This is a genomic window from Devosia sp., from assembly GCF_024707125.1.
GTDB lineage: Bacteria > Pseudomonadota > Alphaproteobacteria > Rhizobiales > Devosiaceae > Devosia.
In genome coordinates this window covers 634,388-690,859 of sequence record NZ_JANQAH010000011.1, presented here as the reverse complement: position 1 = coordinate 690,859, position 56,472 = coordinate 634,388, and the positions used below count along the sequence as shown (strand labels likewise).

Below are 56,472 nucleotides of genomic sequence, written 5' to 3'. Positions count from 1 at the left end.
AAGGTGTAAGCCGCTTCTGGCGCAAAGACGCGATCAATCCAGCCCTTCATCATCGCGGGTGGTGCGCCCCAGCAATTGGGGTGCACGACTGCTAGAAGGTCGCTTTCGCGCAGCTGGGCGATATGTGCTTGTACAAGGGGATCAAACGAGGGAACCCCTCGCGCCTCTTCGGCCGTTAGAAGGGGCTGGAACTGCTCCAGATAGAGATCATGGAAAGTCACGTCACATCCAAAGGAAGTCCATGTCCTTCGCACAGCGTCCGCCAGGGCGTGGTTGAAGCTATCCGGAGAGGGGTGGGAGACAACGACGAGTGCTTTCATAGCTAGGTCCCGCTGCTGGTCGTCGGCCGCGCCTGTGGGTTCCGAACAGCGGACTGAAACTGGGCGCTAACGACGGCTGCTCGGCCGGTTGCGCTTTGCCCAGTGCCGTTGGGTGCGGTCAATCAGAGGTGTTGCCATGTCCCACCTTGGATGAAAGCTGCCAGGTCTGCAATCCACCCCCTTCTCGACACCGATTTCCGTCGCCTCGGATGACTCGCGGACAAGCCGCGAAGGAGGGGGCACGTTCCAAGGACTAACGCGTCACGGTATCGCCGAGGTCTGACGTGCCGATCTTTCTGAGTACGGCGTCCATCGGCTCAAACTTCATCCAGAAACGAACGGGTGTCGTCGTTTCTCCGCCCAACGAGCCGCTGTCCTGATACCAATTGGCAGTATAGCTGGTCTCGTGTGCCTGAAGCCCCCCATTGACGCTCCAGCTGCGGGCATAGAGCCCTGAGAGCTCAGTCAGCGTGGCTGTATCCACATCTGGGCGCGCGCGTTTCATGGCTTCCGCCCAAAGGTTCGGCTTTGCCGCGAAGTCGCGCGAAGCCAGCGTCAGGGCTTCAAGCACGGCCTCCAGTTCCGTACCGCGCTTGGTCAATAGCTCCCTAGGCACAACGTTGACCTTGGTTACGATCGGTGTGGCTCTGTAGAAAGCATCTACGTCCACCAGGACATTTAGGTCCGTGCGTTCTGGCATGGACAGGAATACGCCAATGGACATGGTTGTCGCGTCAACACGGCCCTGCTGCAGTGCCTGGGCGCGAACGGCCGGGTCGCCGAGAGGCACATAGGTCATGTCCTCAATCTTGGTGCCCTGACTGGCCAGCACCATGCGCGATAGGCTGTAGTCGAGGCTGTTCTCGCGACCCACGCCAAATGTGCCAGTGCTGAGGCTCTCAAAGGTTGTCCCACCGCGTGCCGCGATGATGTAGGGGATGGCTTTGTCGGTCGAGCCGATGGCTACCAGGCTGGTGTCGCCGCGAATGTGAAGTCCGAGAAGCGCTTCGGTGGAAATATTGGCCATCTCGCCGCTGCCGGTCAAAAGTGCCGTGACGGCCATCGGGGTCTGCGCCGCTGGCACCAGTTCCACATCGACCCCCGCGCGCTCGAAATAGCCCTCGCTTTCGGCCAGATAGAGCACCGAGTTGGGCACCAGCGGCACCTCGGTTGACGTCACGATGATCCGGAAGGGATCGGCACTTGCCGGCGCAATGGTCAGCGCGGCAGAGGCGGCGGCGATTGCCGCTATGGCGAATTTCTTGATCATCACTCAGGGATCTCCAATGAAGGGAAGCTCTTGGGGCGTGACAGGGGCTATGGGACAGCGAAGCGCTGCTCTAGCCGCCTCAACGCAGCTGCCGTCGTGCTGCCGATGATCACGGTAGTCAGCACGGCGACGAAGTAACGTGGCATGTTGAACGACGCGCCGTATCCGACGATGAGCCCGCCCAATCCGGTCATGGCCGTATATATTTCCGCAACTATGCAAGCGGTCAGCGCCTGCGCCGCGCCAAGTCGCAGGCCGGCGATCATCTGCGGCAGGATGAGCGGCCAGACGACCAGCAACTGCGCCTGCAGCTTGCTGGCGCCGAGGCCCATGGCGGCCTCTTCGGCGCCTTGGTCTACGCCTTCAAATGCTGCCTGTGCCGTCGTCGCGATAACGATCACCGCCGCCAGCATCACCAGGATGACTTTTGCGGTGCCGCCTAGTCCCAGCAGCGCAACGAGCAGCGGGATGAAGGCGATCAGAGGGATATTGCCCAGAAAGTCGAGCACTACCTTCATGACCCGGCCAAACAGCCCCGATAGCCCCATAAGTCCGGCGAGGGTCCAGCCGACCAGGACAGCAAGACCCAGGCCGGAATAGTAGTTCTGGATGGTATTAGCCACGGCATTGATATAGCCGCCGCGATAATCCCGCAGCATGCCGAGCAGTGCCTCGAGGGTTTCGCCAATCGAGGGAATGATGGCTTTTGGGAACTGTGAGGCGATCCATTCCCAACCCAGCACCAGAGCGGTAGCCAGCCCCAGCACGATCCAACTTTCGCACCTCACGCCTTTGAGCCAGATGACTGCTTCCTTGAGATCCTCCCTGGCATGGGAGCGATCAGCAGTTGTGGCGCCGCCGGACTGTTCCTGCGCGTCTTGGGCCGAAGCTCGAGCGATGGTTGTCCCTGCTGTTTGGGGACCAGGCTTGTTGCCTTCACGGGTCAAGTCAAACGTTCCTTGCGCCTTCGAAGTGCTGGGTTGCCGCTCGGAGGCTCTTCGTTCGTTGGCGTAGCGGCCAAAGCGGCCGCTACGCTGTTTGCTTGTGATGTCATGCCTCTCCCGCATCGGCGAATGTGGAGAGGCCAATGGTTCGCTGGACCTATTCCTGGGGCAGGGCGTAGGCGATGACGTAGTCACCCTTCTCGGGGTTCTCACGCGCACCGCCGGCAACCACGACCACGAATTGGCGACCGCTTTCCGGCGACAGATAGCTCATGGGCGCTGCCTGCGAGCCTACGGGAAGGCGGGATTTCCAGACTTCCTCACCGGTCGTGGTGTCCCAGGCGCGCAGATAGTAGTCCAGCGTACCGGCATAGAAGGCCAGGCCGGATGCGGTGGTCACAGCCGTCGATAGTGAAGGCATGCCGATCGGCACGGGCACATTGACGCGGAAGCCACCGAGGAACACGTCCTGCGCGGTGCCCAAGGGGCGCTGCCACGCGATTTCCTGCGTTTCAAGGTCGACACCCGAAATAGTGCCGAACGGTGGCTCCTGACAGGGAATGCCCAGGGGCGAGTTGAACAGGCCTACGACCGCAGCATAGGGAGCGCCTTCCTGCGGGTTGAGGTTGGTCCCATGGCCCGCCGGAGTGTCGTGGCCCTGGACATCTTCCTGCTTGACCAGATAGCCGACGTGGCCATTGCGCATCTCGTTGACCAGCATGATGTTGCGGTCTTCGTCGATCGCTACGCCGCCCCAGTTCATGCCGCCCCAGAAGCCCGGCCACATCAGCGTTGGCTGGCCCTCGACGAAGGGGGTGTACTTGCCTTCGTAGCGCAGCTTCTTGAATTCCAGACGGCAGATCAGCTGGTCGTAGAAGGTGAACCCCCACATGTCCTTTTCTTCTAGGACCTGCGGGCTGAGATAGGGCATGCCGACCGAGAAAGGCTGGGTGGGAGACAGGCGCGCGGCCGAAGTGGCGTCCTGCGGCACGGCTCGTTCCTCGACCTCTGTGATGGGCTGGCCAGTCCGGCGATCGAGAACAAAGGTTTCGGCCGTCTTGGTCACCTGGATCAGGGCAGGAATGGTTCCGCCATTGCCATCCGGGAAATCCACCAAAGTAGGCGCGGCAGCATTGTCGTAGTCCCACAGGTCGTGGTGGACCATCTGATAGACCCAGGCCTTGCGCCCGGTCTTGACGTTAAGCGCGACCACGGCCGTCGAATGCTGGTCGGCCGCATCAGAGCGATGTTCGCCCCAGAAGTCGGACGACTGGTTGCCTGTCGGCAGATAGACCAGTCCCAGTTCCGGATCGTAGGTGCCAGTCCCCCAGAAGTTGGGCGTAGACCGCGTATAAGTTTCACCCGGCGGGGGCAGCTTGGTGGTGGCCTCGTTGCCCATATCCCAGGCCCACACGAGTTCGCCCGTGGCGGCGTCGAAGGCTCGCACGACCCCAGAAGGCTCATCGATGGCGCGATTGTCGAAAACCCATCCGCCAACGATCACGTGACCATCGGCAACAAGCGGTTGCGAGGTCAGCCAGTACCAGGTCGCCCGAACCTCGCCCATGCCATTGGTCAAGTCGACGATACCGTTATCGCCAAAACCAAGGCAGGGTTCGCCCGTCTGGGCATCGAGGGCAATCAAGCGCGCATCGACGGTGGTAGTGATGATGCGTGCACCGCAGGTTTGGTCGCCCATCGGCGTGATGCCGGCTGTGCCGGTTTGCGATGGAGCAGGCGTTTCGGCCGGGTCGAAATAGGACACACCGCGGCAACGATCCCAGACATTGGAGAAGCGTGCCTGCGGGTCGTAGCTCCAGCGCTCTTCGCCCGTCTCGGCATTGAGCGCGAAGACGCGGTTGTGCGGGGTGCACATGTAGAGCGTGTCGCCGATCTGCGTCGGGATCGCCTGATACTCAGACCCAGGATTGTTGCTCTCGCCGGTCTGGAACGTCCAGGCAACTTCGAGCGAAGACACGTTATCGAGAGTGATTTGGTCAAGCGGCGCATAGTGCGTCGACGACGCGGTGCGCCCGTAATGCGTCCAGCGATTGTCAGGGCTGGCGGGATCGGTGACGACGTTTGTTGCCTCGGCATTCTGTAGGCGTTCCGAGGGGTTGGTGACGACGCCCTGGGGGACGAACATGGCGGCAATACCTGCGCCGGAAACGACGGCCAGAGCGAGTGCAGCGCCGTAGCCCCATAGACGACGTGCTGGCGAAAGCGTCGCATAGATCAGGGCCATGATGATGCCCATGACCAGGAATGGAGCCAATCGTGGCACCAGCGGCCAGAACTCGCCATCAGCTTCCCAGAGCGACCAGAGCACGGTGCAGAGGAATATTGCGGCAAAGAGCGCAACGCTGCGAACGTCACGCAGGGCGATCAGGCCAGCGACGGCGACGAGCGCAAAGCCGGTGAGCAGATAGTACCAGGAGCCGCCGAGTGTGGCGAGCTGGACGCCCCCTATCGCGAGCGGCAGAGCAGCAATGAATAGCGCGATAGCCAATGCAAGATATGGCCACCTGAGGAATTGGATTTTGGACATAAAATTTCCGAGAGAAGGGCTTGGACAATAGAAAGCCCTGCACCCTTTCAGTTGTCATCTGAAAGCGAGCCTTGGCGTTCCGTTCTATACTGTTGATACGTTCGGGTGCTTTTGGGAGTGGTGTCTATGACGTCCCAAACGCGCAACTGCGCCAACCAATATGATCGGCGGTTACGAGAATCGTCATCGAAAACTCCTCCAAGTTGTCGTTGAACTTGGAGAGCTTAATAGCGCCACAATGTCGTCAAATTCAACAAAAAAGCACTAACGAGTGCCTTTTTTGTTATTTCTACCCGTTCAGGGCTGCTTTAGCCCATAGGCGCCCACGAACATCGCCCAGTTGCGGGCGAACAAATCCGCCTGATCCACAGTCGTACCCACGTGCTCGAGTCCCAACAAAGAGTGCAAAAAGGCCTCACCGATGGTGGCATGATAGAGTTGGCTAGCCAGGGGGCGGCCGGTCCGGGAACGATATAGCCGTCCGCCTGGGCTTGCTGCAGGGCGCCTGCAAGTACCGATTGTAGGTCCTGTTCGGTCTGGAAGAACTGTCTGCCAACAGCCGGAAATTGCTGCACGGCGCCGATGCAGGCGCGGTAGAGGTCGGTACTGTCGGGCTCGAGCGCTAACTCGAACAACGCATGGCAGGCCTGTCGCAAGGCATGGAGGGAATTGGACGCAGAGGTGTCGATCGATGCGACCCTAGCCAGGACGATTTTGCGGTCGAAGGCCAGCGCTGCCGCGAACAGCGCCTCCTTGTCGGGAAATCGGCGGTAGATTGTATGTTTGGAACATTCAAGCGCTTTGGCCAGCCCTGCGATGGTTGTGGCCTCATAGCCATAGAGCCGGAAATGCGTCAGAGCCAAGACGATGATTTCGTCGCCCAATTCGGTGGCGCGCTGCTTACTTGGCCGCCCCTTGTCTTTCGGTGGCATCTCGATTCCCTTGGCTTGCTGCGGGTCCTCTTCTAGGCACTGCGCTTCGCTGGCGCTACCACGACGATCTGCAAAGGGTGCTTCATCCCGCACTGGCCAAGAGCTGACGGCGGGGCGCGCACCCTAGCCTGATGAAAACGGCAGCCGGTTGGTCCTCCACCGTCGCTTCAGTCGGTGTTGAGGGTTAGCACTGTTGCGTCTTCGTTTCTGAAGGCGATGGTGAGGTCGGGCGAGGCGATGAGTGTGCGCTCGATATCGTCCAGCGCGCCTTGGGGCAGCAGGCCCATATTGTCGAACATGGCCTTCTGGCTGCGGGTGATGATCACATAGCCGCCCGCGGGCGTGTTGCGGAGCCAACGTACCACCAATTGGTCTGGCGCGGTCAGCAGTTCGGTTTCGATTTCCGGCAGTTCCTCGGAGAGGGGTACATAGGAGAAGTTCTCGTAATTGCGGAATTGCGAGGGGTAGCTGCGCGAACCCTCGATGAGCAGTTGGCCCGGACGCGAATTGCCATAGAGGAAATCGGCTGCCTCCACCTCGGCCGGTGAGAAGCGGTATTGTGCGTCCTTGCCATTATTGGCGAGGACAAAGGCCGGTACCAACATGGTAAGGGCGAGGCCCAGCGCCAGCAGATGCCAGATGCCTTTGCCGTCTTGCCGGGGCACGAAGGGGGCGGCTGCGAAAAAGGCGAGGAAAGGCATGGCAAAGAGATAGAGCCGGAACACGACCTCTCCGCCATAGGGAGTGGCAAAGAGCACCGGCATGGGCGCGGCGAGCAGGGTCAGCGCGGTAACGTCGCGATGCCCGCGCAGGAAGCGCAGGATGATGCCCAGCATCGCGGCAAGGCCGAGCACGCCGCTGAGGCCGCGTGAGGCCAGCGATACCAGGCGCTGGTCCGCGCTGATGACTTCGGTATTGGCGAGGCGCCCCAGCGTCTCCTCGCTGACGCGACCGAAGCCAGCGACAAGATCGGCCAGTTCCGGCGCGATGAAGGGCTCGGCGAGGTAGAATAGCCAGAGCAACTCGGCCACGAGCGCGAAGAGGAAGTAGCCAAAGTTGAGCCTCCGCACCAATGCCAGGAGGAACAGACCGCTCAGCAGGAAAAGCGGGGTGATCTGATGGGTGGCGACGATGGCGACGATCAGGGCAAGCGCGAGGAGGGTAAAGCCGGCCTGGGCCGCGGCGTGGTGTCGGCGTTCGGCTATGGAGCCGGGCGCGAGCGGGCCAGTGAGCAAAGCGAGCACGCAGAGGTAAAGGAAGAACGTGGTGCCCTGGGGCGAGAAATAGTCCTGGCCCACCCAGTTGCCGGCCAGGAACAGCGCGGTGGCAGTCCAGATCGTCCGCCAGTCCTGCGTGAAATTGCGCAACAGCACCGGCACGATCAGGACGAAGCCCAGGTTCAGCGCGGTGGGGAAAAAGCGAGCGAGATTGGCAATACCCAGCGGATCGAGCTGTAGCCAACTCGCGATCCCTGCAGATGCAAGGAAAAAGCCCGGCCAGTTGTGATAGGCTGAGAGATAGCGCGCCATGGGATCGAGGCTGTGATGGCGCATGATGTAATCGATGACGCCGATATGCTTCCAGGCCCATGAATAGCGCAGTGTTTCATAGCTGATCGCCGGGGTGGCATGGAGCAACAGGACCAAGGCCACGAGGAACAGAAAGGGCAGAGGCGTTCGCAGCGTCGATGGCATCAGGCTCAGGCAGAAGCCGCCAATGATGGCGGCATAGGCCAGATAGATGCCCGGCGGCAGGATGTTGGCGAGCCCGAGCCCGCCCAGCGCGGAAGCATCGATATAGGACAGGCTGGAGACCCAGGAGAGCAGCCCGACCGCCAGAAGCATGGTAGGGAGCAGCAGTGTTTCGCCGCGATCCTCGGCAATGGGGCGGAACGGGGTGAAAGACTCCCACCGCCTGGCGTCGCTGCGGGCCTTCGGCGTTGCAGTCATGGCCCGGAGCACGAGGCGGATATTGGCGAGGCCCCAATAGCTGCCGGTGTCATAGCGTGTGGACTTGCCTAGATTGGCATCGACATGGTGTAGCCAGACGAGCAGGACCAAGGCGCGCAGGGCGTTGGTGTCGTGCAGCCAGGGAGCGGGTTCGGCACCGGCCATCCAGTGGCGTTCGGCCGCGGTCCATTGGGGATCGCGTAGCAGATCGAGAACCACCTGGCCAAGTTGGCGGTCGCTGGAGGCAGCGCGCAGCGTCATAGCCATGGTGCAGATATCAAAGCCCTGCGGGCCGTCCAGACGGAAGCTGCCCCAGTCGACAACGCCGGAAGGGCGCAGTGTGCCGTCGGTCGTGTCGTGGTCGAGCAGCAGGTTGTCGGGGCAGAAATCGCCGTGGACGGGGCCACGGCGCGTGATCGTGCCGGTCCAATACCGGCGCAGTTCAGCGGCTAGGCCGGCTATGCCCTTGCTGTCGCCGGTTGCTGCGGCCAGTCGGGCCAGCGGCGCCTCGATCCACTCATCGACCCAACTCGTGGGAGCAAAGTTCGGCGGCGTGGTGGACTGGAGGGCCGACATGGTCCGTGCGATGGCGCCGAGGGCGGGGATAAGTTGTTCGGATGGCCTGACGAAGGCGCGAGCGTCCCGGCCGGGCAATTTCGACATGAGAAGGGTGCTATCTTCGTCCCCGGTCTCGAAATGGAGAGGAGCGGGAAGAAAACCCTCCAGCATCTCGGACAGCTTGCTGTCACCATGCAGCCGCAGCAGCGCTTCATATTCGCATAGCAAAGCCTCGCGACCTTCGGGGCTCGAAGCCTGCTTGAGGATCACCGCCATCGGTGTCGGCGCCGCGCTTTCCAGGGTTTGCGTCGTTGCATCGCTGAGGGAAGCGGGGCCGATATTGCTGATGGTCCAGGTGCGACCGGCCATCTCGAAGCTGGCCTTTGGCGCGGGGGACGAGTTTGGCGACAAACGCTTCAACGGCAATTGCCGGGCGAGGCGCAGCGCGGCCGAGGCGAGATCGGCCAGCGTGTCGAAGAGCCCGACGGGCCCATGGCGGATGATGGACAGGATGAGGACAAGAAGGGTCGCGACGGATTGAGCGCCGAACCAACCCCAGGCCATGCCAATAGGACCCAGGGCGATTGTTAGTGGCACGCCGATTGCGATCAAGGCGATGAGCGTTGTCACCTGCAAAAGGGCGATCTGGCGGACCTGCTCTTCCGCCCTGCAAATGGCGAGATAGGCGGTGACCAGCGAGCCCGGAATGCTGGCGAGTGCAAGGACGCGCAGGATATTGGCGCCGCTTTCGACATAGTCGGACCCGAAGATCAGCATGACATAGGGCGCGAAGACCAGCAGGAAGGCGACGCCACCGCAGACCGGCACCAGGGTCAGTACCAGCGTTTCCGCATAGATTGCCCGGCGGCGATGCGCGTTGGCCGCCAGTTCCGCCAGCATGGCTGCTCCTACATGGCGAGACACCAGATAGAGCATGTAGCTGATCGACCAGGCGAGATAATAGGGCGCGACATCGGCGGCGCCCGAAAGCGATGCGAGCAGGATTGGGGCGATACCGAGGGAAATGCTCGTTGCCAGCGCGCCGACATAGTCCCAGCCGAAGAAGTTGGCGATCTGGCGCAGACTGATAGCCTTGTCCGGCGCGTTTGCAGCTGGGGCGGCCTCGAGGCGCAGCATCATGACATGGGTTACAAGGCCGATGGCCGCGGCCGGTAGAACCCAAGCAATGAGAATGGCGCTGCCGGTGGGCAGTATGCCGACGATGGCGACGAGGCAGGCGATCTTGGCCAGCGAATAGGTGAGGCTTTGGAGTGGTACATAACTTGCCAACCGCCTGGCGGTCAGTGCCGCCTCCTGCAGGGAATAGAGTGTCCAGACCACGAGGGCGGCGACGAACCCGGCTGATGCCAGCGGCGATGCTGCGAGGAACGATAGATCGGGCGCAATGGCGGCGACCAATATGGCGAAGCCTGTTCCGAGCACGAGCGCCACAAGGGCGGCTAAGGCATAGGAGCGGTAGATAAGACCGGGGGCATGACTCCCTGCCTCAGGCACATAGCGATGCAGCAGATTGCGCAAGTTGAGCTGGGAGGCGTGGCTCAGGGTTGACAGCGCCGAGATGAGGGCGGCGCCGATGCCCAGTTGCATCGGTGTCAGCAGCCGCGCAGCCAGGGCCCAGAACACCATGCCGAGTCCGGATGCAATGAGTGTGCCCAGAATGAGTGCGAAACCGCTGCGGGCGATCGCGGAAATGCCCTGCGGTCTGTTGGTCCTGGCGCCGCTCATGTCTGCCGATGTCGAGAGCTCGGCCGTCACGGTTCCTGCCTCTGCCAGATCCGCACGTGGTCGATCTCGAAGCGTGCAGGGAACTGGGTCTCCGCATCCGGCGCTCCGGGCCAGTCACCGCCGACCGCCAGGTTGATGATAAGATACATAGCCTCATCGGAGATAATTCCGGGCTCATCGATCCGCCACATCTCGCGCCCGTCGAGGTACCAGACGATAGCCTCGGGGCTCCAGTCGACGGCATAGTCGTGCCAGTCGGCGGATAGGTCGGCGACCTTGCGGTCCTCGCCCTGCGATTCATTCTGGCCGTTCGTCTGATAGTGATAGTGCATTTCGAGCACGTCTGGGGCGTGGCCGAGCATCTCCATGATGTCAATTTCGGGCCGCGAGACGTGGTCGGAGGGCAGGAGCCAGATGGCCGGCCACAAGCCTTGTCCTCTGGGCAGGCGGGCTCGCACCTCTACATAGCCATAGGTGAAGGAGAAACGGTCTTCCCGCTCGCCTTCAGCGTCTGTCCGACCGGTAGCGATGAGACCCGATGTATAGGGGAAAGCACCTTCGCTGGTATCAACCGGCTCTTCACGCGCTTCCAGCGTCACGCTGCCATTGCCGGGCACGACATTGCCGCGCCGATACCATTGCAGCTCGTTATTGCCCAGATTTGTGCAGCCGCCTCTGTCCCACCAATAGCAACTGGTCCAGCGGCTGCCATCGAGTTCGGCGGCATCGAACTGATCTTCGAAGACCAGTTTCCAGGTAGCGTCTGTCGAGGGATGGGGCGAGTGCGTGGGTAGAACGCGTTGGCCGAGCCAGCTGGCGCCGCCCAGAATGGCCAAGACGACGAGCACGAGCGCAATGGGACGTATCAGGCGCCCATGGGGCGACCTTCCGGCCATTGTCGGTGTGTCCTGCATCGGCAAAATACCATGTCCTGGTGGACGTCATCCATTTGGTAGCGCCCCATTTCCCGTGATGACAGCGCATTCGCCGATTTACCTTAACTGAACTCATGCGTTTACAAGCGCGCCCACATGCCGGATTCACGGCAGGGTAGCTTCAAGCTCGCGGAGGCCGTGCATGAATGTCGACGCCGCACCGTCCTATTTGCAAGCAGCGCCACTCCGCACCACGTCGGCGAGCGCGTGCCGCATCACGTCCGTGACGACGCCGGCACCGCGCGATGTCTGGGAGAGGCTGATCGAGGCCGATCCCGATGCGCTGCCCTACCAGTCGCCCGAATGGACCGATAGCGCTTGCGCTACGGGGCGTTTCGTTGATGCCAGCCGTCTTTATGAGACGGCAGATGGGCAGCAATTCGTGCTGCCCCTGATCGCCCGGGCCGGCCTGCCAACCTGGTTGGCCATTGCCGGGTCCATGCCCTCCAGCTGGGGCATTGGCGGCCCGATCGGTTCGACCGAATTAACCGGCGCTATCGTTGCTGCCATTCTGGAAGATCTGCGCAGCGCGGGCTTTCTAGCCGTGCATGTCCGGCCCAATCCGCTGCATGCCGCGGCTTGGCAATCGGCGCACACTGGGATTGCTATCCCGAGGCGGGCCCATGTGCTCGATCTCGAAGGGGGCTTTGACAAAGTTTGGGAGCAGCGGTTTACCGGCAGGATCCGCCGGGTCATCCGCAAGGCGGAAACTATGGTCGATGTGGAATTCGACACCACGGGGAAGCTGCTGCCGCAATTCTATGCCCTGCTCGAAAAGTCGTGGTTGCGCTGGGCGAGTGCCCAGCACGAACCGAAGGCTCTTGCTCTTTGGCGTGCTCGGCGGCGCGATCCTTATGAGCGGTTTGAGAAGCTGGCTGCGACGATGGGGGCAAACTGGCAGGTTGGACTGGCTTCCATAGACGGAAAACCTGTTGCCTCGATCATCGTGTTGCGGGGGGGCGCAATACCAACTATAGCCGCGGCGCCATGGATGCTGACCTGATCGGAAATTCGGGCGCCAGCGACCTGCTGCAAAAACTTGCCATCGAGCAATCGGCCAAAGCCGGGCACCGCTATTATCACATGGGCGAAACGGGCAATTCTTCGTCCCTGAGCCAGTTCAAGGAGAAGTTCGGCGCGGTTCCGCATGACTATGCCGAATATCGCATCGAGCGCCTGCCGCTCACCGCAGTGGACAAATTGGCCCGCAACGCGGTCAAGCGCCTGATCGGTTTCAAGGACGGTAGCTGACATGCCCGTCGGCAGGCGTCTGGTCGCAGGTCTTGTCGCCGCATGCTGGCTTGCTTCAGCCACGCTTGGTTACGGTCAAGGCGCAGTGCTCGCTGATCCGACTCCGCGAAGCATTGCCAGCGTGCTGGAAGCCGCGACCAATCTGCCGCAGATACTTGCCCAGAATAGCGACTTGCGGGGCGAGGCCCTGCAGGAGGCGGTTGAAACCGAGCGGTTGCGCCTTGTGGGTATTCTGAGAAATGACGGCTACCTCGCCGCGGAGGTTGCGCTCGAATGGCCGGACTTTTCGGTGGCCGACGCCTCGAGCTTGAAGGTGCGGGTGAATCCAGGGCCGCGCTACACGCTCGGCGCTATCGATGTGACCGCAACGCCTGAACTTGCGCCCACTGTGATGGATGAGGTGTTGGCGACCGCTGCGACCTCGGTGGGTGACAATGCCGGCGCTGCGGCCGTCGAATCGCTTTCGGGGCGTCTGACCTGGGCACTCGGTCGACACGGCTATCCCTTTGCGCGGATGGCCGATATGGATGTGCGGCCCGAGCCTGGAGAGCAGGTGGCGAAGGTCGCGATTCGAGTTGAGCAGGGCGATCTTGCCCGCTTTATGTCGGCGGATTTTTCGCGCGTCGATCCAGCGCTCCATAGTCGGATTGCGCCACTCATTCCCTTTGCCGAAGGCGATCTTTATTCCGTCGACGCATTGGCCCTGTTGCGTCAGCAAATGGCGGGGCTGGCGGGGGTCGATAGCGCCAGGGTGGACGTATTGCCTGAGGGCAGCGGCGGTTTCAGCCTCGCTGTGCGCGCCAAGCGAACCCATGAAATGCTGCCCAATACGCTGCAAGCCAATCTTGGCTTTTGGTTGCTGGTTGCCTCCCTTGGGGCTCTCGCTATCCGCCAGGCTAGCGTTTCCGCCGGTGCAGGCCGGCCGGTCGTGCGTGGTCTATCAGTGGTCTCGGGTGGGCTACTAACCGTCGCGGTGGGTCTACTCGCGCTGCGCGTGTTTTCCCTGATCTGACAGATATTTCCTAGAAAAATCACGGGACTAGATGGCGTCGGATTTCTGGCGCCGTGCGGATTTACCATTCGGGTAAACCATCGGAGCGTTAACGGTTTGCTAACGCTGGAAAACGGCGGCAAGACAGAGGCGATTTTCGAATGAACACATTCTGATGACCGGATGATGACAATGGAACAGCTTGCTTCAAATGCTGCTTTTTTGACGGGACGGGTTGGGGATGCCGAACCGAAGTCGCGGACGATCGGGGCCTATCGCCGTCGTCGCGAAGATCGTCGTCCTGGTCTAGCCTCGTCGTCCCGGCCCAAGGTGAGCGTCGTCGTTCCGGCGATGAACGAAGAGCTGAACCTGCCGCATGTGCTGCCGCGCATTCCCGCCTGGGTTGACGAGATCATTCTGGTCGATGGCAATTCCAAGGACCGCACCATTGCCGTAGCCCGGGAACTCGTGCCTGGCATCATCGTGGTCGGGCAGGATCGCAAGGGCAAGGGCGCGGCCCTGCGGGCAGGCTTTGAAGCGGCCAGCGGCGACATCATCGTCATGATCGATGCCGATGGGTCCACCGACCCCGGCGAGATCCCGGCCTTTGTGGGAGCGTTGCTTTCCGGCGCCGATTTCGTCAAAGGCTCGCGCTTCCTCCAGGGCGGCGGCACCCGCGACATGGAATGGTATCGCAAGTTTGGCAATTGGGGGCTGCTGACGCTGGTGCGCTGCATCTTTGGCGGCCGTTTCTCCGACCTCTGCTATGGCTATGCGGCCTTCTGGCGCGATGTGCTGCCCATCCTCCATATGGAAAAGACTGACGGCTTCGAGGTGGAAACCGGCATGAATGTGCGGGCATTGCGGGCGCAACTGCGCGTCAACGAAGTGGCCAGCATCGAGCACCTGCGCATTCACGGCACCAGCAATCTGCGCACCATCCCGGATGGCTGGCGCGTGCTGAAGCAGATCGTCAAGCTCGCCGTCGAACCGTCCCCCAAGCGCCACCCACAGCGCCGGAGCACCGACCGGCAGGATGCAACGCTTCCCGCTGCCGCTCCTCAACTCTGAGGCCTGTAAATGTCGCCCGCCGGGACCATCTCCGTCATTGTCTGCACCCATGATACCAAGCGATTTGGCCGGCTCCGGCAGGCCATCGACTCGGTGGTGGCGCAGAGCGTTGCTGCCCATGAAATCATTCTCGTGGTCGACGGCAATGACGCTGTGCAGAATGCCGCTTCGGAGGCTTTCCCGGCAGCCAGGGTGATGCCGAACGCGCGCATCAAGGGGCTTTCAGGCGCACGCAATACCGGACTGCTGGCGGCCACGGGGGACATTGTTGCTTTTCTCGACGATGACGCCATTGCTGACGTGGATTGGCTCGCTGCCATTCAAGGCCAGTTCGCTTCGCCCTTTACCATGGGTGTTGGCGGTCCGATCACGCCATCCTGGCCGGGCGAGCGTCCGCGCTGGATGCCGCGTGAATTCGACTGGGTCGTGGGCTGTTCCTATGAGGGGCAGGCGACCAAGGCCGGAACGGTGCGGAACCTGATCGGCTGCAATATGGCGTTTCGCCGTTCTGCCCTGATCATGGCCGGCCTCTTCGACGAGGGACTGGGCCGTATCGGCGCCAATGCCGCGGGTGCTGAAGAGACTGAACTGTGCCTCCGCGCCGGCGCCATGTTCCCCATGGCCGGGTTGGTCATGGATGACAAGGCCGCGGTTCGGCATCAGATCGAAGAGCATCGCAAGGCGTTCCGCTATTTCGCGCGGCGTTGCATCGCTGAGGGCAAGTCCAAGGCGCTGATGACGCACCGCCACCCCTCGCGCTCGGGCCTTTCGAGCGAGCGGCATCACCTGCTGACCGTGATTCCACGACGCATTCTCGGCCATCTGGCCAATGGTTTTGCGCGTCCGGGGCAGGGGGCTTTGCCCGTGCTGCGGCCAGCGCCATCGGTACGGCCCTGGTGGCTGGCAGTTTTATGATCGGACGCATCGCCGTTCGCGGCCAGCCGCGCGCCGAAACCGCCTTTGCGCCGTTCAAGGTGGTGGAGGTAGATGTGGGTAAGCCGCTTCTGCCGATCGCGGCAAATGGCACTGCCGATGGAAAACTCTATGCCGCCGCGCATCTGGTTATCCGTGACGGGGCCAGTCTTCTGGGTGTTACGCAGGTGCCGCTCTATGGCGAAGAGCTCACCCGAGCGCAGCTCGCGCCCGTTCTGGCCGCCTATCCGCGTCTTCAGCCCGAGACTTTTGACCTTGCCTTGCCACGGGCACGCGTCGTCGTGGCCACCCGCGACCGTAAGGACTCTTTGGCGCGGTGTCTCGCCTCGCTGCTGAAGCAGGACCATCCCGATTTTGAGGTCGTGGTCGTCGACAATGCGCCGTCCAATGACGAGACGATGGCCATGGTGCAGCAGGTCTATGCCCCCACTGGCAAGGTGTTCTATCTGCGCGAGGAGTGCCCTGGCCTCTCCAACGCTCACAATCGCGGTCTCGATGGGCTGACGGCTGAAATCGTTGCCTTCACTGACGATGATGTCATTGCCGATCGCCATTGGCTCAGCAGCCTCGTCCGCCCGTTTGCGGAGAGCGCCGAAATCGGCTGCGTCACGGGCGGTATCGTTCCGGCAGAGCTGGAAACGCGGGCGCAATATTGGACCGAACTGCATGGTGGCTTCCTCAAGAGCGCCAAGGTCCAGGTTTTCGACCTCGAGGCCAATCGGCCTGATAATCCCCTCTTTCCCTATGCTGCCGGCATGTTCGGCTCGGGCGCCAATATGGCGTTCCGTCGCTCGGCCCTTATGGCCATGGGCGGGTTCGAGCCAGCGTTGGGCGCGGGCACGATCGCGCGTGGCGGCGACGATCTGGCAGCCTTCGCCGATGTGGTGGTGGCTGGTGGGCGCCTGGTCTACAATCCGCACGCGCTGGTTTGGCACTTCCATCGCCGCGGTGAGGATGGCATGGCGCGCCAGGCTTTTGGCTACGGCGTCGGTCTCGGCGCGTATCTCACGCGGCTGATCGCCCGGCAACCAGGCTTGGTCTGGCATTTCCTTGCCAAGGCACCTGCGGGGCTCGCTCACGTCTTCGGCCGTAAGTCGGCCAAGAATGCGCGCTTGCCCGGCGACTATCCCTCCAGCTTCATCTGGCGCGAGCGCTTCGGCGTTCTTGCCGGCATTCCCGCTTATTTTCGCAGCCGCAAGGACTTTGCGCGGGCCCAACGACACGACGCCGCGGGGCGTGCAGGGCAAGCCGGCCTGGAAGAGCAATTGAGATGAGCGCTACCGTCCCGATACTTATGTATCACAGCGTCGATGATAGTTGTGATCCGGCCTATCGGCGCTGGATCGTGTCTCCCGAGCGCTTTGCCGAGCATCTCTCGGTTCTACGTGATCGGGGCTATGAGCCTCTCACCATCGCGAATCTGGTCCGTCGTCAGCAAGCAGGCAGTCTGCCGGAAAATGCCATTGCCATTACGTTCGATGATGGCCTTGCCGATTTCGGCCGTCATGCCCTGCCCATCCTGGAGCGTTTTGGATTTGCCTCAACGCTTTTTGTCACCACTGGCTATGTCGGCGAGTCCGCCCGCTGGCTAGCTGATCTGGGTGAAGGCGACCGCCCCATGATGACTTGGGACGAGATCGCCGCGCTGCCGCAGCGCAATGTTGAAGTGGGCGCCCATACGCATTCGCATCCACAGCTTGACCTATTGGCCGAGGCCGATGCCCGCCGCGAGATTGAGCACGGCAAGGCCCTGCTGGAGGCACATATCGGCAGGCGGGTGGAGTCCTTTGCCTATCCGCACGGCTATTCCACCCCGATGGTGCGGCGCCTTGTGGCGCGCGCGGGCTTTTCGGCTGCCTGCCGGGTTGCCGACGGGCTGAGCCGGCGCGGTGAATCCCCCTTTGCGCTTTCGCGCCTCATCGTCACGGGGGAATGGACCGCCAGCCAGATGGAAGACTTGCTCGATGGGCGTTTTGCGCCGGTTGCCCCAGCGCCAGACCGCGCGGCCATGCAGGCTTGGCGGCTTTATCGGCGTCTGCGTTCGGCCTTTGCCGGCAGCCGGCCAACGGTCGCCTTTTAGTAGCGGAGCGAGGGAACAGCCATGATGAAGTCGTCTGTCGTCGTCGCTACTGCCGTTATGATCGGCTTCGTTTCGGTGCTTATCTATAGGGTTGGCGCTTCAGGTGTGGCGAGCCGAACACAGGTGCTGGTCCCTGTAGAGGCCATCGACGCATCTTCGGACAATACGCCTCCGGTCAAAGTCGAATTCATCGTCTCGCAATGCGGCATTGCCGAGCCGGAGGGCTTGCCGCCGTCCTCGCTACCGGAAGTATTCAACCTTCCAAAGGTGGAAGAGTCGGCGCGTTTGAGTGTGGCTTCGGCCGAGATCATTGTCCCGAAGGTATCGCGAGGCGCCGAATTCGTGCCTGAGGACAAGCCTGCTGCAAGCCTGGATAGCCGGGCCAAGGGAAGTCCATCTTTCGTCTTCATCCAATAATCCCGTTCGGATGAAATGGCGCGGCGGCCTTCGGATTTGGATGGTCGCGAGCAAGGCGTCGATCGCGAGTCAGCTCAAATAGGGCGAAATATCTAGATCGATCCTCCCGGGCTAGTTTTGGACGAAGTCGGGGTCCTGCCTCCTGAGCCTCAACGGCTGACAAGGGCGCTTGCTGGGCTAACCGCTTCGGGCATGATGCGGAGACGCGCTGGCGCTGATGAGAGGATGATGAACAGCTGCAAGCAAAAGCACAGGGCGGATGCGGCCAGACAAGCTTCCATGCCAGCAACGCTTGCAATTACGACGCCAAGCCCAGCCCCCAATGGCCGCGCCCCCGACGTCGCCAGGGTTAGCAGTGCAGACACCCGCCCCAGCATGGCGGAAGGCGTTACGACCTGGCGAAGGGACGTGGTGTTGATGGACCACAGGATTGGACCGAAGCCGAAGCAGAACATGGCGGCACCGATCAACAGCAGGCTGGGTGCCGCGACCGTCAATAAAACGAGCACCGAGCCGAGACACCCTCCCAATGGTCCGATCGCAATCAGTGTTCCCAGACTGAAAATGCGAGAGAGCGGTGCGGCAGCCAGTGCGCCGACAATCATGCCCACGCCATAGAAGCCAAACAGCAGGCCGACCATGCCCGGGTTTGATCCCAGGTGATCGATCAGAAAGACAACGAATACGGCCTGGAGTACGAACCAGCCAATGTTGAACAGCATCGCTGTCGCGGCAATCGGCAGGAGCAGATGGTGGTGCATAACGAACTGGCAGCCCTCCACCAGTTCAGGCCAGATGCGGCGCTTTGTCGGTGAGACCCTCTGGGGTTCGTGGAGCGGGCTCAAGAGCAGAATGGCAAGAATGGATGCGGCCATGGCCGCGGCAAAGGCCAATGGCGCTCCGGTCCATCCAACCAAGGCTCCGCCAAGGGGAGGGCCGGCAACGAAGGCGGCGCTGCGGGCCAGTTCCAGTCTGCGGTTCATTGGCGAAAGCTCGCCGGGCGCAACGAGCGAGGGGAGTAGTGCGGGACTGGCGATGCTGAAAGTCAGAGTGCCGATGGCGCCGACAAAACCCAGTATCGCCAGAAGCGGAACGCTCAAAACGTTTAGGGCGAGCGCGATGATGATCGCGAATGCGGTGGCTGCCCGCACCAGTTCGGACATGATCATCAAGTTCTTGCGCGAAGCACGATCGACCAGCACGCCGATCGGCAGAGCTAGAAGCAAGAATGGCAGGGTCTGGACCATATGCAAGATGCCGGTCTCTGCCACCCCGCCGCCAAGGACGACGACTACCACGAGCGGGCCTGCGGCAAGAGCAATCTGTTCGGAACTCTGAGCCGCAAGGGTAGACCAGACCAGGTTTGTCGAAGGTGAGCGCTTTTTCATGATGCTTTCGTCATGTGGAAGTTGCGGCAGGAGCTTTTGCAGAGGGAGGCCCAGTTCGGCCACCCGCTTTTGGCGAGCGTTCGCGTGAACGATGTACCGGCTATCCAGCGGGTGACCGAACGAGGATGCTTCCTCAGCTGAGCAACACCTCTCGCTCTCGTCGGGACGCGGCCATGCGGGCCCTGGCGGCATCAAGAATTGAACGCGGAGCCGTCGCCGGTGTGCCGGAGTTAAAGGGTGGCGCAGGAGCATATTCGAGCGAAAGCTGGATCGTTTGGGCCTCGTCGTTGCCCATCAACTCCGCCACGACCGCCAGGCCGAAGTCGATGCCTGCAGTCACGCCGCCAGCGGTGATGACGGACCCATCCTGGACGACGCGCTCCTCGACCGGAGTTGCGCCCAGGCGGGGCAGAAAATCCATCGAATTCCAGTGTGTGGTCGCGCGCCGCCCCGTCAGCAACCCGGCCCGTCCAAGGACTAGTGATCCGGTGCAGACGGCGGTCACAAAGCGGGCCGCTGCGGCCTTTTCGCGGACAAAGGAAAGCACCTCCTCGTCGTGCAGAAGTGCGTTGACGCCACGGCCGCCGGGTATGCACAGAACGTCGAAGGACGGGGCATCAGCAAATGTTGTGTCCGGCATGAGCACTAGTCCGGTCGCCGAGCGGATAGGCTTGAGATCCTTCCAGACGAGATGGACCGTCGCGTTCCTGGCGGAAGCGAACACCTCGTATGGGCCGGTCAGGTCGAGCTGCTGGACACCGGGAAAGCAAAGAATGCCGAAATGAAAAGTCATGGCGCGTTCCTCTATTGACGCCAGGACACTATCGCGAGACGAATTGGCCATAATGCCAACCATCGCTCATTTCATGCCAATCTTACCCACACTTGCCCATCGCGTAGAAATCCTCACCTTCCACAAGGGGCAGATTCTGGACGTGACCGGGCCCGCCCAGGTCTTTGCTACCGCCAACGACCTGACGCCGCCCGGAAAGCCCAAACCCTATGAGATAGCCCTTGTGTCGCTTGAGCCTGAGGTCGTGACCAGCTCGGGTATAGGTCTGAAAACGAACGATGCGCGAGCGTGCACTGGTACACTTGGGACCCTTATCGTTTCCGGCGGATATGGTGTGGATACGGCACGCCAGAATGGCGAACTGATCGACTGGATACGCCGACGCTCTCCGCTCGCAATGCGAACAGCCTCGGTATGCAGCGGCGCGATTCTCCTTGCTGAAACCGGCTTGCTGGATGGACGAAAGGCTGTGACGCACTGGCAGCGTTGTGCCGAGTTCAGAGTCCGTTACCCGGCGGTTTTGCTCGATCCGGACCCCATCTTCGTGCGGGACGGTGTGATTTGGACATCAGCCGGTGTCACCGCAGGAATCGACCTTGCCCTGGCAATGGTGGAGGCGGACCACGGTCAACCGCTGGCGCTGGCCGTAGCGCGCCAGCTTGTCGTTTTCCTCAAGCGCCCAGGCGGGCAGGGACAATTCAGCACTACGCTTGCCTTGCAGTCTGCCGATGAGACTTTTGAGGCACTGCACGGCTGGATCGCGGCACATCTCGACCGTGATTTGTCGCTGCAGGCGCTGGCCGACCAGGCCGGCATGAGCGTTCGCACGCTCTGCCGACGCTACCGGCAGGGGACAGGTCGTACCCCCGCCGAAGGTGTCCAGTTGATCAGGATGGAGAATGCTCGCAGATATCTGGAGGAAGGGGCGAGCGTTACGAGGACTGCCCTCCGTTGCGGCTTCGGTTCAACGGAGACCATGCGCCGAGCCTTTCTTCAGCATCTCGGCGTCGCACCACAGGCCTACCGAGACCGTTTTCACGGATCAAGTGCCGGATAAGGCGCGGCATCTGTCGTGGATTTGGAGCGGTCTTGGTCCAGCCACGAGCGTGAGGTCGAACAGAAAATTCGGACGCGAATGAAGCGACCCATTGACTCATGCGCTGGCGAATATGATAGTTCGTCCACAGACCGAACTAATGGATTGCGCCTTGAGTAACCCACTCCACATTGCCCGCCAGTTCTCCTTGCGATCTGTCGTGGAAGCCATTGTGCAAAATGGCCCCATATCGCGAGCGTCCATAGCCAAGCAAACGGGCCTCTCCAAGCAGACCATTTCCGAAGTGATGCGGCAGCTTGAGGACGAGGGCTGGGTTCGCGAAACTGGCCGGACGAGTGGGCATGTGGGGCGCACCGCCGTCACTTATGAGGTCATCCCTTCGGCCGCCTATGTTGGTGCTGTCGATCTTGGCGGCACCAAGGTGCGCGTTGCGATCTGCGATCTTGCTTGCCGCGTCATCGCCGAAATGATGGAGCCGACGCACCATGAGGGCGGTGAGACCATCATTTCCCAGATTGGTCGTCTCATGAGGGCGGTCGCTGAACAGGGCGGCGTCCCGATGAACAAGCTGCGCATTGCAGTGGTGGGCGTGCCCGGCGCGCCGCAGGCCAAGACCGGCAGGGTGCTGTTGGCGCCTAACATTGCCGGGTTCGACAAGATGGACGTGGCCTCGGCGCTGGAAAAAGTGCTGGGCTGCGATGTCATGCTCGAGAATGACGTCAACCTGGCAGTGCTGGGCGAAAGCTGGCTCGGCGTGGGGCAGGGGCTCGATAACCTGGCCTATATCGCGCTGGGCACTGGCGTTGGTAGCGGGCTGATGGTCAATGGCCAATTGGTGCGCGGCGCGGGTAATGCGGCCGGCGAACTTGGCTTTTTGCCCTTCGGCGCCGATCCCTTCGAACCGGAATCCCTGCGTGCCGGCGCCTTCGAGAGGTTGACGGCGTCCTATGGCATCGTCGCTCGTTATCGTGCGCTCGCCGGCCTCGACTCCACCGTACCCGCGATCTTTGAGATGGCGAATGCGCGTGATGCGAATGCCGTCGAGGTACTCGATGAAACAGCGCGGCTTCTGGCGCGTGGCATCGGCGCCATCGCTGCCATCACCAACCCCGACAAGGTCATTCTCGGCGGCTCGATCGGTAGCCGCAAGGAACTGGTGGCGCGGGTGATCGGCGTCCTGCCTGCCTGCTTCCCCTATCCTGTCGTGGTCGAAGCCAGCGAACTGGGCGACCACGCAGCCCTGGTGGGAGCGACGGCCATTGGCCTCAGCCACCTGCACAATACGCTCTTTGGCGCTGATACACCGGAATCCCGCATTTCCCTGCCGCCGGCTAATGCCGTTTCCATGCGCGAGGCCCTCAAATGAGTGCCCTGGCCAATCAACTGCGCGCGGCGCTCGATCAGGACGACGCTATCGCGCTTCTGCGCGGCGCCATTGGCCGGGAGAGTGTCACCGGTAATGAAGCCAATTTCGTTTCCTATCTCGCCGACCAGATGCGGGCGCGCGGCATAGGCAATGTCGAAACATCAGACTTCCTCCCCGGTCGCCCCAATGTCTGGGGCACGAGAAAAGGGCGTGGCGCGGGCAAGCGCCTGCTCTTTATCGGCCACACTGACACCGTCCATGTCGAAGGCTGGCGCGAGCACTGGGCCGGCGATCAGCGGGAAGACCCTTTTGGCGCACCTCTTATCGATGGTGAAATCTGGGGCCGCGGTTCGGGCGATCTCAAGGCCGGCATTTGCACCAGCCTTGCCGCGCTGAGTCTGCTCGATCGGGCCGGAATAAAGCTCAAGGGCGATGTCGACTTCGCCTTTGTCGGCGACGAGGAAAGTGGCGAGTCGGGAACCGGCATTTCTGCCGGGGTCAAGGCCCATGCGGCGCGCATCGCTTCGGGCGAACTGCCAAGGCCCGATTTCGTCGTCTATACCGAGCCGACCAAGCTCGCGGTCTATGCCGCGCAGATCGGCTTTTTCATCGCCGACATCACCATCACGGGCAAATCGGCCTATTTTGGCGTGCCGGAACTCGGCCGCGATGCGCTCAAGGCCAGCCACGCCGTCATGTCCGCGCTCTGGGCCCACTCCGACGCCATTTCGGCGCGAGCGGAACATAGGCTAGTCGGTCGAGGTTTCCTGCTCATCACCACGCTCAATGGCGGCGGCTTCATCGCCGTGCCCGAGCGTTGCACGCTCTCGCTGATCCGCAAATTGCTGCCCGGTGAATGTCTCGATGCAGCGGCGGCCGAACTCGAAGCTGTCATTCGCGGCGCCATTGCCGATCCTGAAATTTCAGTCGACATCGCCTATCCCGCCGGCCGCGATCACGCGCTAGGCGGCACGGCGGCAGAGATCGATCCGAACCATCCTGCCCTCGCCATGCTGGGCGATGCGGTGGGCCAAGCCATGCCCGGCCGGGGCGGCGCCGAGGGGGCGCCATTCTGGTCGGAGACGCCGTTCTTCGTGAATGGCCTCAATATCCCGGCGGTCTATTGCGCGCCGGGCGACATCAGCAATTGCCACACTTTTGAAGAGCGCGTCAGCGTCGAGGAATATCTCGCTGGCGTCGTGGCCTTTGCCGATTTCATGACCCGCTTCTGCGGGGCGGAAGGGAACTAGGATTTTCATCAAGGGAGAATGAGATGAAGACCACAACTATGGCGGCTGCCCTGCTCGCCAGTACGCTTATCGCATCACCCGCCTTGGCCCAGACCATCGGGCCCAATGGCGAAACCGCAACGCCGAGCTCGGAAGTCGTCCTCACCGAGGCTGACATCGTCGCGCTCCAGGGCAAGGGCTATAAGGCGGCCCTCCTCTGGCATACCTCGTCCGATTTCATCAATGCCGTCGCCGCTGGCGCCAATGATGAATTCGCCCGCGCGGGTGTCGATGTCGTCGTCACCACCGATGCCGGTTTTGACGCCGCCAAGCAGCGCTCGGACATTGAAACCGCGCTGGCGGCCTCACCCAATGTCATCCTGTCGCTGCCGCTCGATCCGGTCACCTCGGCCGAAGCTTTTCGTGGCGCCATCGATGCGGGTGCGGAACTGGTTTTCCTGTCCAACCTGCCCGCCGGCTATGCCCATGGCACTGATTACGCCGCCATCGTCACCGACGATCTCTTCCAGATGGGCAAGCAGGCGGCCGACGTCCTCGCGGCATCCATTGGGGGCGAAGGCAAGGTCGGCTGGATTTTCCATGACGCCGACTACTATGTGACCAACCAGCGCGACAATGCCTTCAAGGCCACGATCGAAGCCGATTATCCTGGCATCGAAATCGTCGCCGAACAGGGCATTTCCGATCCGGCCCGCGCCGAAGAGCTGGCCAATGCCATGCTGCTGCAGAACCCCGATCTCGACGGCATCTATGTCACCTGGGCTGAACCGGCCGACGGCGTTCTTGCGGCTCTGCGCAGCGCCGGCAATACCACGACCAAGATTGTTACACTGGATCTCTCCGAGCCGGTCGCGCTCGATATGGTCAAGGGCGGCAATGTCGTCGGTCTCGTCGCCGACGAAGCCTATGAGCTGGGTCGCGCCATGGCTGCTGTCGGTCTCAAGGGTCTGCTCGGCGAAGAGGTGCCCGCCTTTGTCGTGGCCCCGGCTCTGACCGTCACTGCTGACAATGTCGCCGAGGGCTGGCAGCAGTCCCTGCATCGCGATGCGCCCGCCTCGGTGCTGAGCGCCAAGTAATATTTCGGCTCGGTCGGGCAGTTCGCTGCCCGGCCACCCCATGCAAGGAAACCTCGCCATGTCCGCGTCCAATCCGGCCGCCCCGGCAAGTCCTGTCCGATCCCTCCTCGCGCGGATCAATCTCCAGCAATATGTCGTCTATGTCGGGTTTCTCGCCATATTCCTGTTCTTTGCCGTAGTACTGCGCGATAGCGGGTTTCTGACGCAGCGCAACCTCGTCAATATCATCCTGCAGACCGCTCCCGCCACGATCATGGCTATCGGCCTCGTCTTCGTGCTTTCGGCCGGTGATATAGATCTGTCCTTCGGCTCGACCGTTGCCGTCTCCGCGCTCTGCGCCGCCATGGCCATGGCCGCCATGCCCGCCGCCGCTTTTCCGGTCGGTATTTTGGCTGGTCTTGGCGCGGGCCTCCTTGTCGGCGCCATCAATGGCGTGCTTATCGCCTGGCTGCGCCTGCCATCCTTCCTCGTGACCCTTGCCACAATGGGCCTCGTTGCCGGTATTGGGCGCTCGCTGACCCAATTGCGCTCCATTCCCGTCACCGACCCGCTTTTTACCGGCATCTTTGGTTCGGGTTCGCTCTTCGGCGTGCCATCCCTCGTCATCTGGACCGTGGTAGCCGTCATCATCGGCCATGTCGTCTATCGCCAGACCCGCTTCGGCGCTCATGTTCTTGCCACCGGCGACAATGCCCGCGCCGCGCAGGTCACCGGCATCAAGATGTCGCGTATTCGCCTCTCGGTCTTCATGATCAGCGGTGGCTTGGCGGGTCTTGCCGGCCTCCTCTATGCCGGTCGTCTCCAGGCCGCCAAATACACCCTTGGCGAGACCGACCTGATGACGGTCATCGCTGCCGTCATCGTCGGCGGCACGCTGCTCAATGGCGGCAAGGGGTCTGTCATCGGCGCGCTTGTGGGCTCGCTGCTCATGGGCATGCTCAACAATGGCCTCATCCTCATGGGGCTTTCGGTTTCCGATCAGATGATCGTTCGCGGTCTCATCATTCTCGTCGCAGTCGCCGTGTCGCTGCGCGAAAAGACTCGCTGAGGTAACAAGCAATGTTTCTCGACGTTCTCCGCCGCCGCAATCCGCGTTTCATCGAAGCGGCCATGGCGCTGCACCAGTCCGGTCAGATTCCGGCCAACTCCTATGTGCTCGACCTCGATACGGTCGAAGCCAATGCCCGCACCCTCAAGACAGAGGCGGACAGGAACGGACTCAAGATTTTCGCCATGACCAAGCAGGTCGGCCGCGCCTCCAGCTTCTGCCACGCCGTTCAGCGCGGCGGCATCGAAAAGTCCGTTGCCGTCGACATGGCCTGTGCCCGCGCCACCCATCGCGCCGGCATGAAGGTCGGTCATCTCGGACATCTCTCGCAAGTTGCCCGCGCCGAGGCCGATGCCGCAGCGCGCACGTTCAGGCCCGAATATTGGACAGTGTTCAACGCCGAAAAGGCCCATGAAACCAGCCGCGCCGCGCACAAGGCCGGCTATCGCCAGAACCTGCTCGCGCGCATCAAGGCCGATGGCGACACGTTCTATCGAGGGCACGAAGGTGGGTTCGACGCTGCCGATATCGCTGAAGTGGCCAATGGCCTTGACCGCATCGAGGGAGGCCGCTTTGCCGGCATCACCACGTTCCCAGCGCTGCTTTTCGATCACGAGAGCCGGAAGGTCAAACCGACACCGAACCTGACCACGCTCTCCCGCGCCGCCGAAGCCCTGCGCCGCGCCGGCCGGCACGATATCGAAATCAACGCTCCCGGCACCACCTCTTCGGTGCTTTTGAAGGGTCTAGCCGAGGCCGGCGCCACCCAGTGCGAACCGGGCAATGGCATTCATGGCACCACGGCCCTGCATGTGGTGGAGGACCTGCCTGAGCTGCCCGCCGTGCTGTATCTCACGGAGGTGTCCCATCTTTCCGGCGGAAAAGCCTATTGCTTCGGCGGCGGTTTCTACATCGATCCGATCTTCGCCGACTACCCAGTGAAAGCGCTGGTCTCGCCCGAGCCTACCACTGATGCCGCGGCGCTGCTCGAAGTCGAAATCCCGCCCCCGTCGGCCATCGACTACTATGCCATGATCGATGCAACGACCGCGCGCACGCCGCGTCCTGGCGACACGGCTGTCTTCGGCTTCCGTGGGCAGGCTTTCGTGACCCGCGCCTATGTGGTCGGTGTATCAGGTATTTCCTCGGGCAACCTCAAGGTTGAAAGCATTGAGAACGGGTTTGGCGAGCCCGAAAGCTGGCCGGTCTAGGGGGGAACGATGCTCGATACCGCAAGCGCTCCCGTGCTGGAGCTAAGCAATATCCGCAAGGCCTTTGGCGGCATTGTCGCCATCGAGGATTTTTCCTCGATGTGAGGGCGGGCGAAGTCGTGGCCCTTGTCGGCGACAATGGCGCCGGCAAGTCGACGCTGATCAAGATCATCTCGGGGGTCTATGCCCCGACTTCGGGCGCCATCCGCATCGATGGCCAGGAAGTCTCCATGCCCAACGCCACGAAAGCGCGGGAACATGGCATCGAGGTCGTCTATCAGGACCTCGCTTTGGTTGATCAACAGCCGGTCTATATGAACCTGTTCCTCGGCCGCGAATTGACCAAGGGGCCGTTCCGCCTGCTCGACAGACGGCAGATGATCGCCGAAACCGAACGCCTCGTGACCGAACTCGACGTGCGCATTCCCTCGGCCCATGCCACGATCAGCGATCTCTCCGGCGGCCAGCGCCAGGGCATTGCCATCGCCCGCGCCACCCATTGGGCGCGCAAACTGGTTCTGCTCGACGAGCCGACCGCCGCGCTGGGCGTCGCGGAAACCGCCAAGGTCGAAAAGACGGTAGCGGCGCTCAAATCGCGAAATATCGGCGTGCTGATTATCAGCCACAGCCTCGATCAGGTTTTCCGCCTCTCCGACCGCATCTGCGTGTTGCGCCGCGGCAAACAGATCGGTGTTCGCGAGACAGCCAAGACCGACAAGAACGAGATCGTATCGATGATTACTGGCGTTTGATCTGTGTTTTGGGCGCGTGGATCCGTGGCGCGAAATAGCGCACCACGGCCAGCAAATGACGGCTTCTGGTGCCGGTAAGGGGCCGGATCATTCGCTGTTGCGGGACGGTGTCCCGTTGCGGTGCGCCGCCGGAGGGCAGGCATAGGCGCTCGGTGTCTCCTGCTGCGAGTGGCAAATCGCGATGCATCTGCCTGAGTGCCAATCCCGCACGGAAATTGGGCGCATGCTCGACATTTTGTCCCGAACGGTAGAAAGCTGCCATGGGCGCGTCGTCAGGATGGACGATGCTCACAATGTAACCGAGCTGTTTTCGCGTTTCAGCTCGATGTCCGGTTGAACGCAATGCAGCACAAGCTTGCCCTGCCCAAATCCGTTGCCACGGTTCTTGATGCCTTCAATTCGCTGGGCGAGAGTTTCAAGGGGGCCATCACCGTCGACGCTGAGGCACGGATCAGCTGGATTGACGATCGCTATCGCGAGCTGCTGGGCCTTTCAGTGGAAGCCGAAATCGTCGGCCAGCCTGTCGAACAGGTCATCCCGCATTCGCTCTTGCGGCGCGTCGTCGAGACCGGCCGTCCGATTCTCATCGACATCATGGCCTTTGACGACAAGCAGTTCGTCGTTTGCCGTCTACCATTGCGCAACGAGGATGGCGAAATCCAGGGGGCTGTCGGTTTCGTCTTCTACGAGGAAATCGACTATCTGGCGCCGATCCTCGAAAAATTCGAGGCGATGCAGCGCCAGCTCAGTCGCGCACAGGCGGCCCTGACCCGCGAACGGCAAACCAAATACTCGTTGTCGAGTTTTGTTGGGACTTCCGAGACCGTGCGAGAGCTCAAGACCGTGGTGCGCCGCTATGCCCTGCGTGATGGCGCGGCCCTCATCCTGGGGGAAACCGGCACCGGCAAGGAGCTTTTGGCTCATGCCATCCACCAGCAGTCCGACCGCGCCGATGGTCCGTTTGTGGCGGTCAATGTGGCAGCCATTCCGGAGGCGCTGCTGGAGGCCGAGTTTTTTGGCGTCGCCCCCGGCGCTTTTACCGGCGCGGATCGCAAGCCCAGGAAAGGCAAGTTTGAGCTGGCCCATGGCGGCACGCTGTTTCTCGACGAAATCGGCGATATGCCCGCCGCGCTACAGGCCAAGCTCTTACGCGCATTGCAGGAAGGGGAGTTCGAACCGCTCGGCTCCAATACGGTCAAGAACGTTGACGTCCGTATTATCGCAGCGACATCCCAGCCGCTCGAACAGAAGCTGGAAGACAAGAGCTTTCGCGCCGACCTCTACTATCGCATCGCCGTGCTGGCCATTCACGTGCCGCCCTTGCGCGACAGGTTGGACGATATCGGGCTGATTGCCGAGGCTCTGCTCGACACCATTCCGCGTCCGCGCGATCAGCGCGGCTGGCTGCTGACCCCGGAGGCGATTGCCCAACTCACGCGATATCGCTGGCCCGGCAACGTGCGCGAACTGCGCAACGTGCTGGAACGGGCGGCAGCCATGGCCCCGTCCGAGGTGATCGACCTCGGCCTTGTCACCAAGGCCCTGCCGGCCAATGCTGCGCTCGTTGCGGCGCCCGCTCCGCCCATTGCGGGAAGTCTCTCGGATCGTCTGGCCGCCGCCGAGAAGGTAGCGCTGCTCGACGCGCTTGATGCCGAGCATGGTTCCAAGAGTGCCGCGGCGCAGCGGCTCGGTGTGTCGCGCTCCCAATTCTACGAAAAGCTCAAACGCCACAGCCTGGACTAGTTTGTCCGGATATTCGGACATTCGGCTTGCCAACTGTCCGCCTATCCGGACATAACTCTTGAAATCCGTTGGCTTGCTGCGGCAAAAGTCCCGGAAATCCGAGACTGGCACGCTTCATGCAACGCTGTTCCACACAATAAGGCCAAAAGGCCGACGTCAGGGTGGAGGCAAGGGATCGTGTCAGAGCGCGTAGCGCTGGTGACGGGATCGACGAGCGGTATTGGGCTCGCGATCGCGCACAAATTTGCACAGTTGAACTATTCCGTGGCGCTCAACAGCTTCGAGCCTGCTGATAGCGTTGCTGGCCTGGTAGCCGAGCTCAACGCGTTGGGCTCGGGCGAGGTCATCTACTTCCAGGCCGATCTTGCCGATGCTGCAGCCAGTCGGGCGCTAACCGAAGAGGTCATTGGCCATTTTGGGCGGCTCGACGTTCTGGTCAACAATGCCGGGGTGCAGAAAGTCGCGCCGATCGAAAAATTCGAGGACGGGGACTGGCATCGCATCGTCGCGGTCAGCCTCGATTCCGCGTTTCACTCCATCCGCACGGCCTTGCCGGGCATGGCGGACAGGGGCTGGGGGCGTATCATCAACATTGCTTCGGCCCATGGCCTGCGCGCTTCGCCCTTCAAGTCGGCCTACGTTGCGACCAAGCATGCGGTGGTTGGCCTCACCAAGACCGTCGCGCTGGAAGCCGCCGAGAAGGGCATCACGGTAAACGCCATCTGCCCCGGTTATGTCTGGACCCCGCTGGTCGCCCGGCAGGTCGCAGACCAGGCTCGGGTGCATGGGCTCTCGGAAGAGGAAGTCATCCGGCAGGTGATCCTGGCGCCACAGCCAACCAAGCAGTTCGTGCAACCTGAAGAGATTGCGGAAATGGCGGCCTATCTCTGCTCGGACTGGGCCCGCTCGATCACCGGCTCCACCATTTCCATCGACGGGGGTTGGACCGCCAAATGAGCGCACCTGACATCATTCTCTCGGCTCGCCAGCTCACCAAGCGCTTCTCCGGCTTCATTGCCGTCAATGGCGTCGATCTAGATGTCGAGCGCGGCTCCATCCATGCGCTGATTGGGCCCAATGGCGCGGGCAAGACCACTTGCTTCAACCTGCTCACCAAATTTCTGCAACCCAGCTCGGGCACTATCAGCTTTAATGGCCGCGACATTACGGGACTAGCGTCCGCCGATATCGCGCGGCTGGGCGTCGTGCGTTCGTTTCAGATCTCGGCTGTCTTTCCGCGTATGAGCGTCTTGGAAAATGTTCGTATCGCGCTGCAGCGACGTCGCGGCGACAGCTTCGATTTTTGGCGCAATCAGAAGGTTCTCCATTCCTATGACGAAGAGGCGCGGGCGCGCGTTGACGAGGTTGGGTTGACCGAGTTCATCGGGGAGACGGCGGGCGAGCTGAGCTATGGCCGCAAGCGCGCCCTCGAGATCGCCACCACCTTGGCGCTCGAGCCAGAAATGCTGCTGCTCGACGAGCCCATGGCCGGCATGGCGCAAGAGGATGTCAGCCGCATCTCGGCGCTGATCCGCCGTATCTCCGCCAAACGCACCATCCTCATGGTGGAGCACAACCTCTCTGTCGTAGCCGATCTTTCGGACAAGATCACCGTGTTGGCTCGGGGCGAAGTGCTGGCCGAGGGACCCTATGAAACCGTCTCCAAGGACCCGCGCGTCGTTGAGGCCTATATCGGAGCCGGTCATGGCTGACGCCGCCCGCAAACTTGAATCCGCAACCAGTGCCCTCGCCGTGCGCGACCTTCAGGCCTGGTATGACGAAAGCCATGTCCTGCATGGCGTCAACTTCGATGTCGCGCCGGGCGAAGTGGTGACGCTGCTCGGTCGCAATGGGGCGGGCAAGACCACGACGCTGCGCGCCATCATGGGCCTTATCGCCAAACGAACCGGCTCCGTGCACTTCGAGGGCCGCGAGCTGATTGGGTTGCCCGCGCGCGAAATCGCCAAGGCAGGCATCGCCTTCTGCCCGGAGGAGCGCGGCATCTTCGCTTCGCTCTCGGTGGACGAGAACCTCATGCTGCCCCCGGTCATCCGGCCGGGCGGGCTCAGTCGCGACGATGTGCTGACCATGTTTCCCAATCTGCGCGAGCGGCTCTCCAGCCAGGGCACAAAGCTCTCCGGCGGCGAGCAGCAAATGCTGGCGATCGCCCGCATCCTGCGCACCGGCTCTAAATTCCTGCTGCTTGACGAGCCCACCGAAGGCCTCGCCCCGGTGATCGTGCAGCAGATCGGCCGCACACTGGCCACCCTCAAGAACCAGGGTTTTACCATCGTCCTGGTGGAACAGAACTTTCATTTCGCCGCCTCGGTCGCTGACCGCCACTACGTGGTGGAACAGGGCCGGGTCATCGACATGATCCCCAATACTGAGATCCAGAACAATCTGGGCAAGCTTCACGCCTATCTGGGCGTGTGAGGAAACCGGTCCGGGAGAGGGCCACCAAGGAGGAGAACAAAATGAACATCAAGTCTGCAACTCTGGGATCGCTTGCCGCCATGCTGATGGCCAGTTCGGCCATAGCAGTCGACATCAAGCTCGGTGTGCTCAACGACCGCTCGGGCATCTATGCGGATCTTTCGGGCGAAGGCTCGGTGGTCGCTGCGCGCATGGCTATCGAGGATTTCGAGGCGGCCACCAAGGGTATCAATGTCGAGGTGATCTCCGCCGATCACCAGAACAAACCCGACGTTGCCTCCACCATTGCCCGCCAGTGGTATGACGAAGAGGGCGTTGACCTGATCGTGGACGTGCCCACCTCATCGGCCGCGCTGGCGGTCAATGAAATCACCCGTGAAAAGGGCAAGATCTTCCTCAATTCCGGCGCAGCATCCACTGACCTGACCGGCGCTCAGTGTGCGCCGGGTACCGGCCACTGGACCTATGACACCTATGCTCTCGCCAACGGCACGGGCAAGGCCATGGTCGAAAGCGGCAACAAGAACTGGTATTTCCTGACGGCAGACTATGCCTTCGGCCATTCGCTTGAAGAAAACACCACCAAGGTGGTCGAGGCCGCCGGGGGCACTGTCATGGGATCGGTCCGCCACCCCTTCCCGGGAACCGATTTTTCTTCCTTCCTGCTGCAGGCTCAGGCCTCTGGTGCGGACGTGATCGGCCTCGCCAATGCGGGCGGCGATACCGTCAACTCGATCAAGCAGGCGGCCGAATTCGGCATTACGCAGGCCGGACAGGCCCTTGCTGGCCTGCTGATCTTCATCACGGACGTGCATGCTCTAGGTCTTGAAACTGCGCAGGGTCTGGTGCTGACCGAGGCCTTCTACTGGGATCTCAATGACGATACCCGCGCCTGGTCGGAGCGGTTCTCGACGGAAATGGGCGGTTCCAAGCCGACCATGGTGCATGCCGGCGTCTATTCGGCCGTCACCCACTACCTCAAGGGCGTAGAAGCAGCCGGCAGCAAGGAAACCGAAGTCGTCATGGATTGGATGAAGTCCAACCCATCCCAGGACCCGGTGTTTGGCGCCGGCGAGCTGCGGGCTGACGGCCGGCACATCCACGACATGTACCTGTTCCAGGTCAAGTCGCCGGCCGAATCCACCGGTGCGTGGGACTACTACAAGCTCCTTGCCACCATCCCCGCCGCAACCGCCTTCCGCCCGCTCGAAGACGGTGGCTGCGCTCTCGTCGAGTAATCTTCCCCGGCGCTCCGGCTTTTTGCCGGGGCGCCTTCCTATTCGGTAGGCAAGAGACCAGAAAATGTTCGAGCTACTGGGAATTCCTCCACAGGCCCTGTTTGGCCAGCTGCTCCTGGGGCTGATCAACGGCTCCTTCTATGCCCTGCTCAGCCTGGGGCTGGCCGTGATCTTCGGGCTGCTCAACATCATCAATTTCAGCCATGGGGCCCAATACATGATGGGCGCCTTCGTGGCGTGGATGGGGCTGACCTATCTTGGCATTCCCTATTGGGGCGCCTTGGTCATCGTGCCGCTGGCGGTTGGCGCAACAGGTGTTCTGATCGAGCGCCTGATGATCAGCCGGCTCTACCACCTGGACCATCTCTACGGTCTCTTCCTGACTTTCGGCCTGGCATTGATCATCCAGGGCCTGTTCCGCAACAGCTTCGGCGTTTCGGGTCTGCCCTATTCAATTCCTCCGCAGCTGAGTGGTGGGCAGAATCTGGGCTTCATGTTCCTGCCCAACTATCGCGCCTGGGTGGTGCTTGCCTCGCTGATCGTCTGCTTCGGTACCTGGTTTGCCATCGAGCGGACGCGTCTGGGTGCCTATCTGCGTGCCGCGACCGAAAACCCGACCCTGGTGGGCGCCTTCGGCATCAACGTGCCGCGCATGATCACCCTGACTTACGGTTTCGGTGTCGCGCTGGCCGCCTTTGCCGGTGTGCTTGCCGCCCCGATCTATTCGGTCAATCCCAACATGGGCGCTGATCTCATCATCGTGGTCTTTGCGGTGGTGGTGATCGGCGGCATGGGGTCCATCCTCGGCGCCATTCTCACAGGTTTTGGCCTTGGTATCGTCGAGGGCCTGACCAAGGTCTTCTATCCCGAGGCATCGTCTGTCGCGATCTTCGTCATCATGGCCATCGTCCTGTTGTTCAAGCCGGCCGGCCTCTTCGGAAGGACAGCATAATGAGCGTCTCCACCGAAACTGCCTATTCGAGCGCTGCTGACGCCATGCCCGTCGGTACCCCGCGCCACCACATCATCATCTTCACCGGCCTTCTCGTCCTGCTGCTGATCGCGCCCTTCGTGCTCTATCCGGTCTTCATCATGAAGATCCTGTGTTTTGCGCTCTTTGCCTCGGCATTGAACCTGTTGCTCGGTTTTGGCGGTCTCCTCTCCTTCGGCCACGCGGCCTTCTTCGGCTCGGCCAGCTATGTCGCTGCCCATGCCGCCAAGGTTTGGGGTCTGACGCCGGAAGTGGCGATCCTGCTCGGTACTCTGGCTGCCGCCTTTTTGGGGCTGATCATCGGGGCATTGGCTATCCGGCGCCAAGGCATTTACTTCGCCATGGTGACGCTGGCCTTTGCCCAGATGGTGTTCTTCCTTGCCCTGCAGGCACCCTTCACCGGTGGTGAGGACGGCATCCAGGCCGTGCCACGTGGCAATCTCTTCGGCCTTTTGTCCCTCGCAGACGACCGCACCCTCTATTTCGTCGTCCTGCTCATCGTGTTTGGCGGCCTGCTGGCGATCTACCGCATCATTCACTCACCCTTCGGGCAGGTGCTGAAAGCCATCCGCGACAACGAGGCCCGCTCGATCTCGCTGGGCTACAAAGTCAACCGCTATAAGCTCGCCGTGTTCGTCATGTCGGCTGCCCTGGCTGGCATGGCCGGCGCTACCAAGGCACTGGTCTTCCAGCTGGCCTCGTTGACTGATGTCTACTGGTCCATGTCGGGCGAGGTGGTGCTCATGACCCTGCTCGGTGGCATGGGCACCATTTTCGGACCACTGGTGGGCGCAGCCGTCATCGTCACCATGCAGAACTATTTCGCCAGTTTCGGCGCTTGGGTCACCATCCTGCAGGGGGCCATTTTCGTGGTGAGCGTCTTGCTGTTCCGCGAAGGCATTGTCGGCGTGCTGGCGCGCTGGCTCAAGAAACCGCTTTAGGAGAGCGCGATGCGCAAGGTCAAATCTAGCGTCGCCGAGGCGCTGGCCGGTGTTCTGGCCGACGGCATGACCATCATGTCCGGTGGCTTCGGCCTCTGTGGCATTCCCGAAGCGCTGATTGAAGGCATCGAGGCCTCGGGCGCCAAAGGCCTGACCGTGATTTCCAACAATGCCGGGGTCGACGGGATCGGCCTCGGGCGGCTGCTGGCAACCAGGCAGATCCGGAAAATGGTCTCGTCCTATGTCGGGGAGAACAAGCTTTTTGCCGAGCAATACCTCTCGGGGGAGCTGGAACTCGAGTTCAACCCGCAGGGTACACTTGCCGAACGTATTCGCGCAGGAGGGGCAGGGATCCCGGCCTTTTTCACCAGGACCGGCGTTGGGACGCTGATTGCCGAGGGCAAGGAAGTGCGTCGCTTTGGCGAAGACGACTACGTGATGGAAACCGGGCTTGTGGCCGACGTATCGGTCGTCCACGCCTGGCAGGGCGATCACGAAGGAAATCTGGTCTACCGGATGACCGCCCGAAACTTCAATCCGATCATGGCGACGGCCGGCAAAGTGACGATCGCGGAAGTGGAAGAACTGGTCGAAACCGGCACTTTCGATCCCGATCATATCCACACGCCCGGCATTTTCGTTGACCGCCTCGTGCTGGTGCCCGAACCCCGGAAACATATCGAGCAGCGCACCGTGCGCCAGCGTCACGAGGAGGTCGCATAATGGCCTGGACCCGCGATCAGATGGCGGCCCGCGCCGCCCGTGAATTTGAGGACGGTTTCTACGTCAACCTGGGCATCGGGATTCCGACGCTGGTGGCAAACTACATTCCCGACGGGATGGATGTCCGCCTGCAAAGCGAGAATGGCATGCTGGGCATGGGGCCGTTTCCCTTTGAGGGCGAGGAGGATGCGGACCTCATCAATGCCGGCAAGCAGACGATTACCGCTCTTCCCGAGAGCAGCTTTTTTTCGAGCGCCGACAGTTTCGGCATGATCCGCGGCGGTCACATCGACCTGTCCATCCTGGGCGCGATGCAGGTGTCCGAGGCGGGAGATATCGCCAACTGGATGATCCCCGGCAAGATGGTCAAAGGCATGGGCGGTGCCATGGACTTGGTGGCCGGGGTCAAGCGCGTCGTCGTCGTCATGGAACACGAAGCCAAGGGTCAGGCCAAGCTGCTTAGGGAGTGCACATTGCCCCTCACGGGCAAGCGCGTCGCCGACCTTGTCATTACCGATCTCGGCGTATTTTCTATTGCCCGTCGTGGCGACACGGACATGCGGCTAATTGAGCTGGCTGACGGAGTCACCGTCGATGAAATCTTTGCTAAGACCGAAGCTCGGTTCAGTGTGGCCGTCGGGGAGAAGGCCGCATGAGCAATGTCGTCATCGTCAGTGCTGCACGAACCCCGGTCGGTAGCTTCCTGGGTCCCTTGAGCACGGTTCCAGCGCATGAACTCGGCGCAACAGCTATCAGCGCAGCCCTCGGTAGGGCAGGCATAGCGCCGGAAGAAGTGGACGAAGTCATTCTAGGGCAAGTCCTGACAGCCGGGGCCGGACAGAATCCGGCCCGCCGCGCCGCTGTGGCGGCCAGCATCCCCATGTCCGCCACAGCCTTTGGCATCAACCAGGTTTGCGGCTCTGGACTGCGCGCAGTGGCGCTGGCCATGCAGCAGATACTGTGTGGCGATGCCGACGTCGTTGTGGCGGGAGGACAGGAATCGATGTCTCTGTCGCCTCATTGCCAGTCCCTGCGCACCGGCGCCAAGATGGGTAGCGTGAGTCTTGTCGACACCATGGTCATCGACGGGCTGACGGACGCTTTCGGCGGCTATCACATGGGGATCACAGCGGAAAACGTGGCCCGTGAGTTTGGCATTTCTCGCGAACAACAGGATGCCTTCGCGCTGTCCAGCCAGCGCAAGGCTGCGGCGGCGCAGATTGCAGGATATTTTAGGGACGAAATCGTCCCGGTCAGTATCGAGACGCGCAAGGGGAACACGGTCGTCGACAAAGACGATCACCTGCGTCCCGACACCAACGCCGAAGCACTGGCCAAACTCCGTCCGGCCTTTGACAAAAGCGGCAGCGTAACCGCCGGCAATGCCTCCGGCCTCAACGATGGCGCGGCAGCGGTTGTGCTGATGCATGAGGAAGAGGCCGCCCGGCGTGGCCTTATCCCGTTGGCCCGAATTGCCAGTTGGGCAACAGCCGGGGTCGATCCATCGATCATGGGCACAGGCCCCATCCCGGCCTCTCGAAAAGCGCTGGCGAAAGCCGGCTGGACGACAAACGATCTCGATCGGGTGGAAGCCAACGAGGCTTTTGCCGCCCAGGCCTGCGCCGTCAATGACGGCATGGGCTGGAACCCTGATATCGTCAATGTCAGCGGCGGCGCGATCGCACTGGGTCACCCGATCGGCGCGTCGGGTGCGCGTATCCTGGTTACGCTGCTCCACGACCTTCAGCGCAATAACCTCAAGCGAGGCCTGGCTACGCTCTGCATCGGCGGTGGCATGGGCATAGCCCTTTGCGTCGAGCGATAGGTAAAGCCCTGAACTGTATCCCGTTGACACCCCATGCGATTACTTATGGATGCTTGTGCCAAGCGGCGATTCAATTCTCGGCATCTTCCGCCTACACGCGCATTTCAACTAGTGATATGCTCGGATCTGGTTGATGATATGCTCGAGTACGGGCGTGGCAGCTATGCGAATGCGTGGTGTGGTCGGTTTCATCTGTCTGCTCGTTGGCGGCGTCGCGGGGCCGGCGCTAGGCCAGTCGCAATTTGCCGGACAATGGACTGGCACATATCACTGCGACAGCCAGCCCGAGGCGACAATGTCGCTGCAGATCGAGCCTTCCGATAGCCCCTTGCACAACGGCGTCTTTAGCTTCGATGTTGCTGGAGCCAAGGGCAGCTATGCTGTCATGGGCCGAATGCAGGACAATGGGCAGTTCACCATCATTGCCGGGGACTGGATCGACAAACCGGCCGGCTTCAGCGCGCTTGGTCTGAGCGGTCGGATCGGTGCTGACGGGCAATCAATGAATGGGTTGCTAAGTGGTTGCTCAGGTGGTTTTGCGGCTACTCGCCCACCATCGGTGGAGGAGCTTGTGGCGACCGCGCAGCCGATGCGCCTTCCCGAAGGGGACGCTACACCTCCGGAAGCGTTTGGCGGGGCCATCGGCGGCACCTTGGCTACAGCCGTCTCGGCGGAGGCTCAATGTCGTGCCCTGGGGAACTGGTATGCGCCTTCCATCGGGCCCGGCGGTTTCGATGGCATGGCGTCGGACCAGATCCTCGAAGCCATCGCCCCACTTTTTCTCGATGCGGCCTTCGAACCGGTCTTCGGTGTCCCCTATGCGCTTCTTGACCAGCAAGAGGGGGGGCGCCATCGGATATTTTGTTGCTCAAGTCTGCTACGGGCCCCTTGGAATGGAGCCTTACCGAAATGTTTTCAGTGACGTGTTCCGCTCGCCGATCTTTGCGGAACGCATCGCCGCACTAAACGAGCGGGCAGCAGAGGCCGAGCAATGGTCCATCACGACGCGTGAAGAACTGGCAGCGATCCGCGCTGCCGGACCCGAGGCGCTCGGGCGGTTGAGTGCGATCGAAGCCGACATTGCGCTGTCACGCTTGCCGGTCGAAGTCACCGAGGTGCTGAGCACCGAAGTAGCCACCTTGCGGGCAGAACTCGAAGTAGCGGCTCGCGACAGTGCTGCGGCGCAATTGCTTGCGGACCTCGAAACAGTGGGCGACGATTTCGACCAGGGGCATCTGGGCACGGCGCTCCGCGTAGCAGATGAGGCTCAGGTATCGGATATGAGCGCCGATCAGGTCGCACGGGTTGTCCAGGCAGCGCAGCGCAAGGCCGAAGCTATTTTGCAACCGCCGCTGGCCGAGGCGGCGGCAATGGCATCAGACCTTCCGGCAGACCTGGGGGGCCTGAGGCGAGCCCATGCGGCGCTGAACCGGTTCGAACAATATCGGGAAAGCATGGAGCGCACCTTTGGCTCGATCGATCCCGGCGGCATCCTCATGCCGCTTTATGACCGGCTGACCGAACTGGAAGCAGACCCTGTGGTGCTAGCGGAGCTGAAAGCGGCACTTGCGACAGCGGTGCAAGGTGAGCGCCCGCACGAGGCGGTAGAGATTTTGGCTTCGCAAGTATCCGGCCGCGATGGCATGAGCCCAGACATTGCTGCGCTTGTTGGTGATGCCCTTGACCAAGCCGAAATTGCTGCCATTGTAATCGAGGACCGATCGACCGGTTCCGACGCTTCCGAACCAACTGCGCACGATATCGCGGCCTTCGCGCTGCAGAGGGTGCGGGAGGCTTCGGCACGGATGGCGGAGATGGACCGCGCCTGCACATCGGGGGAGATCAGCGACCCTGTGGCGGCGCTGGCTTGCCTGACCAACCCCGCCGTCTGGACTGGCGAGACTGGATCGGGCGTATCACTGCTTGGCGTTACCAAACTCGGCTGCGTGCCGGAGGCTGGCGCAACCCAGTTTCTCTGCACATTCGTGCAGGAAATCCGTATCGACATCGCGGGTGCGGAAATGTTTGGGGCGGACCGCTGGGGCGACCTCACGCAGAACTTGACGAGTGGCGAAGCCGTCGACGCTCTTTTCATCCGAGCATCGGATGGCGGTTGGAGTGTGGTCACTGGAGACTTGCGCTAGCCAAGCGTCCTCCGGGGCCGTCCGCTTTCCGCACGCCCTACCGTCTCGGTTCGTAGCGTAGCACCACGGCGCCTGAGCTGAGCTCCTTCCGGTTGATAAGCTTCAATTCGACGTACCTGGAGAGCCCCGCGAACAAGGTGGGCCCATGACCGGCGAGTATAGGTTGCATTACGAATTCGTACTCGTCGATCAGGTCTAGCTCCGCCAACGCCAGGGGCAGTTTTACGCCGCCCGTGAAGAGTGGACCGCCCGGCTGCTGCTTGAGCTTGGTCACCGCTTCGCCCAGATCTCCGTTTACGAGTTCAGAGTTCCAGTCGACCCGGTCAAGCGTGCTCGAAACGACGTATTTCTTCATCGCATCGATTGTCCGCGCAAAGGGCTCGGTCCAGTCGGGCGGCGTTGATGTCCGCGTATCCAGTCGCCATGCTCCTTCCATCATCTGGTAGGTAACGCGACCAAACAGCAGGGCATCGGCCCGGCCGAGGCTTTCGGTGGCGTGGCGATGTGTTGCGCGCAGCATCTCCTGCTGCAGCGCCTCGTCAGCCGGAATGGCGTTGTGATGGACGCAGCCATCGAGCGTCACGTTGATGGAGTAGAGAAGAGGTCGCATTACGTTCGCTGCTCCTTTGTCGCCCGTGCCGCCACGGCCAGGTCAAATCGTTGCACTTGGCTTGTCAGTCCAATGATGGCGCCGCGTGTCATCTCCGGGTCGGGGTGGCGATCGGCCGTCAAGACCATCCGAACGCGCCCGCCCTCGGCGTGAAGCTCGACCATCATATCGTAGGGGTAGGGTTCGACGCCGGGGACGAAGTCCATATCGAAGCGAATGCGTAGCCGCCGGTGGTGAACCATCTCCACGAATTGGCCGCTCACGCGCGCGGTCAGCGACATGTCGAGGTTCTCCAGGTAAGCGACTTGCTCGGCGCCCACCGCGGTCAACACGTGATCGAAGGCACCGCCCACCCGCGGCTCAAGGGCCAACACTTCAAAATGCATACCCTCCGGCGCGTACCAGGCCTCGAGCCCTTCTTTCGTGGTCCAGAGTGCCCAGACATCCTCGATCGATGCGTCGTAAACCCGCTCGAATCTGAGGGTGCTCTCACCCAATTCGCTGGTCTGCGGCATTACTTCCTCTCCTCGGATTTCCGCGCTAGCGCCGCGTCGAAGCGATCGAGCCGGCCCTCCCAAAGCTTGCGGTAGCTCGCAACCCAATCGTCGATCGCCTGGAACGGTTCAGGCCGGAGGGAATAGAGCCGCCGCGCCCCTTCGGGCCGCATCACGACGAAGCCAGCTTCGCCCAGGATCCGCAGGTGCCGCGATACGCCGGACTGATCGATGTCCACGGCACGAACCAAGTCACCCACGGCCTGCTCGCCACCGACCAGAGCCTCAACGATGCGAAACCGCGTCGGGTCCGCCAACATATTGAATACGTTTTGTTGCATCATGATGCATATGTATATGTATGCATATTTAGAGTCAAGGGCCGTGGCCAAGACGGGTTGCGGCAAGTGTGTATCGTGTCCCGTGAGCCTTCCTGTCGGGAGGCTGACTATGTTGCTGAGAGCGATGGCCTGCCATGAGGCGTCAATCCGCTGCCGACATCATGGGCGGTGGCTGGGAGGCCTGCGTAAAATCTGCCGCTCTCTGAGTGGGCTCGGAGCAAAGTTGGCCTGTGATGCGGCACGCCTAGCCGGCGTCAGTTAAATCTGATTATGATAATCATCTTTGTTGACACGGTGATAATGTGATCATAGTAATCCGATTTAGGAACGCTTGGGTTCCCTAATACAAGAATCGGATCACCAACATGCATCGAACGATGGTTCGGGCAGCGTGTGCCTCTGCGCTCGCCCTGTGCCTTGTCGCGTCGCCGCTCGCGCATGACGCCTCACTTCATGCCAATCCCGAAGCTGGCAATGGTAGCCCCCACACGGCCGCCGGTCTCCTGAGCGCGGTCAACAATGACGGGCCAAAGTCCGCGGACCATCTGCGCATCGGTATCTGGAACACGGCTGCCAATATCACCACCTACACCATCGGCAATTCCTGGAACGATTGGGTGCTCTACCTGGCGCTCGACAAGCTGCTGGAGCCCTCGCCGTACCTCTCCAAGGGCCGCTCGTGGCTGGCGACGGAAGTGGTCCAGGTCAGCGAAGACGCGCGCGTCTGGGAGGCGGAAATCCGCCAGGGCGTGAAGTGGCATGATGGCACCGAGCTGACCGCTGAAGACGTGGTCTTCACCTACAATCTCTACCTCAACGGCCCGGCCAATCGCTGGACGCACCACGTTTCTGACGTGCCGCGTATCGAGCTCATCGAGCAGGTCGGTCCTAATCGCGTGCGCTTCACCGCCCCGCGTCCGATGCCGAATTTCGACCTCGTGACCGCGCCGGAAATGCCCATCCTGCAGAAGAAGCAGTGGGAAGGCATTGAAGACCCGCGCACGCTCGAAGAGCCAGTGATCGGCACCGGTCCCTATAAGCTCGTCGACTTCAAGGCGGACGAATATTACCACTTCGTCGCCCACGAAGAGTTCTGGGGCGGCGCGCCGCTGGTCAAGGAATTGACGCTGGTCATGATCAAGGACCCGCAGACCATGTTCTCGGCCCTGAAATCGGGCGAGATCGATGGCGCGGCTCGCGCGCTCCCGCCTGAACTCGTCGAAGAGTGGAAGAACGATCCGGCCATTGAGATTGCTCAGGCACCCAGCCTCTGGGGCACCTGGATGAACATGAATCTCAACGATCCCATCTTCAACAATCGCGACCTGCGCTATGCGCTTTCGCTGGCCATCGATGCCGACGAAATGGTCGAGCGCGTCATGCTGGGCCGCGCCCAGTCGGGCAAGCATGGCTGGCCGCATCTCGATAGCACCTGGACCAAGCCGGGCATGGAAGTGCCTTACGACGAAGCGTTGGCCAAGACCGGACTTGATGCCGTGGGCTTTGTCGACAAGGACGGCGACGGTTTCCGCGATCTGCCTGATGGCACGCCGTTCGATTGGCGCATCGTGGTTTCGACCAATCAGCCGCTCTATGTGCGCGCTGCCGAAATCATGGTCGAACAGCTCGCCACCGTGGGCGTCAAGACGCATGTGGAAGCGGTGGACGCTGCTACTTTCAACAGCCTGACTACCGACGGCAATTACGAGTTCTCGATTTCCGAGATCACCCCGCATGGCCTCGCCGACCAGGACCAGTATGTGCAGTTCTATTCGGGCGCACAGATGAAGGCCCTGCTTGAAAGCGAGCCGGAGCGCAAGGCGCTCTATGACACCTGGTGGGAAGCCGATACGCGCGATGCGCGTCTCGAAGCCAGCTTTGCCCTGCAGGAATACGAGAACAAGTATCCGAGCCGCTTCATGCTTTGGTACCCCGATGGGCTCTTTGCCTATCGCTGGCAGTCCTATGACAATTATGTCTCGTCCTTCGGCTACGGCATCTACAACAAGTACTCGTTCCTGCCCGAAGCCGGCCGCATCGGCACCTCCGATTCCATCGATCATCTGATCGAAGAATAGGCGGCAATTCGCTTCCGTCATGCGCGGTATCGGCCGCGCATGACCACCCGGGGGCCGGACGTTTCATGTATTACCTGCGCACTGTGCTGCAATATGCGCTGACCCTAATGGTCGCGCTGGCAGTCAACTTTTTTCTGCCACGGCTGGCGCCGGGCAACCCGATCAACTCGCTCCTGGGCGCCGATGTGGTTGAGACCATGACGGCCGAGCAGGTGGCGCAGGTGGCTGCGGAACTGGGCATTCACGACCCGCTGTACCTTCAGTTCTGGAATTATCTCACCGGCATTTTCTCGACCGATTTCGGCAATTCCATCCTTCTCGGCATGCCTGTATGGGACGCCTTGATGCAGCGCCTCCCATGGACGCTGCTGTTGATGGGCGTTGCCCTCCTTTTCTCCACCCTCATCGGTACCGTGCTCGGCGTCCTCTCCGCCTGGAAGCGCGGCGAAATCACCGACATCGTCACCATGGGTGGCGTGCTCTTCATCGGCTCCCTGCCGCCGTTCTGGCTGGCCATGATGCTGATTATTTTGTTTTCGACGACGCTGGGCTGGCTGCCCTCCTTCGGCGCCTATCAGCTCGGCACCTCCTTTCCGCGGCCCGACTGGTTCCTTGGCGTTGGCAAGCGCCTGATCATGCCGGCCTTGGCGCTCGGCGTCGTGCAGGCGGCCAGTGTGCTGCTGATTTCGCGCGCCTCGATGATGGCCGCGCTCGACCAGGACTACATCATGTTCGCCCGCGCCAAGGGCGTCTCCGAGCGGGTCATTTTCTTCAAGCACGCTTTCCGCAATGCGCTGCTGCCGCTCTACACCCATGTGATGATGGGGCTCGGCTCACTGGTTGGCGGGGCGCTGGTTATTGAATCGGTCTTTGCCTATCCCGGTCTCGGCAGCCTCGTCGTCATGGGCGTCAATTCGCGCGACTATCCCCTGTTGCAGGGCCTGTTCGTCATCGCGACCATTTCCATTATCCTCGCCAATCTCGTCACCGACATTTTCTATCCGCTGGTCGACCCGCGCACGCGGCGGGCGAGGTAAGGCCATGTCCGAGCGCTACACCAATACCCGCGGCTTCATCGCCCCCATTTCTACTGCCACCGGAAAGGTGCAATGGCTTGGCATAGCCATGCTCGCGACCATCGCGCTGCTCGCCATTCTGGCGCCGCTCTTTGCCGGCTATGGCCCGCGCGAAATCGCCTGTGCACCCTTCGAAAAGCCCAATCCCGCTCATTGGCTCGGCTGCGACGATGCTGGCTATGACATCTGGGCCCAATTGCTGTTCGGCGCCCGCGTCTCGCTCGCCGTCGGACTTTCGGTGGCGCTGGTCTCAACCATTGTCGCCACTTCTGTTGCCATCCTGGTGGGTTTTTATGGCGGCTGGGTCGATCGGCTGATCATGCGCTTCATCGATGTGGTGCTGGCACTGCCCTTCCTGCCGCTGGTCATCGTGCTCGGCGTCTATTTCGGCGCCTCCATCCAGACGCAGGTCACGGTCATTGCGCTGGTCATGTGGGCCAATCCGGTGCGCGAATTGCGCGCGCAGATCCTCGCCATTCGCTCGGCCGGCTTTGTTGAAGCGTCCATTGCCATGGGGGCAGGGGCTGGTTCGTCGGCCTCAAACATATCCTCCCCGAACTCGCGCCATTGGTGGTGCCGCAATTCGTGCGCATCGCCCATGCCGCCATCATGGTCGAAACCTCGCTGAGTTTCCTGGGCTTGGGCGATCCGCTGCAGAACAGCTGGGGCTCCATCCTCTTCCACGCCAATGCCCGCGCCGCCTTTCTCACGGGCTCCTGGGTCTATTGGATCTTGCCGCCGGGTGTTGCGGTGTCGCTGACCGTGCTGGCCCTGGCCTTTATCGGTTTTGGCTACGACGCCTCCCTCGCGCCGCGCATCAAAGCGAAGAAGGCTACGCTGCCGAAGCGCCCAGAGGGCGCTGCGCCCGAACCTAATGCGGCGCTGACCGCAAGGGCGTTGCGCGTCGTCTACGACACCGAGTTCGGAAGCAGTGAAGCGGTCAAAGGCGTCGATATCACCCTCAACAAGGGCGAGCTGATCGGCCTTGTTGGTGAGTCCGGCTCGGGCAAGACTACTGTATCCCTCGCTATCCTGAAACTCCTGCGCCAGCCTGCGCGGGTCACCGAGGGCGCGGTCTGGATCGGAGAAGACGACGTTCTCGCCATGTCCCCCGAAACCGTCCGTGCCCTGCGCGGCCGTCGCTTTGCCCTTATTCCGCAAAGCGCCATGAATGCGCTCAATCCTGTCCTCTCGATCGGTGCCCAGCTCGAAGAAGCGCTGGACCGCGGCGAGCCGCGCGATGGGGCAAGGAAACAAGAGCTCGTCGCTGAATGGCTCGAAAAGGTCGGCCTAAAACCCGCTCATGCCAAAAGCTTCCCGCACGAGCTTTCGGGCGGCATGCGGCAGCGTGCCGTCATCGCCATTGCCCTTTGCAACACGCCCGAAGTGGTGATTGCCGACGAACCGACGACCGGGCTCGACGTGCTGGTGCAAGAAGACATCATGGCGCTGCTGCTCTCGCTGCGACAGAGCCTCAATCTCTCTATTCTCTTCGTCACCCACAATCTGCCACTCATTGCCCGCCATGCCGATCGGCTCATGGTGATGTACAAGGGCGAATTGGTGGAAGAAGGCCTTCCCGCCGACCTCAAGGCCCATGCTACCCACGCCCATACAAGGGCGCTTTTCGATAACCTACCCGAGATCGACGACGAAAAGCTCTGGTCCGCCGCTACCCCGGGCGATGCCGTCCCCGTCATCGAACTCAGAGACGTTTCAAAGACTTTCTATCCCAACGGCTTTCTCGGCCTTGGTTGGGGTACGGCGCATCATGCGCTCAAGTATGTCTCGTTGGCCCTGCGCCCGGGTGAAAAGCTTGGGCTCGTGGGCGGGAGCGGCGCCGGCAAGTCGACACTCGCTCGTCTTGTCATGGGCATGATCGCGCCCGATGGCGGCGAGGTGTTCTACAATGGCAAGCCCCTTGCCGCCCTCGGCCGCAATGGCCAGAAAGTCATGGCCAGCGCCGTGCACATGGTGTTCCAGGACCCCTATCAGAGCCTGCGCAACGGCATGCCGATCCGCGAGATCGTGGCCGAGCCGCTGCGCATCCATGGCGAGCGCGACGAGGCGGTGATCGATGCCAAGGTGAAAAAGGCGCTCGAAGCGACGCGCCTGCCTTCAGACGGGCATTTTTTGTCGCGTCGGCCCGTGCAGTTGTCCGGCGGCCAGCGGCAGCGCGTCGCCTTTGCCCGGGCCGTGGTCACCGAGCCAAAAGTCATCATCGCGGATGAACCGACCTCCATGCTCGACCAGTCGGTACGCATGGAAATCATGGAACTGATGGAAGACCTGCGGATACGCTTCGGCACCGCCTTCCTTTTCATTACCCATGACATCGCCCTGGCCCGCCACTTCTGCGATCGGCTGGTGGTGCTCAATCATGGCGAAATCATCGAACAGGGCCCCGCCGACAGCGTCGTGCAGCAGCCAACCGAAGACTATACGCGGCGCCTCATCGCCGCAGCTTGACGACGTCTGGGGAGACGGAAATGACAGGACGATTTCTCTATGTGCAGAACGCCTATGGCGGGCCGCCGCCGGCTCTCACCAAGGTTTCGGGTCACACGATCCACTTCTATCAGCAGTACGATACGGAACGGCTCGATTGGAGCACCTATGACGCCGTGCTCATCTCCATGAGCGCCGATCAGGTGCATCTCAACGAGATCAGCCCGAAATTGCAGGCTTATCTCAATGGCGGCGGCACGCTGCTGATCAACGGCCACGTCGCCCGGCCCTTCCTGCCCGAACTTAGCCGCTACGAGCCGATGGAAAAGCGCGGTCTCAAGGAACTCGTCATCCATCGCGAGAACGAGCATCCGCTGTTCCAGCATATTTCGGCCGAAAGCCTGACCCTGCGTAAGGGCGTCGCCGGCTTTTATGGCCGCGGGACCAATCCGCCGCCCACAGGCGCGTTGGTCATCCACTCGGTCGGCCCCGACCACGTCGCAGTCGACTGGCTCTACGACCGGCCGGAGGGCGGACGCATTTTCGTTCATTCCGGCGTCGAACTTTGGGCCGTTCTGATGCTTGAGGGGCCGCAGGGCCTGCCTGTTATCCAGGGCTTTTTCGATTGGCTTTCCCAGACATCGAAGGTGGCAGCATGAGTCAGAAACCCATTGTAGCCATCATCGACGGTGGCCAGCACTACCACCATGACAGCATCACCCGCGAGCCCTTCAAGGACTTCTTCGACCACGTCATCTACCTGCGCGATGTGGCCAAGACCGACCTGTCGGCTTTCGATATCCTCATCATTCCGTGCCGCACCAATGCCTATTATCTCGCCCCGCTCAGCGGCCAGTTGCAGGCCTTCTTGCGCGGCGGCGGCACGCTCGTCGCCATGGGCGAAACTTTTCCCGACACCTGGTTGCCCGGTATCGGTTTCCGCTCCATGCCCACGAATTTCTGGTGGTGGCTGACTCCGGGCGCCGATCTTGGCCTGCGCATGACCGACCCCAGCCACGCCATCTGCCGATACCTCGGCAAGGACGATGTCACCTTCCACCTCCATGGCGCCTTCGAGCCGCTGCATCCGAACCAGAAGAGTCTCGTCGAAACCTCGGAGGGCGAATGCCAGATGTTCGAGGATGTCATTTCCTACGCGCCCGGAAGGCTGGTGGCGACGACGCTCGACCCCTTCTTCCACCATGGTGCCTTCTTCATGCCGGCCACGACCCGCATGTTGGCTGGCATGTTGCACTGGCTCATCGACACCGAGGCCGAGCGCAAATCGGAAAAGGCGGCATGATGCCGTCCGCCAACGATAACACCGAGCAGCAGGTTCGGCGCCAAGGGTTCCTTGACGCCATGGCCCAGGCCGCCAGTTCGGTGAGCATCGTCGCGACCGATGGCCCGGCGGGTCGCGACGGTGTCGTCGTGTCGGCGCTAACCTCGGTCTCGGCCGATACGCCATTGCCGACTCTGCTCATCTGCCTTCATCAGGCGGGCAGGGTGCCAGGCAAGCTGCTCGCTAATGGTGTCTTCAGCGTCAATCTCCTGGCCGACGACCACCACGATCTCGCCCAGCGTTTTGCCGGCCGCTCCGCGCTGCCGCGTGAAGACTGGTTCGGGTCGGAATGGACCGGCCGAGACAGTCAGCCGCCCTTTCTGGCTTCCGCGCTTGCCGGCTTCGATTGTGTCGTGAACGCCTCCCAGCTCGTCGGCACGCATCACGTCATCTTCGGGGCCGTTCGCGCCGTACATATTCGCGCCTCAGGCCGCCCACTCATCCACGCTCAACGGCAATACCACCGTCTGAGCAGTCTTTTCGGCCCAAACCTATTCAGGACTAGCCATGCCCAATGCCCCAGCAACGAGCGGCGCCTTGCTGCTTATCCATTCCCACTATGGCGAGCCCCCCGGCCTTTTCACTCTCGCCCTCGAGCGCGGCGATGCCGTCATCGTGCGCGAGCGAGATCTGACGCCAGCCCATTTCGCTGCCGCCCGTGGACTTACCACCACGAGCCATCTCGACCAGCTCGGGCTTATGCACTTCGCCGACGACCTTGAAGCCTTCATGGCGCGCGGTGGTCGCTGGTTCTTCAATGGCCACATCCTCCGCCCCTTCCTCAAGGGGCTGGGCATCTATGAGCCAATCGCCAAAGCCAAGCGCGCTGATCTCGTGCTGACGCGCCTCAACGAACATCCGATCTTCGCCGGTATCGACCAGCCATCCTTCGAGGAAAACCGCGGCGTCGCCGGCTTTTATGGTCGTGGCCACAATCCTTTGCCGGAAGGCGCCCTCGCCATCAACGGCATCGGTCCACAAAACCTGCCGATCGACTGGGAATGGACCTTGCCGTCGGGCGGAAAGATGTTCTCGCATGCCGGCAATGACGTCGGTGGCATGGGTGGACCCAATCCCAACCATGCCCTCCTGGCGCCCCGCATTCTGGCCTGGACCATGGGAGAATTTTGATGAGCATCCTCGTCATCCACCCCGGCGCCTACTACCACATCGAAAGTTTTGAAGGCCCGCGCTATGCGCACTACTTCGACAAACTCGTGCGCCCCGAAGAGCTCCCCGATGTGCGTCTCGAAGACTTCAATGTCGTCCTCATTCCCTGCCGCACGCCGGCCGACCGCATGGAGCCGCACAAGGCGCGCTTGCGCGCCTATCTCGACCAGGGCGGTACGATCATCGCCACGGGTGAAAGCGACTCCCAGCTCTTCCTGCCCGGCATCACTTTTACCCCCCAGCCGACCAATTTCTGGTGGTGGCTGACCCCCGGCGCCGATCTCGGCGTACGCATCGCCAAGCCCGAGCACAGCCTATTCAGGCATCTAGCGGAAAAGGATGTCACCTGGCATCTGCATGGCTGGTTCGACGTTCCCGAGGGTGCCGAAGTGCTGGCCACAGGCGATACCGGCGAACCTATCCTCTACATCGACGAGGTCACCACCGGGGGGCGGATGATCATCACCAGCCTCGATCCCTTCTACCACCATGGCAGCCATTTCATGCCGGCGACGACACGGTTCCTCGACGGTTTCCTGCCCTGGATGCGGGCCGAACTGGACAAGGAGCACACAGCATGAGCCAAACCACACTCACCGTTCTCGAAGCCGGCAAGCCGCTCAGCTACACCTATGCCGAACTGATGCACTATCACGGCTTCGGTTTTCCCGGCGGGGTGGCCCATGCCTTCAAGGTCATGGAGCGTGCCCTGCCGCTTCTCGCCAATGGCGAGGTGCCGGAGCGGCGCGAAATCGCCATCCGCACGCCGTTCAAGGGACCGGGCGCCCGCGACGCCTTCGAAATGGTGACGCGCAGCCTCACCGAGGGCCGCTATATGGTCAACCCGGAGTTGGCCCAACCCGAGCGCGGCGAAACGCTCAAGGGTTATGTCTTCATCCTCTCCTATCGTGGCACGGATGTGCGCCTGCGCATTCGCGACGGTATCGTAAGGGATGAGTTCATCGCGCTTGGACGCAAGCCCGATCGTACGGCGGAGGAAGATCACCGTCTCGAATGGCTCAAGCAGGACATGGCCGACCGCCTGCTCTCGCTCCCGGCCGACGAGATCTACGATCTCTTCTAGTCGCATCCGCAAGACTGTAGGGTGGCCGCTTCGCAGAATCGGAAATGGCCCCCTCAAAATGTCCGATATTCCCGAAAAGCCCGGTCGAGGACCGGGCAGACCGCCCGCGCTGCCGCCCGATGAACGGCGTCAGGTAATCCTTATTGCGGCCGAGCGGGTGTTCTCGGCCCGTGGCTATCCCGGCGCCGCAATGGCCGACATAGCGCGCACCGCCGGAATGTCCAAGAAAACGCTCTATGCGGCGTTCTCGAACAAGCGAGCATTGTTCGAGGCGTTGGCTCAGGACGCCGAAGCATTCGCCAGCGTTCTTGAGCCGGTAGATGATTTGCCGCCTCTGGAAGCACTGCGGAAGGGTCTGCTGAGCTCGATCCTTTTCGCCTTGTCGCCTCGGCAGATACTCGCAACGCGAATTCTGATTTCGGCGGGTGGCTCGGAAAGCGAACTGGCGAGCAGTTTCCACGGGAGGGTCATAGCCAGGGCGCAAAGCCGGCATGCCGAACTCCTGTCCGCGCTTGCCAAGGACCGAGGGAATTCCCTCGATGATCCCGAGCTGATGGCGAAGCAGCTCTTTGGCCTCGCTATGGGCGATTTACATATTCTGGCTCTCGTAGGAGTTCGCGCGGCTGATATCCAACAGCAGCTCGAAAGTCAGATCGACAACGCCATCTCGCTGGCGTTGCTCTGGATCTCCCACTCACGAGCAAAAGAGCCTGCGCCCGCCTCGCTGACCGGCTGACCTGCGAAGGACAACGCATATCCCGGGCCTTGGAGATCAGCCATTGGCACTCTTGTAGAGCCTAAGGTCGTACGTTCCTGCGCCAAGTCTGTCGCTGTGTTCCTTCGACAGCCATCCCGGTGGCAACTCGATGACCGCGGCGCAGTTCGGCGGAATTGAGACCCTCCATTCAACTGTGTCCCCGTGCATCACCCAATGACTGGAGACGATGCCCGTATGCGCCCTGTAGCTCGCGCGGCAATGACCGATGCGGCTGTCGAAGAGCGGCCTTAGGCGTAGTTCGCGATAACCCGGACCCCGCTCGCACCAGTCTATTCCGGCGATACGTGACCAGATCCATTCGCCCACTGCGCCATAGGCGTAATGGTTGAAGGAGTTCATGTTGACGCTCTGGAAGCCCTTGTCGGGGGTCCAGCCGTCCCAGCGCTCCCAGATGGTGGTTGCGCCCTGACGAATCGAAAAGCCCCAGCTGGGATAGGTGTCCTTGAGGAGGAGGTCGACGGCGAGATCAGCCGCACCGTTTTCGGAGAGGACTGGGCAGATATGACGGACGCCCAGAAAGCCGGTTTGGAGGTGCCCGTCTGCAGCCTCGATCAACTCAACGAGGCGTTTTGTGGCGGCGGGGCGCATAGCCTCGGGCAGGAGGTTGAAGTCTAGCGCGAGGAGGTAGGCGGTCTGCGTGTCGCCAGTCAGGCGGCCGTTCTTGTCGAGATATTCGGCGCAAAACGCCTTGGCGATGGAACGGGCGAGCTGGTTGTAGGCCGCCGAATCTGTCGCGTGGCCGAGGGTGTCGGCAATGCGGGCCATGAGATCGGCGACGCGGTGCCAATAGGCGGTCGCGACCAGCGTGCGGTCGGATGCGGGGCCCACGCTCAGCCAGTCGCCGTAGTTGTTGTAGACCGCGTTGCGGCGGATGAAATCGGGATTGGGGCGGCCGATATGCTCCATCCAGGCCTGGAAAGAGGGGTAGAAGCGGGCGAGAAAATCGCGGTCGCCATAGCGCAGCCAATGGTCCCAGGCCATGATGATGGGTGCATCGCCCCAGGCGGGCGCGCCGGGCTGCGGGGTCAGGCGATAGGGGTTCAAAGGCTTGGTCGGCGCCACATCGGGGAAAGCTCCATCTGGCGATTGGCCGTCCTCGAGGTCGAGCATCCATTTGGTGAGGAAGGCCGAAACATCTGCGAAATAGCCGGCGGTCTTCCAAAAAACCTGCGCGTCGGCGGACCAGCCATAGCGCTCGTCGCGCTGCGGGCAATCGGTCGGCACCGAGAGGAAATTGTCGCGTTGGCTCCAGAAAATATTGGACAGAAGCTGGTTGACGAGCGGGTGGCCGGTTTCGATCTCGCCTGTTATCGGCGTGTCGGTCTGGATGGCGATGCCGGTTAGCCTGATCGCTTCAGGCGAAACTCCTTCGGGCAAGGTCAGCTCGACATAGCGAAAGCCGTGGAAGGTGAAGCGCGGCTTGAATGTCTCCTCGCCGTTCCCGGCGGCAATGAAAACGTCTGTCGCGACGGCGTGGCGGAGATTGGCGACATAGAGTTCGCCGTCCCCATCGAGAACTTCTCCGTGGCGCAGTGTGAAGCAAGCGCCGGCACTGGCTTGCACAGTCAGCTCGCAATAGCCGGCGATGTTTTGCCCGAGGTCAAAAATCGCCGCGCCGTCGGTTGCGAGGTGTGAGAATTGCGCGGGGACACGCGCCACTTCTCGAGCCGGCTGCACGCGTGCGGCATCGAGTTCTGGCGCGCGCGGGTCGGGGGTGAAAACCTCGGCGGGTTGCCAGCCCACTTGCACGCCCGGCGCCGTTGCCCAATCTTGCAGTTCGAGACGGGCATCATACATCTCACCCATCAAGAAGTCGGAATAGCAAATCGGACCCTGCCGGGTTTGCCAGTGCTCGTCCGAGGCGACGATCATGTTGCTGCCGTCGGCATAGTGCAGATGGAGCTGGCAGAAAAGGGCGGGGCGGCCACCATAGTGATTGCCGGCGCGGCGCTGGTTGTGCCCGACGCGCCCGGAATACCACCCCTCGCCCAAAATGGCGCCGAGGACGTTGTCGCCTGCCTGTACAAGCGCCGTCACGTCGTGGACCTGATACTCGACGCGTCGGTGATAGTCGGTCCAGCCCGGCGCGATGACGTGATCGCCAATGCGCTGGCCGTTGAGATATGCCTCATAGAGGCCGAGCGCCGTCACATAAAGCGTCGCCCGCACCGGCGAGTCAGCGCTTGCAAAGCTCCGGCGCAGATAGTCCGCAGGTCGCGCCTGCCAACGGTTGTCATAGGCATTGTCGGCGGGCACTTCGCGGCCGGCCGGCAGCACGAAATAGCGGGCGATCCATTCGGCCTGCCAGTCGTCGGATTTCAGCCCCGTAAAGATGCGCGCCGGGCTGGCCGTGGCCCCTAACCGGTCGGCCTCGTCCCAGACCTGCACGGTCCAATCCAGCACCGCGTCACTCGACAGTGGTTCGCCAGCATAGGGAACAAGCTGCGTGTTGTTGGATAGAATTTTGCCAGAATCCCAAAAGATTCGGCCATTCCCGGTCTCGGCGACCACGATCCGATAGGCCGTCTGGCGCTGGTTTTGCCCGTCGCCCTCGAGGCCCCAGCCGAAGCGGGGGATTGGCGAATTGAGCCCATGCGCCGTGGCGAGGTGCTCGCAGCGAAGGTCAATGGGCCGCAATTGGGGCATTGGAAAACCTACTAGAGTTCGAGAGCGCGCTCTCGGGCGTTCATCATGTGCCGGTCCATTGCATCGATGGCGGCATGGGCGTCGCGCGAGCGGATGGCGGCGATGATCGCCAAGTGGTCGGCAAAGGCGGCCGGCAACACGCCAGCCGACAGCGTCACCCGGTCGAGCTTGATCAGCCTGATGCGGATGGCATTGACCGCATAGGCCTGGGCAAGAAGATCATTCTGCGTCGTGGCAATGAGGAGCGCATGGAAGCCATCATCGACCTGCTGGCCCCGCTCAAAAAGATTGGGGCTGGGATTGGTCCTCACCTCATCAACGATGGCCCGATGAAGCGCTTCCTGCTCGTCAAGCACTGCGTCGTCGAGCTTCCGCACCGCTGTAAGAACGGCTTCGCGCTCGAGCGCCATGCGCATCTGAAAGGCTTGCCGGATCATCGGCAGGTCGATCTGGGTGATCTGGATGCCGCGTTGCGGCATGACGCGCAGCAGGCCTTCCAATTCGAGCCGCGGCAGCAGTTCGCGCAGCGCGCCGATCGAAAGGCCGAGAAGAGCGACCAGTTCGCGCTGGGACACGAACTGGCCGGGCCGCAGGCGCCCATCGAACAGCGCCTGCCGGAACTTTTCATAAGCCGCGCTTTTGACGGAGGCCCGTTCGGCTGGGGCTTCGGCTGAGGCGCTGTCGCTGACCGACATGATTCCCAAGTCCTTTTTGTGCTCTTGCCGAACTATTACCCTGTCCGGCGCCAGACAACATCAGGCAGCGGCGTCGAAACCGCTTTGCGCAAAGGTCTGCAATAGGTCCGTGCGGCCTTGGCCTTCGAGCGGTTTCAGCGGCGGCAGCACGCGGGCATAATTTTCGTCGCCACTATATTGGGCAAGTGCAGCCTTCAGCGCCACAAGCGAACCGCCCTTGTCCACGGCGAGAATGCGCGTCGTCTGCTTGGCGAGGAGATCGGCGTTCTTCGGATCATTGTAGAGCGCCACGAGGTCTTTCGCGAAAACATTGGGCATGCCGCCGATCATGCCGGCACCCCCATTGGCGAGCAGAGTGGGCAAAACGCGGTCATCGCCGGTGAAGATCGAGAGGTCGGGGAAGGTTTTCGCCAGCATCACACCATTGTCGGCATCGCCAGTAGAATCCTTGATGCCGACAATGCGCGCGGCGTGCTTGGACAGGATCAGTTTCACCAAGTCAGCGGTGAAGCGAATGCGGCTCAGCTGCGGGATATTGTAAAGCAGAATGTCGATCTGGGTGGCCGATTTCGTGCGCTCGATCAGGGCATCGTACCAGCCGGCAATGCCGGCTTCGCTCGTGCCATAGTAGTAGGGCGGCAGCACGAGGGCCGCCCGGCAGCCGGCATTGGCAATGCCGACGATCATTTCGGCAGCATCGTCCAGCGTCGGCGTCATGACGCCGGGAACCTGACGCGACATGTCGGCCCCGCTGGCCTTGATGGCGTTGAGGGCCGCAACCTTTTCGCGGGTCGAAAGCGAAGCGCCTTCGCCGGTCGTGCCAAAGGTGGAAACAAAGCTGCAGCCGGCCGCAAGCAGGTTTGCCGAGTGGGCGGCGAGTCGCTTCACGTCCACGCTGAAATCGTCGGCGAAGGGGGTGATCGACGCGGTGATAACGCCTCTAAGGTCTGCGGCAGCCACTAGAAATCTCCTCATTGCGCAACTGATACAATCAGTCAGCACATCAATTGATAAATCACTGTTTACATGAGTATGGCGTTTATGCAAGGTACTACCATTCAAGTGCGCCAGTGGTCTGGGAGGCTAGGGCGCCAGTCGGTCGATTACACCCTTGGAGGAGGGATCCATGACCCGTCTTACCTCGCTTGCCCTTGCGGCAGTCTCCGTTCTCGCGCTCACCGGGGCCACTCTCGGCCAAGACAGGCTCGAGCTGAAATATACCGTGCCGAGCGTCCCCACGGACCTCCACACCCAGGCCATGAAGGTTTTTGCCGACAAGCTCGAAGAGCTTTCGCCGGGCCGATACGATATCCAGCTCTATGACTCGGGCTCGCTGTTTGCACAGGGCGCCGACCTTGACGCACTGCAGCGCGGCAATGCCGAAATGACCTATGTGTCTTTCCAGCTCATCGCGGACGCCATTCCCGAGTTCGGCCTGCTCACTGCCGGCTACCTGTTCCAGAGCCCCGAGCACTACCGCGCCTTTTTCGCCAGCGATATCGGCACCGAATTCAAGCAGCGCGTGTCTGACGAGATGGGCATCCAGCTCCTCGATACCTGCTATCTCGGCACTCGCCAGGTGAACTTGCGTGAAGCCCGCGAAGTCGCAACGCCCGCCGATCTGGCCGGCATAAAGCTGCGCATGCCATCGTCCGACGCGTGGCTGTTCCTGGGCCAGGCTCTTGGCGCCAACCCGACGCCGCTTCCGTTTGGCGAAGTCTATCTTGGCCTGCAGGCCGGCACGATCGACGGTCAGGACAATCCCCTCCCGTCCGTAGAGGCT

The 56,472-nt window shown here is 61.8% G+C and carries 54 protein-coding genes and 1 pseudogene (2 of these 55 only partly in view); 39 read left to right on the top strand and 16 right to left on the bottom strand.

Annotation, left to right across the window (positions count from 1 at the left end):
- The 7 genes from NVV77_RS18110 to NVV77_RS18080 all read right to left on the bottom strand — a co-directional run.
- Window positions 1-320, bottom strand: partial view of an NAD(P)H-dependent oxidoreductase gene (locus tag NVV77_RS18110; protein WP_295415348.1) — the 5' portion only. The gene continues 304 nt to the left of window position 1, outside the view; 320 of the gene's 624 nt are visible here — the first part of the coding sequence; its start codon is at window positions 318-320; the stop codon falls past the left edge of the window.
- Between the two features lie 253 nt (window positions 321-573).
- A complete protein-coding gene (locus NVV77_RS18105; RefSeq protein WP_295415347.1) occupies window positions 574-1,590 on the bottom strand; it encodes an ABC transporter substrate-binding protein in 1,017 nt (338 codons plus the stop codon).
- 47 nt (window positions 1,591-1,637) lie between these two features.
- Complete coding sequence (locus NVV77_RS18100; protein ID WP_295415346.1) at window positions 1,638-2,537, bottom strand: ABC transporter permease; 900 nt, start codon at window positions 2,535-2,537, stop codon at window positions 1,638-1,640.
- 154 nt (window positions 2,538-2,691) lie between these two features.
- The gene (locus tag NVV77_RS18095; RefSeq protein ID WP_295415345.1) at window positions 2,692-5,043 is read right to left on the bottom strand and encodes a membrane-bound PQQ-dependent dehydrogenase, glucose/quinate/shikimate family; all 2,352 of its coding nucleotides are present in this window, start codon (window positions 5,041-5,043) and stop codon (window positions 2,692-2,694) included.
- 347 nt (window positions 5,044-5,390) lie between these two features.
- Window positions 5,391-6,014, bottom strand: coding sequence for a TetR/AcrR family transcriptional regulator (locus NVV77_RS18090; RefSeq protein WP_295415344.1), 624 nt, complete (start codon window positions 6,012-6,014; stop codon window positions 5,391-5,393).
- Between the two features lie 167 nt (window positions 6,015-6,181).
- The gene (locus NVV77_RS18085; protein WP_295415343.1) at window positions 6,182-10,297 is read right to left on the bottom strand and encodes a phosphotransferase; all 4,116 of its coding nucleotides are present in this window, start codon (window positions 10,295-10,297) and stop codon (window positions 6,182-6,184) included.
- Complete coding sequence (locus NVV77_RS18080) at window positions 10,294-11,163, bottom strand: glycoside hydrolase family 16 protein (RefSeq protein ID WP_295415342.1); 870 nt, start codon at window positions 11,161-11,163, stop codon at window positions 10,294-10,296. The genes NVV77_RS18085 and NVV77_RS18080 overlap by 4 nt, the downstream gene beginning before the upstream one ends.
- A 181-nt stretch (window positions 11,164-11,344) precedes the next feature.
- On the opposite strand from NVV77_RS18080, the gene NVV77_RS18075 reads away from it, so the two are divergent.
- The 8 genes from NVV77_RS18075 to NVV77_RS18040 all read left to right on the top strand — a co-directional run bounded on the left by NVV77_RS18075 (window position 11,345) and on the right by NVV77_RS18040 (window position 17,945).
- Window positions 11,345-12,205, top strand: coding sequence for a GNAT family N-acetyltransferase (locus NVV77_RS18075; protein WP_295415341.1), 861 nt, complete (start codon window positions 11,345-11,347; stop codon window positions 12,203-12,205).
- Window positions 12,190-12,453, top strand: a complete 264-nt coding sequence (locus NVV77_RS18070) for a hypothetical protein (protein ID WP_295415340.1) — start codon at window positions 12,190-12,192, stop codon at window positions 12,451-12,453. Before NVV77_RS18075 ends, NVV77_RS18070 begins: the two co-directional genes overlap by 16 nt.
- A gap of 1 nt (window position 12,454) precedes the next feature.
- A complete protein-coding gene (locus NVV77_RS18065; protein ID WP_295415339.1) occupies window positions 12,455-13,465 on the top strand; it encodes a hypothetical protein in 1,011 nt (336 codons plus the stop codon).
- Between the two features lie 171 nt (window positions 13,466-13,636).
- A complete protein-coding gene (locus NVV77_RS18060; RefSeq protein ID WP_295415338.1) occupies window positions 13,637-14,515 on the top strand; it encodes a glycosyltransferase family 2 protein in 879 nt (292 codons plus the stop codon).
- A 9-nt stretch (window positions 14,516-14,524) separates the two neighbouring features.
- Window positions 14,525-15,430: a glycosyltransferase family 2 protein gene (locus tag NVV77_RS18055; RefSeq protein WP_295415337.1), complete on the top strand. Its 906-nt coding sequence runs from the start codon at window positions 14,525-14,527 to the stop codon at window positions 15,428-15,430.
- The gene (locus NVV77_RS18050; RefSeq protein WP_295415336.1) at window positions 15,427-16,722 is read left to right on the top strand and encodes a glycosyltransferase family 2 protein; all 1,296 of its coding nucleotides are present in this window, start codon (window positions 15,427-15,429) and stop codon (window positions 16,720-16,722) included. The genes NVV77_RS18055 and NVV77_RS18050 overlap by 4 nt, the downstream gene beginning before the upstream one ends.
- On the top strand, window positions 16,719-17,528 hold the full coding sequence (locus NVV77_RS18045) for a polysaccharide deacetylase family protein (protein WP_295415335.1): 810 nt from the start codon (window positions 16,719-16,721) through the stop codon (window positions 17,526-17,528). Before NVV77_RS18050 ends, NVV77_RS18045 begins: the two co-directional genes overlap by 4 nt.
- A gap of 21 nt (window positions 17,529-17,549) precedes the next feature.
- On the top strand, window positions 17,550-17,945 hold the full coding sequence (locus NVV77_RS18040; RefSeq protein WP_295415334.1) for a hypothetical protein: 396 nt from the start codon (window positions 17,550-17,552) through the stop codon (window positions 17,943-17,945).
- A 149-nt stretch (window positions 17,946-18,094) separates the two neighbouring features.
- Here the strand turns inward: NVV77_RS18040 and NVV77_RS18035 are convergent, their stop codons facing one another.
- Both NVV77_RS18035 and NVV77_RS18030 read right to left on the bottom strand, forming a co-directional pair.
- Complete coding sequence (locus NVV77_RS18035) at window positions 18,095-19,396, bottom strand: MFS transporter (RefSeq protein ID WP_295415333.1); 1,302 nt, start codon at window positions 19,394-19,396, stop codon at window positions 18,095-18,097.
- 70 nt (window positions 19,397-19,466) lie between these two features.
- Window positions 19,467-20,126, bottom strand: a complete 660-nt coding sequence (locus tag NVV77_RS18030) for a DJ-1/PfpI family protein (protein ID WP_295415332.1) — start codon at window positions 20,124-20,126, stop codon at window positions 19,467-19,469.
- A gap of 52 nt (window positions 20,127-20,178) precedes the next feature.
- On the opposite strand from NVV77_RS18030, the gene NVV77_RS18025 reads away from it, so the two are divergent.
- The 7 genes from NVV77_RS18025 to NVV77_RS17995 all read left to right on the top strand — a co-directional run bounded on the left by NVV77_RS18025 (window position 20,179) and on the right by NVV77_RS17995 (window position 27,886).
- On the top strand, window positions 20,179-21,183 hold the full coding sequence (locus NVV77_RS18025) for a GlxA family transcriptional regulator (protein ID WP_295415331.1): 1,005 nt from the start codon (window positions 20,179-20,181) through the stop codon (window positions 21,181-21,183).
- 151 nt (window positions 21,184-21,334) lie between these two features.
- Window positions 21,335-22,549 (top strand): ROK family transcriptional regulator, encoded by a 1,215-nt coding sequence (locus NVV77_RS18020; RefSeq protein ID WP_295415330.1) that lies wholly within the window; start codon window positions 21,335-21,337, stop codon window positions 22,547-22,549.
- Window positions 22,546-23,799, top strand: a complete 1,254-nt coding sequence (locus tag NVV77_RS18015; protein WP_295415329.1) for a M20/M25/M40 family metallo-hydrolase — start codon at window positions 22,546-22,548, stop codon at window positions 23,797-23,799. Before NVV77_RS18020 ends, NVV77_RS18015 begins: the two co-directional genes overlap by 4 nt.
- 23 nt (window positions 23,800-23,822) lie before the next feature.
- Window positions 23,823-24,875, top strand: a complete 1,053-nt coding sequence (locus tag NVV77_RS18010; protein WP_295415328.1) for a substrate-binding domain-containing protein — start codon at window positions 23,823-23,825, stop codon at window positions 24,873-24,875.
- Window positions 24,876-24,933: 58 nt separating this feature from the next.
- Window positions 24,934-25,923, top strand: a complete 990-nt coding sequence (locus NVV77_RS18005) for an ABC transporter permease (RefSeq protein ID WP_295415327.1) — start codon at window positions 24,934-24,936, stop codon at window positions 25,921-25,923.
- Window positions 25,924-25,934: 11 nt separating this feature from the next.
- Window positions 25,935-27,134 (top strand): alanine racemase, encoded by a 1,200-nt coding sequence (locus NVV77_RS18000; protein ID WP_295415326.1) that lies wholly within the window; start codon window positions 25,935-25,937, stop codon window positions 27,132-27,134.
- A gap of 101 nt (window positions 27,135-27,235) precedes the next feature.
- Window positions 27,236-27,886: an ATP-binding cassette domain-containing protein gene (locus tag NVV77_RS17995; protein WP_295415325.1), complete on the top strand. Its 651-nt coding sequence runs from the start codon at window positions 27,236-27,238 to the stop codon at window positions 27,884-27,886.
- On the opposite strand, the gene NVV77_RS17990 is transcribed toward NVV77_RS17995, so the two are convergent.
- Entirely contained in the window at window positions 27,873-28,148 is a 276-nt protein-coding gene (locus NVV77_RS17990; RefSeq protein WP_295415324.1) for a hypothetical protein, read from the bottom strand. The genes NVV77_RS17995 and NVV77_RS17990 overlap by 14 nt on opposite strands.
- A gap of 80 nt (window positions 28,149-28,228) precedes the next feature.
- On the opposite strand from NVV77_RS17990, the gene NVV77_RS17985 reads away from it, so the two are divergent.
- The 12 genes from NVV77_RS17985 (at window position 28,229) to NVV77_RS17930 (ending at window position 39,927) form a co-directional block, all read left to right on the top strand.
- Window positions 28,229-29,629 (top strand): sigma 54-interacting transcriptional regulator, encoded by a 1,401-nt coding sequence (locus NVV77_RS17985; RefSeq protein ID WP_295415323.1) that lies wholly within the window; start codon window positions 28,229-28,231, stop codon window positions 29,627-29,629.
- A 174-nt stretch (window positions 29,630-29,803) separates the two neighbouring features.
- On the top strand, window positions 29,804-30,586 hold the full coding sequence (locus tag NVV77_RS17980) for a 3-hydroxybutyrate dehydrogenase (RefSeq protein WP_295416204.1): 783 nt from the start codon (window positions 29,804-29,806) through the stop codon (window positions 30,584-30,586).
- The gene (locus NVV77_RS17975; protein ID WP_295415322.1) at window positions 30,583-31,341 is read left to right on the top strand and encodes an ABC transporter ATP-binding protein; all 759 of its coding nucleotides are present in this window, start codon (window positions 30,583-30,585) and stop codon (window positions 31,339-31,341) included. Before NVV77_RS17980 ends, NVV77_RS17975 begins: the two co-directional genes overlap by 4 nt.
- On the top strand, window positions 31,334-32,065 hold the full coding sequence (locus NVV77_RS17970) for an ABC transporter ATP-binding protein (protein ID WP_295415321.1): 732 nt from the start codon (window positions 31,334-31,336) through the stop codon (window positions 32,063-32,065). Before NVV77_RS17975 ends, NVV77_RS17970 begins: the two co-directional genes overlap by 8 nt.
- 80 nt (window positions 32,066-32,145) lie before the next feature.
- The gene (locus NVV77_RS17965; RefSeq protein WP_295416202.1) at window positions 32,146-33,303 is read left to right on the top strand and encodes an ABC transporter substrate-binding protein; all 1,158 of its coding nucleotides are present in this window, start codon (window positions 32,146-32,148) and stop codon (window positions 33,301-33,303) included.
- Window positions 33,304-33,367: 64 nt separating this feature from the next.
- On the top strand, window positions 33,368-34,255 hold the full coding sequence (locus tag NVV77_RS17960) for a branched-chain amino acid ABC transporter permease (protein WP_295415320.1): 888 nt from the start codon (window positions 33,368-33,370) through the stop codon (window positions 34,253-34,255).
- A gap of 44 nt (window positions 34,256-34,299) precedes the next feature.
- Complete coding sequence (locus tag NVV77_RS17955; protein WP_295416200.1) at window positions 34,300-35,235, top strand: branched-chain amino acid ABC transporter permease; 936 nt, start codon at window positions 34,300-34,302, stop codon at window positions 35,233-35,235.
- Between the two features lie 9 nt (window positions 35,236-35,244).
- Window positions 35,245-35,958 (top strand): CoA transferase subunit A, encoded by a 714-nt coding sequence (locus NVV77_RS17950; protein WP_295415319.1) that lies wholly within the window; start codon window positions 35,245-35,247, stop codon window positions 35,956-35,958.
- On the top strand, window positions 35,958-36,614 hold the full coding sequence (locus NVV77_RS17945) for a 3-oxoacid CoA-transferase subunit B (RefSeq protein WP_295415318.1): 657 nt from the start codon (window positions 35,958-35,960) through the stop codon (window positions 36,612-36,614). Before NVV77_RS17950 ends, NVV77_RS17945 begins: the two co-directional genes overlap by 1 nt.
- Window positions 36,611-37,783 carry an acetyl-CoA C-acetyltransferase gene (locus NVV77_RS17940; protein WP_295415317.1) on the top strand — a complete coding sequence of 391 codons (1,173 nt, stop codon included), beginning with the start codon at window positions 36,611-36,613 and terminating at the stop codon, window positions 37,781-37,783. Before NVV77_RS17945 ends, NVV77_RS17940 begins: the two co-directional genes overlap by 4 nt.
- Window positions 37,784-37,952: 169 nt before the next feature.
- The gene (locus tag NVV77_RS17935) at window positions 37,953-38,705 is read left to right on the top strand and encodes a hypothetical protein (RefSeq protein ID WP_295415316.1); all 753 of its coding nucleotides are present in this window, start codon (window positions 37,953-37,955) and stop codon (window positions 38,703-38,705) included.
- On the top strand, window positions 38,602-39,927 hold the full coding sequence (locus tag NVV77_RS17930) for a hypothetical protein (RefSeq protein ID WP_295415315.1): 1,326 nt from the start codon (window positions 38,602-38,604) through the stop codon (window positions 39,925-39,927). Before NVV77_RS17935 ends, NVV77_RS17930 begins: the two co-directional genes overlap by 104 nt.
- A gap of 37 nt (window positions 39,928-39,964) precedes the next feature.
- On the opposite strand, the gene NVV77_RS17925 is transcribed toward NVV77_RS17930, so the two are convergent.
- The 3 genes from NVV77_RS17925 to NVV77_RS17915 are packed head-to-tail and all read right to left on the bottom strand — an operon-like array spanning window position 39,965 to window position 41,375.
- Complete coding sequence (locus NVV77_RS17925; RefSeq protein ID WP_295415314.1) at window positions 39,965-40,537, bottom strand: dihydrofolate reductase family protein; 573 nt, start codon at window positions 40,535-40,537, stop codon at window positions 39,965-39,967.
- A complete protein-coding gene (locus NVV77_RS17920) occupies window positions 40,537-41,052 on the bottom strand; it encodes an SRPBCC domain-containing protein (RefSeq protein ID WP_295415313.1) in 516 nt (171 codons plus the stop codon). Before NVV77_RS17920 ends, NVV77_RS17925 begins: the two co-directional genes overlap by 1 nt.
- On the bottom strand, window positions 41,052-41,375 hold the full coding sequence (locus NVV77_RS17915; RefSeq protein WP_295415312.1) for a helix-turn-helix transcriptional regulator: 324 nt from the start codon (window positions 41,373-41,375) through the stop codon (window positions 41,052-41,054). The genes NVV77_RS17920 and NVV77_RS17915 overlap by 1 nt, the downstream gene beginning before the upstream one ends.
- A 362-nt stretch (window positions 41,376-41,737) precedes the next feature.
- Here NVV77_RS17915 and NVV77_RS17910 point away from each other — a divergent pair, with 362 nt between their 5' ends.
- The 11 genes and pseudogenes from NVV77_RS17910 (at window position 41,738) to NVV77_RS17860 (ending at window position 51,306) form a co-directional block, all read left to right on the top strand.
- Window positions 41,738-43,450, top strand: coding sequence for an ABC transporter substrate-binding protein (locus NVV77_RS17910; RefSeq protein WP_295415311.1), 1,713 nt, complete (start codon window positions 41,738-41,740; stop codon window positions 43,448-43,450).
- 65 nt (window positions 43,451-43,515) lie between these two features.
- Window positions 43,516-44,487, top strand: coding sequence for an ABC transporter permease (locus tag NVV77_RS17905; RefSeq protein ID WP_295415310.1), 972 nt, complete (start codon window positions 43,516-43,518; stop codon window positions 44,485-44,487).
- A gap of 4 nt (window positions 44,488-44,491) precedes the next feature.
- Window positions 44,492-45,154: an ABC transporter permease gene (locus NVV77_RS17900; protein ID WP_295415309.1), complete on the top strand. Its 663-nt coding sequence runs from the start codon at window positions 44,492-44,494 to the stop codon at window positions 45,152-45,154.
- Window positions 45,112-46,995: an ATP-binding cassette domain-containing protein gene (locus NVV77_RS17895; protein WP_295415308.1), complete on the top strand. Its 1,884-nt coding sequence runs from the start codon at window positions 45,112-45,114 to the stop codon at window positions 46,993-46,995. The genes NVV77_RS17900 and NVV77_RS17895 overlap by 43 nt, the downstream gene beginning before the upstream one ends.
- 20 nt (window positions 46,996-47,015) lie before the next feature.
- Window positions 47,016-47,633, top strand: a complete 618-nt coding sequence (locus tag NVV77_RS17890) for a hypothetical protein (RefSeq protein WP_295415307.1) — start codon at window positions 47,016-47,018, stop codon at window positions 47,631-47,633.
- Window positions 47,630-48,277, top strand: a complete 648-nt coding sequence (locus NVV77_RS17885) for a hypothetical protein (protein WP_295415306.1) — start codon at window positions 47,630-47,632, stop codon at window positions 48,275-48,277. Before NVV77_RS17890 ends, NVV77_RS17885 begins: the two co-directional genes overlap by 4 nt.
- A pseudogene (locus tag NVV77_RS22050) lies at window positions 48,274-48,726 on the top strand (flavin reductase family protein); the annotation flags it as partial. The gene NVV77_RS17885 and the pseudogene NVV77_RS22050, both read left to right, overlap by 4 nt.
- Before the next feature lie 97 nt (window positions 48,727-48,823).
- The gene (locus NVV77_RS17875) at window positions 48,824-49,447 is read left to right on the top strand and encodes a hypothetical protein (RefSeq protein ID WP_295415304.1); all 624 of its coding nucleotides are present in this window, start codon (window positions 48,824-48,826) and stop codon (window positions 49,445-49,447) included.
- Window positions 49,447-50,067 carry a hypothetical protein gene (locus NVV77_RS17870; protein WP_295415303.1) on the top strand — a complete coding sequence of 207 codons (621 nt, stop codon included), beginning with the start codon at window positions 49,447-49,449 and terminating at the stop codon, window positions 50,065-50,067. The genes NVV77_RS17875 and NVV77_RS17870 overlap by 1 nt, the downstream gene beginning before the upstream one ends.
- Window positions 50,064-50,570 carry a hypothetical protein gene (locus tag NVV77_RS17865; RefSeq protein ID WP_295415302.1) on the top strand — a complete coding sequence of 169 codons (507 nt, stop codon included), beginning with the start codon at window positions 50,064-50,066 and terminating at the stop codon, window positions 50,568-50,570. Before NVV77_RS17870 ends, NVV77_RS17865 begins: the two co-directional genes overlap by 4 nt.
- A 58-nt stretch (window positions 50,571-50,628) precedes the next feature.
- A complete protein-coding gene (locus NVV77_RS17860; protein ID WP_295415301.1) occupies window positions 50,629-51,306 on the top strand; it encodes a TetR/AcrR family transcriptional regulator in 678 nt (225 codons plus the stop codon).
- Between the two features lie 36 nt (window positions 51,307-51,342).
- On the opposite strand, the gene NVV77_RS17855 is transcribed toward NVV77_RS17860, so the two are convergent.
- From NVV77_RS17855 to NVV77_RS17845, 3 genes are read right to left on the bottom strand one after another with little or no spacing between them, the layout of a single operon-like run.
- Window positions 51,343-53,994, bottom strand: a complete 2,652-nt coding sequence (locus tag NVV77_RS17855; RefSeq protein ID WP_295415300.1) for an alpha-L-rhamnosidase — start codon at window positions 53,992-53,994, stop codon at window positions 51,343-51,345.
- Window positions 53,995-54,005: 11 nt separating this feature from the next.
- Window positions 54,006-54,689 (bottom strand): GntR family transcriptional regulator, encoded by a 684-nt coding sequence (locus NVV77_RS17850; protein WP_295415299.1) that lies wholly within the window; start codon window positions 54,687-54,689, stop codon window positions 54,006-54,008.
- Between the two features lie 60 nt (window positions 54,690-54,749).
- Window positions 54,750-55,649, bottom strand: a complete 900-nt coding sequence (locus NVV77_RS17845) for a dihydrodipicolinate synthase family protein (RefSeq protein WP_295415298.1) — start codon at window positions 55,647-55,649, stop codon at window positions 54,750-54,752.
- Window positions 55,650-55,815: 166 nt separating this feature from the next.
- Between NVV77_RS17845 and NVV77_RS17840 the strand changes: the two genes are divergently transcribed.
- A protein-coding gene (locus tag NVV77_RS17840) for a sialic acid TRAP transporter substrate-binding protein SiaP (RefSeq protein WP_295415297.1) crosses the window boundary here: on the top strand, window positions 55,816-56,472 show its 5' portion. The gene runs 339 nt beyond the window's last position; the window shows 657 of its 996 coding nt (coding positions 1-657); the start codon lies at window positions 55,816-55,818; its stop codon lies off the right edge, out of view.

Coding starts and splice junctions, on each gene's coding strand:
- NVV77_RS18105 (WP_295415347.1), bottom strand. CDS start 1,590: ATGATCAAGAAATTCGCCATAGCGGCAATCGCCGCCGCCTCTGCCGCG.
- NVV77_RS18040 (WP_295415334.1), top strand. CDS start 17,550: ATGATGAAGTCGTCTGTCGTCGTCGCTACTGCCGTTATGATCGGCTTC.
- NVV77_RS17950 (WP_295415319.1), top strand. CDS start 35,245: ATGCGCAAGGTCAAATCTAGCGTCGCCGAGGCGCTGGCCGGTGTTCTG.
- NVV77_RS17885 (WP_295415306.1), top strand. CDS start 47,630: ATGAGTCAGAAACCCATTGTAGCCATCATCGACGGTGGCCAGCACTAC.
- NVV77_RS17985 (WP_295415323.1), top strand. CDS start 28,229: ATGCAGCACAAGCTTGCCCTGCCCAAATCCGTTGCCACGGTTCTTGAT.
- NVV77_RS17910 (WP_295415311.1), top strand. CDS start 41,738: ATGCATCGAACGATGGTTCGGGCAGCGTGTGCCTCTGCGCTCGCCCTG.
- NVV77_RS18060 (WP_295415338.1), top strand. CDS start 13,637: ATGGAACAGCTTGCTTCAAATGCTGCTTTTTTGACGGGACGGGTTGGG.
- NVV77_RS18075 (WP_295415341.1), top strand. CDS start 11,345: ATGAATGTCGACGCCGCACCGTCCTATTTGCAAGCAGCGCCACTCCGC.
- NVV77_RS17930 (WP_295415315.1), top strand. CDS start 38,602: ATGCGCTTCTTGACCAGCAAGAGGGGGGGCGCCATCGGATATTTTGTT.
- NVV77_RS18080 (WP_295415342.1), bottom strand. CDS start 11,163: ATGGCCGGAAGGTCGCCCCATGGGCGCCTGATACGTCCCATTGCGCTC.
- NVV77_RS18010 (WP_295415328.1), top strand. CDS start 23,823: ATGAAGACCACAACTATGGCGGCTGCCCTGCTCGCCAGTACGCTTATC.
- NVV77_RS17920 (WP_295415313.1), bottom strand. CDS start 41,052: ATGCCGCAGACCAGCGAATTGGGTGAGAGCACCCTCAGATTCGAGCGG.
- NVV77_RS18055 (WP_295415337.1), top strand. CDS start 14,525: ATGTCGCCCGCCGGGACCATCTCCGTCATTGTCTGCACCCATGATACC.
- NVV77_RS17890 (WP_295415307.1), top strand. CDS start 47,016: ATGACAGGACGATTTCTCTATGTGCAGAACGCCTATGGCGGGCCGCCG.
- NVV77_RS17850 (WP_295415299.1), bottom strand. CDS start 54,689: ATGTCGGTCAGCGACAGCGCCTCAGCCGAAGCCCCAGCCGAACGGGCC.
- NVV77_RS17960 (WP_295415320.1), top strand. CDS start 33,368: ATGTTCGAGCTACTGGGAATTCCTCCACAGGCCCTGTTTGGCCAGCTG.
- NVV77_RS18005 (WP_295415327.1), top strand. CDS start 24,934: ATGTCCGCGTCCAATCCGGCCGCCCCGGCAAGTCCTGTCCGATCCCTC.
- NVV77_RS18070 (WP_295415340.1), top strand. CDS start 12,190: ATGGATGCTGACCTGATCGGAAATTCGGGCGCCAGCGACCTGCTGCAA.
- NVV77_RS17935 (WP_295415316.1), top strand. CDS start 37,953: ATGCGTGGTGTGGTCGGTTTCATCTGTCTGCTCGTTGGCGGCGTCGCG.
- NVV77_RS17865 (WP_295415302.1), top strand. CDS start 50,064: ATGAGCCAAACCACACTCACCGTTCTCGAAGCCGGCAAGCCGCTCAGC.
- NVV77_RS17975 (WP_295415322.1), top strand. CDS start 30,583: ATGAGCGCACCTGACATCATTCTCTCGGCTCGCCAGCTCACCAAGCGC.
- NVV77_RS17990 (WP_295415324.1), bottom strand. CDS start 28,148: ATGGCAGCTTTCTACCGTTCGGGACAAAATGTCGAGCATGCGCCCAAT.
- NVV77_RS17900 (WP_295415309.1), top strand. CDS start 44,492: ATGTCCGAGCGCTACACCAATACCCGCGGCTTCATCGCCCCCATTTCT.
- NVV77_RS17945 (WP_295415318.1), top strand. CDS start 35,958: ATGGCCTGGACCCGCGATCAGATGGCGGCCCGCGCCGCCCGTGAATTT.
- NVV77_RS17905 (WP_295415310.1), top strand. CDS start 43,516: ATGTATTACCTGCGCACTGTGCTGCAATATGCGCTGACCCTAATGGTC.
- NVV77_RS17925 (WP_295415314.1), bottom strand. CDS start 40,537: ATGCGACCTCTTCTCTACTCCATCAACGTGACGCTCGATGGCTGCGTC.
- NVV77_RS17860 (WP_295415301.1), top strand. CDS start 50,629: ATGTCCGATATTCCCGAAAAGCCCGGTCGAGGACCGGGCAGACCGCCC.
- NVV77_RS18030 (WP_295415332.1), bottom strand. CDS start 20,126: ATGACTTTTCATTTCGGCATTCTTTGCTTTCCCGGTGTCCAGCAGCTC.
- NVV77_RS17955 (WP_295416200.1), top strand. CDS start 34,300: ATGCCCGTCGGTACCCCGCGCCACCACATCATCATCTTCACCGGCCTT.
- NVV77_RS17870 (WP_295415303.1), top strand. CDS start 49,447: ATGAGCATCCTCGTCATCCACCCCGGCGCCTACTACCACATCGAAAGT.
- NVV77_RS18025 (WP_295415331.1), top strand. CDS start 20,179: ATGCCAACCATCGCTCATTTCATGCCAATCTTACCCACACTTGCCCAT.
- NVV77_RS17855 (WP_295415300.1), bottom strand. CDS start 53,994: ATGCCCCAATTGCGGCCCATTGACCTTCGCTGCGAGCACCTCGCCACG.
- NVV77_RS18000 (WP_295415326.1), top strand. CDS start 25,935: ATGTTTCTCGACGTTCTCCGCCGCCGCAATCCGCGTTTCATCGAAGCG.
- NVV77_RS17940 (WP_295415317.1), top strand. CDS start 36,611: ATGAGCAATGTCGTCATCGTCAGTGCTGCACGAACCCCGGTCGGTAGC.
- NVV77_RS17970 (WP_295415321.1), top strand. CDS start 31,334: ATGGCTGACGCCGCCCGCAAACTTGAATCCGCAACCAGTGCCCTCGCC.
- NVV77_RS18090 (WP_295415344.1), bottom strand. CDS start 6,014: ATGCCACCGAAAGACAAGGGGCGGCCAAGTAAGCAGCGCGCCACCGAA.
- NVV77_RS17915 (WP_295415312.1), bottom strand. CDS start 41,375: ATGATGCAACAAAACGTATTCAATATGTTGGCGGACCCGACGCGGTTT.
- NVV77_RS18050 (WP_295415336.1), top strand. CDS start 15,427: ATGATCGGACGCATCGCCGTTCGCGGCCAGCCGCGCGCCGAAACCGCC.
- NVV77_RS18015 (WP_295415329.1), top strand. CDS start 22,546: ATGAGTGCCCTGGCCAATCAACTGCGCGCGGCGCTCGATCAGGACGAC.
- NVV77_RS18045 (WP_295415335.1), top strand. CDS start 16,719: ATGAGCGCTACCGTCCCGATACTTATGTATCACAGCGTCGATGATAGT.
- NVV77_RS18065 (WP_295415339.1), top strand. CDS start 12,455: ATGCCCGTCGGCAGGCGTCTGGTCGCAGGTCTTGTCGCCGCATGCTGG.
- NVV77_RS17875 (WP_295415304.1), top strand. CDS start 48,824: ATGCCCAATGCCCCAGCAACGAGCGGCGCCTTGCTGCTTATCCATTCC.
- NVV77_RS17965 (WP_295416202.1), top strand. CDS start 32,146: ATGCTGATGGCCAGTTCGGCCATAGCAGTCGACATCAAGCTCGGTGTG.